This is a genomic window from Lutibacter sp. HS1-25, assembly GCF_004121075.1.
In the GTDB taxonomy this organism is placed as follows: domain Bacteria; phylum Bacteroidota; class Bacteroidia; order Flavobacteriales; family Flavobacteriaceae; genus Lutibacter.
The window spans coordinates 1-50,188 of sequence record NZ_RHLN01000023.1 but is presented as its reverse complement, the minus strand read 5'-3'; the positions used below and the strand labels follow the sequence as shown (position 1 = coordinate 50,188).

The window sequence follows — 50,188 nt, the reverse complement described above, 5'->3', positions numbered from 1 at the left end:
CCGGTGTGAATTGCCAGAATTTTTCTGCCTTTTTTAAAATAATCGTTTTTAATTAAATCAACAATACCAAACATCATTTTTCCTGTATAAACCGGATCTAAAGGAATCCCAGTTTCACTTTTAAATTTGTTGATAAAAGTAATTAATTCTTCCGAAATTTTTGCATAACCTCCAAAATGATATTGGGTATTTATATGCCATTTTTTTTCTTCGGAAATATATTTTTTAATTTCATTTTCTAAGAAATCTCCTTTTAAAGAAGGAAAACCAATAACTTCCTGATTTTTTTTTGTTGAATTGATAATCCCCGAAATAGTTCCTCCAGTTCCAATAGCTGAACAAATAATATCGTATTGATCATCATTTTCAGTTAAAATTTCTTCACATCCTTTTACAGCAAAAATGTTGGTACCACCTTCAGGAATTAAATAAAAATCTCCAAATTTTTGTTGTAGATTTTCAATAAATGTTGCTGAAGTTTTTTCTCTATATTCGCTTCTGGTTACAAAATGAAATTGCATATTATGTTGTGAAGCAAATTTTAAAGTTGGATTTGTTTGAAGTACTTCATCTAAATTATAAGCCAATTCGTGACCTCTAATCACACCAATAGTTTTAAAACCATACTCAAAACCTGCTGCTGCTCCTGCAGCAATATGGTTTGAAAATGCACCGCCAAATGTTACTAATGTGTGTTTTTTTTGATTGAAAGCTTCAACTAAATTGTATTTTAATTTTCGATATTTGTTTCCCGAAATAAAAGGATGCAATGCGTCTTCACGCTTAATAAATAAAAATATTTCTTTGTCTGAAATTTCAGAAAAGTGAATTTGTTCAATACTGCTATGTTTATTTTTTAAGAACAATTTTCAATTTTTTCTTCCAATATAGCCCATTCATCCATCAACTTTTCAATATTACTTTTAATGTTCTTGTAATTTTCAAAAAAATTAGGATTTGAAGCTGTTGCTTCATAATCTTTTTCTAAAGCTTCATCCATTTCTAAAATATTTTTTTCCAAATCATCAATTTGAACTTCCAATTTAGACAATTGGTTTTTCATTTTTTTGACTTCTTTATCATCAACTTTAGATAACTGAACAACTTCTTTTTTTACGGGATCAACTGTTTTAGCAACAACTGTTCTCTTTTCTGCTTCACGTAGGTTTTCAATTTGATGTTGTTCTAAGAAAAAATCGATATCACCTAAATATTCTTTAATCACTTTGTCTTTAAATCCGTAAACAGTTGATGCCAAACCTTGTAAGAAATCCCTGTCATGCGAAACTAAAATAAGCGTTCCTTCAAATTGTTTAAGCGCTTGTTTCAATACATTTTTTGAAGCAATATCTAAATGGTTTGTTGGCTCATCCATTACCAACACATTAAACGGCATTAGCAACAACTTACACAATGCCAACCTATTACGCTCTCCACCCGATAACATTTTTGCTTTTTTATCTACAGCATCACCTCCAAACAAAAAAGAACCCAACATATCTCTAACCCTTGCTCTATTGCCATCGGTAGCAGCATTTTCCATAATTTCCAATACTGTTTGCTCTGGTTCTAAATATTCAGATTGATTTTGAGCAAAATATCCTATTTGAACGTTGTGTCCTAATTTTAAATGACCACCATGTGGAATTTCACCAACCAAGATCTTTGCTAAAGTAGATTTTCCTTGTCCGTTTTGTCCAACAAATGCAATTTTACTATTTCTTTCAATAAGTAAATTTACATTTTCAAGTACATGCTTGTCGCCATAATTTTTAGATAAATTCTCAGCTTCAACAACAATTTTACCTGGTTCTTTTGAAACTTGAAAACGAATATTCATAACGGCATTGTCATCGTTATCAACTTCAATTCGCTCAACTTTATCTAACTTTTTAATTAAAGATTGAGCCATTGTAGCCTTATTGGCTTTGGCTCTAAACTTATCAATTAACTGTTGTGTAGCTTTTATTTCCTTTTCTTGATTTTTCTGCGCTTGTAACTGTTTTTCTTTTATTTCACCACGAAGCAATAAAAATTCTGAATATGGTTTTTTGTAATCGTAAATTTTTCCTAATGAAATTTCAATAGTTCTATTGGTAACATTGTCTAAAAACATTTTATCATGCGACACCAACACAATAGCACCTGCATACGATTTTAAAAAGTTTTCTAACCAAATAATAGACTCAATATCCAAGTGGTTGGTAGGCTCATCAAGCAATAAAATATCGTTGTCTTGAAGTAGTAATTTAGCCAATTCAATACGCATACGCCAACCTCCAGAAAAAGTGTCGGTTAATTTATCAAAATCTTCTCTTTGAAAACCCAAACCTTGTAAAATTTTCTCGGTATTTCCTTGATAGTTATAACCACCCAACAATTCATATCTATGAGAATATTCGTTTAAATTAACCATCAAATCGTGATAATATTCACTTTCATAATCAGTTCTTTCAACTAATTCGTGATTGATATGGTCAATTTTTGCTTCTAATATTTTAATTTCTTCAAAAGCCTGATAAGCTTCTTCCAAAATAGTTCTTCCTTCAACAAAGTCAATATCCTGACGCAAAAAACCAATTCGAACGTCTTTATCAAATGCCATAGTACCTGTGGTACTTTCTATGTCTTTTGAAATAACTTTTAAAAGCGTTGATTTTCCTGCTCCATTTTTTCCTATTAATCCTATTCTATCGCCTTTATTTAACTTAAAAGTTATTTCTGAAAACAAGTCAGAACCGGCAAAAGAAACCGATAAATTGTGTACGTTAAGCATTGCTGTTATTTAATTAAATGTAAATTTGTACTAATTACAAAATTGGCTACAAACTTACTACAAAAAAGTTGGGTACTCAATTAAAGTTTTTTAAATAACCGTTTTACAAAAAAGAAAATTTAAAAAATATGTTTAAAAAAGGCGACAAACTATACAGTATCCTTTTTAATAAATGCCCAAAATGCCATGAAGGTGATTTTATGGTTGAAAAAAACATTTTTAAATTACACAAAGCATTTAATATGCACGAGAGTTGTTCGAAATGTGGATTTAAATATATGATGGAACCTTCGTTTTTTTATGGTGCTATGTATGTTAATTATGGTTTAACTGTTGGAATTGGAATTATAACTTTTGCAATTGTTACTTTATTTTTCAACTTCACCCTCTTAGAAAGTTTTTTTCCTATTGTTGTGATGCTTGTTTTAACAGCTCCTGTAACAATAAGACTCTCTAGAATTATTTGGATTAATTTGTTTATAAAATACGACCCAACTACAAAAAAATCTATTGAAAACGATCTATAGCAATTTCTGGATCCAATTCAATATTGTGCTCTAACAAATCATACAAAGCTATTGCTGCTGTTGGAGCAATCATAACTCCACGTGTTCCTAAACCATTTAAAATTGCCATATTTTGATGTTTTGGATGTTTACCAACCAATGGCCTTCTGTCTTTAACCGTTGGACGAATACCTGCAATATGCTCAACAATTGTATACGGAACTGTAATAAATGAATTCAACTTATCAATTAATTCTTGTTTTCCTTCTTCTGAAGGTAATTTGGTTTTGTCTTTCCAATTAAAAGTGGCACCCACTTTATATAAATTTTCACCTAAAGGAAGTACAAAAACAGCTGCTTTAATTAAAAAATCAACATTCAATGCTGGTGCATGAATAATTAACAACTCGCCTTTTGCCTCTTGCATTGGTAGATAATTAAAAAACGGATTTTTTTGAAGTCCAAAACCTTCACAAAAAACAATTTTAGAAGCATGTATTCCTTGATATTCAACAGTATCTTCATTTAAAGTTAAAGCGTTGTAATTAAAACTTTCGTTTTTAATCAAGCCTTTGTTTAGTAAATACTGGTGGTAATTGTTTAACAGTAATTTTGTATCAACCCTACCTGTATTGAATAATTTCCCATAGCCATATTCAGCTTTAATTCCATGATATTTTTGATTGACAATTTGTGGTACCATGTAATTTGAAAGCAATGATTTATCACTGGCTACAAACCAATCATTTTGCTCTTCAATAGATTTAAAAATCCTATAAATATCAACTTTATAATCGTATTTACTATTGAATTTATTAGACAATTCTTCATAAAACGGCAATGCAATTTCCAATTGGCTAGTTGCGCTCCAAACAGGTGTAAATCGTTTTAAAATAACTGGATTGTACATACCTCCTGCTACTATTGAAGAATTTTGAGAATGATCTTCAAATACTAAAAAGGATTTATTATTGTCTTCTAATTTTTTAGTAAAAGCAATACCTGCCAAACCCAAACCAACTACAATATAATCTACTTTCATATTCTTAAAATTATGGAGTATAAATAAAAAACTCTTGCAATTGCAAGAGTTTTTTAAAATTTAAAGCAAAATTACATTAGTAATTCCACATATCAATTTCTTTATTGCGAATTTCGTCTTTAATTTTATTAGACTCTAATACCTGGAACAAAGCATTTCCCTTAACATATTGAGACACATCTCTGTTACCATATAAATTTTCTACCCTGTAAATAAGAGAGCTAAATCTTCTGGCATTTAAAATATGATCAAATGAAATTGGAGTTGATGAATTCTTCTGATTGAAAGCTTTCATTTTATGCAATACTTCTCTAGCATCAGGAAACCACACCCAAAACATAGCCAATTTTTCAGATTCTTCACCCTCAAAATCGTCGCTACCCATTGTTTGCACATCTGGAGCTACAGGAGCCAATGCTAAAATTCTATATTTCAATTCACCTTGACGTTTATCAAAATACCATAAACCTTTAACTTTAAAACCTTGAATATCTTGAGAAGTTAAATTAATTCTATCAATATATTCTTCAATATTAGTAGAACCCTCGTTTAAAGCATCAAAACCAGCATCGGTAGTATCAATTTTTTGAAGTTTTTTAAAAATCTCATTTCGAGTCATTTTAGCAGTAAAATAAGAGTCATCATATACCTCAGTTATCTCACCACTTTTAATTCCTCTTAACAAAGTATCGTATAATGAACGTCTGTCCATAGCTACATTAACAGTATCTACTGGATAATATAATGGTAAATTAATTCTTTCATTCAAATCAATGTATTCCCAAACTACCTTAGACCAAACAATATCTCTATCGTCAATATAACCATATTCTAATGGTTTTTCATAATCAACGACTTGTTGTTCAGCTGTTTTTTTACCAATATCAGAAGGTACTTTGGCATTTAACAAATTTGACTGTGCAAAAGTATTGTTAGCTAGTAACAACACAAATGTTAAAACAAAAATTCCAATATTATTCTTATTCATCATATAAATTTCTAATTATTCAATTTCAATACTAACTGCAGCAGCTGGTTTAATTTTATATGTACTGTTTCCTTTTAACGCAGATTTAATGTCAAATATTGTAATTACATCACCTCTTTTAGATTTTGCTATCGCTTTTTTAGCTTGATCATCCATTTTATCTCCATTAACAACCACAGCAGATTGACCTGGTACTTTAATTGTAAATCCAATTGTATTTAAAGACAAGTCAAAATCAAAATCCATTAATTCTGCACCAACAGTAGCTTTTTCTAAACTGGTTTTTTGCATTTTAACATATCCAGCTTCTTTTCTAATGGTTCCACTAGGTGAAGGTATACCTTTAATTCTGAAAACTTGAGAATTTGTAACTGTTTGACCATCAGGCAACACACCAGAAACATTGATCGTAACTTCTTTACCCGAAGTTGGTTTCATAACATATTTACCAACTCCTGCAATTTTAGTTAATCCGTTAGCTGTTGCTTTTACTTTATCGTCTGAAATTCCAGGAATTGAAATCGTCATTGGATTGTCAACACCCATATAAACAACATTCATTTTATCAGCTGAAATTACAGCACTATTTGGTTTAGGAATAACGGCATAAGAGCTAGAAATTGGAATCTCAACAGGTTTTCCATCTTGGATAAAAACAAATTTACCTTTTACATCTCTCTCTCCAACAGCTCCTGCAGGGAAGTTTAACTCTACACCTCCATCTTTAAAAGTAGTAACCTTATTTCCATTTACAATTACCTCTGAAGGTTTTAATGTTGCATCATATCTTCCTAATACAATTTTACCTTTGAAGTTTTCTCCTTGGAAAAAAGCTGATTTTTCAGGAATCAAAATTGTTCTATAAGTATTTCCAGATATTCCAGCATCTTCTTCTAACTGGCCTCCTAAAATTGCATTGTAAACCTCAGCATTTGTAATTTTAATATCTGTTTGTAAAGATGTTAAAGCAGTTAATGTTGAAATTAATGGAAATCCTTCAAATCTATTTTTCAACCAAGGTTGATCTTTACCATCTCTAGTTTTTTGTACTGATGTATCAAATCTATTTGCAACACCTTGCGCTAATGGATTATTTGCTCCAATAATACCAATACAACCATCTCTATAAGTAGCAATATGATCTAAAAACAATTGCCCATTTTTTGTGATTTTGTCTCCAATAAAAAAGTATTCATCAACAGTACTTGTTTTGTCCATTGATTCATAATCCTTAGCATCATCAACTCCTTCTAAAAAAGTTACTTTAAGCGAATCTAAATAAGTTGTAAAGTCAACAGATAAATCTTTTAATTTTTCAACTTGAAGAAATTTATCAGCATATTTATCAGGTTGTTCAGCCGCTTTAGTTTTTAAATTGTTATATTTTGCAAGGTTACTTTTTGATAATAATTCATTATTGTCAGTTAATTTTTCATTCATGTACCCAAATGCAGATAATACTTGCTTAGACATTTGCATCGCAATCATTGCAATGAAAACTAAGTACATTAAATTGATCATTTTCTGCCTTGGTGATAATTTACCTCCAGCCATGTTAATTAGTTTTTTTTGTTAATAATTTAGTTTTAAACAATAAACTAATTTTTAGTTTTTCGTTGACATTGCAGATAACATTCCACCATAAACACTGTTTAATGATGACAAGTTATTTGTCATAGACTCCATTTGTTCTTTTAACTTTTGAGCATTTACAACAACTTGTTCGTTAATCTCAGCTTGTTTTCCTGTGCTTTCAAGTTGTAATTTATACAAGCTATTTAATGACTCCATTTGTATTGCAGCCAAAGATAATTGCTCACTATATTTATTTGTAGCAGAAATAGAATTAACTGCTGGTGCCATATTATCAGCAGCACCTTTAAAGTTTTTAATACTTTCTCCTAAGCTTTGTATCAAATCAGCATCTATTTGAGCTTCAGTTAACATTGCATCTAATTTTTTTGATAACAAACCTTGAGCTTCTTTAGCTTCTTTTCTATCTTGATCTCTATCTTGACCTTTTGCTAATTCTGGGTAAACCAAACTCCAATCCAAATCTTCATCAACAGATTCAAAAGCAGATAAAAAGAAAACCAATGCTTCAACAGCCATACCAATTGTTAACATTTCACTACCAAAAGGCCAGTGTTGAATTTTAAATAATGCACCAACAATTACAACTGCGGCTCCTATACCATATGCGTAATTAAAAAATTTTTTCTTATTCAGTGATTGTGCCATAATTTTTAAGGTTTTTTTAAGTTAGTTTAAGGGGTTATATTTATTTTAAATTAGTACCTAGGAAATCTTGAACAGTTCTAAATCCAATATAGCTTCTTGCAGAATCGCTATATTCGTAATCTCTAGTACTTACTTCTAAATAGTAAGCTACATCTTTCCAAGATCCTCCTCGTATTACTTTTTTATAATTCTTATTTATTTCAACATTAGGATTCATTGTTGAACCAATGTAATAAGAAGCAACATTGTATGAGGTATTTGTCCATTCTGAAACATTTCCAGACATATTATACAGACCATAATCATTAGGATTGTATGATTTTGCTTCCATAGTATAAAGTGCTCCATCAACAGCATAATCACCTCTTACAGGCTTAAAGTTTGCTAAAAAGCAACCTCTATCGCTTGTTGTGTATGGACCACCCCAAGGGTATTTTGCAAATTCCAAACCACCACGAGCGGCGTATTCCCACTCAGCTTCAGTAGCAAGTCTAAAATAAGGAACCGTTGTAGCGTTTTTCTTTGATTTTAAATAATCGTTTTTTGTTTTAGTTCTCCATCCACAAAAAGCTTTTGCTTGCATCCAATTAACACCTACAACAGGATAATCTGCGTAAGCTTGGTGATAAAAATAATCTTGATGCATTGGATCGTTGTAAGAATAGTTGAAATCTTTAATCCAAACAGTGGTATCTGGGTAAACAGGCACAGGCTGTGCTTTGATATAATCTTTTCTTTCTCCTTTTTCTCTAGCAGCCGCTTCGGTGTCAAACCATGTGTAGTTAAACACTAATTTTTTTGTATCAATAATACGTTTTCCATCAAAACTATTTTCAATAGATACGTACATAGAGTCCATTACCTCAGAATAATATTCGTCAGGAAAATCAGCTGTATTCCAAATTAGTTCTTCACTCCAATTTAAAGATTTACCTTGTAAAGGTGAGTTAATATCTCCCAAACTTCCATAATTATTCATCATGTATTTTTCGTAAGGAGTCATATTGGCTGTATCAATATTTTTAAATTGATAATCTTCCAATATTGGATTTGTTTCATCAGACATTAATTCTGAAAGCTCTGCTAACTTTGTTCTAACTATAGAATCACGTACCCAAAAAACAAACTGCTTGTACTCTGAGTTTGTTATTTCTGTTTCATCCATATAAAATGGACGAACTGTTACAGTACGAGTTGGCGAATTTAAAGCTCCCGAAACATCTTCATCCTGCCTTCCCATGGTAAATGAACCTCCTGGAATAAAAACCATTCCTAGTGGTTTTTTTGAGTGCCATTCACTCTTTGTATTTACACCGACTAATTCTCCTTGATCATTAGAACCGCAGCTATATATTAATAAGGATAATAAAATATACAACGATATTTTCTTCATAATAACTTTCTTAATCTATTTACGCAAACCTATTACTAATTATTTAAAAAAACAATACTTAATTTAAACTGTTTTAAAAACAATAAAAATCAAATTTTAGTATTTTAAAACTTTTTTTTACACAATTTTTTTAAGTGTTCGAAACCACCTATCTGGAATTTCTTGATTTGTAGCACTAATATAATCTTGATATGTACAAGGTATTAACGTATGTCTACTATTTTTATTATTTTCATTAACAACTATTTCCATCCACCATCTTCCACTTTTATTACTTTTATGGAAATTCAACAATTGATCGTCTATTGGAACTATGAATTTTTGGTAATTATCTTTTAACCCAAACGGATAGTCATTGGCTCTGTAATTTACACCTTCAATAAAATACCAAATCATTTGTGATATTAGTTGAGCTGTTTGATTTTTTATATCAAACATTGAATTGTATTCATAAATTCCGAAGGATGAAACTTTATCGCTAATACCCGCATAGCGTGCAATTGCACAAATTTCGGCACCTGAAAAACCATTTGGAGATCCTTGTTTATTGGCAGGAGCATCAGCGTTTTTTACTGAAGACATATCTACACTTACAATATCAGCATCTCTTAATATAGGTTCTACTACTTGAATTGAATTTGAAATTTCGCCCAACCTATATGCTTCAAAAAACAAACTGTCCAACAATTCTATTTCTTCTTGGGAATTAAAATAAGTTTGATAGCCAATATTGCAAAAATTAAACAAATTTGCTGGCTGATTCATCACAATTTTACTTAAATAAGATTTTGATGATAAATCATCTTCAATAGCTCCCAAATCAAATTTACTATCAACCGATACAAGATTTACAGTTTGCTCAAGTGCATCATAAGCTCTGTAATTAGAATATGTTAAATCTTGTCCTCCACCTATTACAACAGGTATTATTCCTCTTTTTAGTAAATATGACAACAATTCTTTTAACGCAAAATAGGTATCTTCTATTGAATTTCCTTGCTGAATTGTCCCTAAATCTGCAACATTTATTGGCCAGTTTCCTGGAAACAACTTGTACAACTCTTCTCTTATAGCATCAATATTATCACCTGTACCTTCATTTCCTATAGCTGCACGACTTTCTTGAACACCTACAATTGCAATTTTTATTGTATCCAAAACAGGGAAACCATGTTTTAGTGAATGAATCTTAATTTGTTGGCCAAAACAATGGCTAGGCTGCATTTTAGCGTGAGCTATCAATGAGTCGTCAACAGGTAATAGGTATTCAAAATTCATTTTAGGATTTTCTTTTTTTCAATTTTAGCTTGCAATATAGCCAAAATTTTATTTTTTAGTTGTTTTACGTTTAGTTGTTTTCTTTTTTGGTGTGTTTTTTTCAATATATTCATTCACTTCTTTAAGCGTTAAAGCCGAAGCGTCTATGGTTTTATCCAATTCAATTTTCATTTTTCCTTTCAAAATAACAGACCTTCCCCAACGAGCTTTTTCAACTCTAATACCTTCTTCTTCCCAATTATGAATTACTTTTTCAATATCTTTTCTTTTTTTATCTTCAATCAATTCTTCAATATTTGCTTTAGATAAATTATCAAAATCGTATTTTTTATTTACGTTGATAAAAATATTGTTCCATTTTAAAAATGGCCCAAAACGTCCAACACCTTTTTGAACAGGCATATCTTCATAAAATGCTATAGGCGCATCTGCTTTTCGTTTCTCTTCAATTAATTCAATAGCTCTTTTTAAATCTACTTCCATTGCATTTTCATCTTTTGGAATAGAAATATACATGCCATCATATTTAACATAAGGTCCAAAACGACCAACAGCCACTTCTACTTCATTTTTCTCGTAATTTCCAACTATTTTAGGAAGTTTAAACAAGTCCATTGCTTCTTCATAAGTAATGGTTGTTAAATTTTGATCACCTTGTAAACTTGCAAATTTTGGTTTTTCTTCATCAGTTGCCTCACCAATTTGAACCATTGCTCCAAATCTACCTAAACGAGCGTATACATTTTTACCACTTTCAGGATCTACACCTAATAAACGTTCACCTTTTGCTCGGTCGGCATTTTCTGCTACATGCTCAACATTTGGATGAAATTTTTTATAAAAATCTTTAATCATTTTTATCCAATCTTCCTTTCCTTCAGCAATATCATCAAATTCAGATTCTACTTTAGCCGTAAAACCAAAGTCTAAGATATTAGAGAAATTTTCAACCAAAAAGTCGTTTACAATATTTCCAATATCTGTTGGAACCAATTTTCCTTTATCAGAACCTACTTTTTCGGTTAAGATTTTTGAAGTAATTTCTTTACCTTTTAATTTTAACTCTGTATAATTTCTATCTTCACCTTCAATTGTACCTTTTTGCACATACTCTCTTTTTTGAATTGTAGAAATTGTTGGTGCATAAGTTGATGGTCGTCCTATACCTAATTCTTCCAAACTTTTAACCAATGAAGCTTCCGTAAAACGGTAAGGTCCTTTTGTATAGCGTTCGGTTGCTGTAATATATTTGTTTTTTAAAATTTCATTTACAGCTAATTTTGGCAACATTCCTGCTTGTTCTTCATCTTCATCATTGTCGTTTCCTTCTAAATAAACTTTTAAGAAACCTTCAAATTTGATCATTTCACCGTTGGCAGTAAAAACGCTATCATTATTATTATTTACAATTCGAACATTGGTACGCTCTACCTGTGCACTACTCATTTGAGATGCAATGGTACGTTTCCAAATTAAATCGTACAATCTATTTTGATCAAAATCAACCGAAATAGTATGCTGACTCATAGATGTTGGTCTAATTGCCTCGTGTGCTTCTTGCGCTCCTTTTGATTTTGTATTGTAATTTCTTGGTTTACTATACTCCTTTCCATAAGAAGCTATAATTTCTTGTTGCGTATCTTCCTTGGCATCATCAGACAGGTTTACACTATCTGTTCTCATATAAGTAATTAACCCCGCTTCATATAAACGCTGAGCAACCATCATTGTTTTTGCTACCGGAAAACCTAATTTACGGGAAGCTTCTTGTTGTAATGTTGAAGTTGTAAATGGTGCTGCTGGAGACTTTTTAGCAGGTTTTTTTTGTAAATCATCTACCTTAAATTGAGCACCTAATGAAGACTTTAAAAATTCTTGTGCTTCTTCTTTTGTATCAAAGTTTTTTGGAATGCTTGCTTTAAACTTTTTTCCTTCTTCACTTAAAAATTCAGCAACAACTTTATATGACGCTTGTGGCACAAAGTTTTGAATTTCACGTTCTCTTTCAACTATTAAACGTACTGCCACAGATTGCACTCTACCAGCAGATAAGCCTCCTTTTACTTTTCTCCACAATACAGGTGAAAGTTCGTAACCAACCAATCTATCTAAAACTCTTCGTGCTTGCTGTGCATTTACTAAATTATAGTCTATTGAACGTGGATTTTCAACAGCCTTTAAAATTGCTTTTTGAGTAATTTCATGAAAAACTATACGTTTGGTATTTGCTTCCTTTAACTTTAACTGCTCAAATAAATGCCAAGAAATGGCTTCTCCCTCTCGATCCTCATCGGATGCTAACCAAACTGTATCAGCTTTACTAGATAATTCCTTTAATTTTTTTACCAATGCCTTTTTATCTGAAGGCACTTTGTAATTTGGCATAAAATCACCATCAACATTAATTCCTATCTCTTTTGAAGGTAAGTCTGCTATGTGCCCAAAACTTGATTCAACTTGAAAATCTTTACCTAAAAATTTTTCAATTGTTTTTGCTTTAGCAGGTGACTCAACTATTACTAAATTTTTCGCCATAATTTTAATATTACTTTTACAAAACCTTAAATAATTTCATTTTCATTTCTTTTAATATGAAAAGCTTTTATTTAGAATTTTGACTGCAAAAGTATATAGATTTTTTTAAATGTAAAGTTTAAATAAGTTTCAAATAAAAAAATAACACACCAAACCCCTTGTATTTACTGGGTTTTTGCCATAAAAATAAAATTAAAAGGACTTAATAACGACTGATTTTCAATAAAATTTTGTTCAAATTAAATGCGCTTAACAATTAAATTGCATTGTTTTAAACATATAAAATGATTTAACTTGGCTTCTTTAATTATAAATATAATTTTAGAAAAATCTTAATAAAAATATTTTTTCTATACCTTATTATAGTATCAATTTGGCAACAAACTTGAAAATCACTTTTTTACTATAAATAAATAATTTCTAAATATTAAAAATCAAACTGCACGATTCCTAATTTCTAAATTTTAAAATCATTTTTTATAAAATAAAAGCATCCTATGAGGCAATTAAAATATTCTGCCAATTTGTCATAAATTTTAAATATTTGGTTATATATTTGCAATCCAAATATTAAAAAATGGGGAGCGAGAAAGTTATAGACGAAAAAAATCAGGGACAAGCACTTTTAACTACTAAAATAGAAGGCAACAATAAAAAACTGTACATAGAAAGTTACGGTTGCTCAATGAATTTAAATGACAGTGAAATTGTAGCATCTATACTGTCTGAACAAGGTTACAACACTACACATTTATTAGAAGAAGCCGATTTGGTTTTGGTTAATACTTGTTCAATTAGAGAAAAAGCAGAACAAACTATTCGCAAGCGTTTAGAAAAATACAATGCTGTAAAAAAAATAAACCCAACTATGAAAGTAGGCGTTTTAGGCTGTATGGCCGAACGCTTGAAAGCTAAATTTTTAGAAGAAGAAAAAATAGTTGATTTGGTAGTTGGACCAGATGCTTATAGAGATTTACCAAATTTATTGGCAGAAGTAAGCGAAGGAAGAGATGCTGTAAACGTAATTTTATCGAAAGAAGAAACTTACGGAGACGTATCGCCAGTGCGTTTAAATAGCAATGGCGTTTCTGCATTTGTATCTATTACCCGTGGATGCGATAATATGTGTACATTTTGCGTGGTGCCATTTACCCGCGGAAGAGAAAGAAGCCGCGAACCTAAAAGTATACTTGAAGAGATTAAACAACTTGTAGATAACAATTACAAAGAAATAACTTTGTTAGGTCAAAATGTTGATAGTTATTTATGGTATGGTGGCGGATTGAAAAAAGATTTTAAAAATGCTTCTGAAATTGCACAAGCAACTGCAGTAGATTTTGCGCAATTGTTAGATTTAGCGGCAACAGAATTCCCTAAAACTCGTTTTCGTTTTTCAACATCAAACCCTCAAGACATGAGTTTAGATGTTATTTACACCATGGCAAAACACGAAAACATTTGTAAATACATTCATTTACCTGTACAATCAGGTAGTACTGCTGTTTTAAAACGTATGAACCGCCAACACACGCGCGAAGAATATATAGAATTGGTAGACAATATTAAAAGAATTCTTCCTGGCTGTTCTATTTCACAAGATATTATTACAGGTTTTTGTGGTGAAACAGAAGAAGAACACCAAGAAACATTGAGTCTAATTGAATATGTAAAATACGATTTTGGTTTTATGTTTGCTTATTCTGAAAGACCTGGAACTCCTGCTGCTAAAAAAATGCCAGACGATGTTCCTTTAGAAGTTAAAAAAAGACGTTTAAACGAAATTATTCAATTACAACAAAAATATAGCTTGTACAATACGGAAAGGTTTTTAGGAAAAACTGTTGAAGTTTTAATTGAAGGTTCTTCAAAAAAATCTGACAAACATTGGAAAGGTAGAAACTCAGAAAATGTAACTGTTGTATTTCCTAAAGGTGATGAAAAAGTAGGTGATTTTGTAAATGTTTTTGTTGAAAACTGTACTTCTGCAACGCTATTAGGAAAAAAGATTTAAACTATGGAATCATTACAAGTTATAAAACAACGCTTTGAAATTATTGGAAACGATTTATTATTAAATCGTGCTATTGAAAAGGCAATAAGAGTAGCGCCAACTGATATTTCGGTATTGGTAACTGGTGAAAGTGGTGTTGGTAAAGAAAGTATTCCAAAAATAATTCATCATTTATCACACAGAAAACATGCAAAATACATTGCTGTAAACTGTGGTGCTATTCCTGAAGGAACCATTGACAGTGAACTATTTGGTCATGAAAAAGGATCTTTTACAGGAGCTACCACTACCCGAAAAGGTTATTTTGAAGAAGCTGATGGTGGTACCATTTTTTTAGATGAAGTTGGTGAATTACCACTAACTACCCAAGTTAGATTGTTACGTGTTTTAGAAAATGGAGAATTTATGAAAGTTGGTTCTTCACAAGTACAAAAAACAAATGCACGTATTGTAGCTGCTACCAATATAAACATGCACGACTCTATTGCAAAAGGTAAATTTAGAGAAGACTTATATTACCGTTTAAGTACCATTGAAATTTTTTTACCACCACTTCGTGAAAGAAAAGGTGATATTCATTTACTTTTTAGAAAATTTGCAGCAGATTTTGCGCAAAAATATAAAATGCCAACCATACGATTGGATGACGATGCTGTGAAAATTTTGGAAAACTACGGGTTTCCAGGAAATATTCGTCAAATTAAAAATATTGCCGAACAAATATCGGTAGTTGAAGAAAACAGAATTATTGCAGCCAATAAATTAATGCAGTACCTTCCTAGCAAAGGCACAAACCTGCCTTTGGTAATTGATGGCTATAAATCAACCAGCGACTTTTCATCTGAACGTGAAATTATGTATAAAATTTTATTTGATATGCGTAATGACATTAACGATTTAAAAAAGTTGACACTAGACTTAATGAAAGGTGAAAACCCTGTAAAAATCAAAGAAGAAAATCAACAGTTAATTCAAAAAATTTACGACGAAAAACCTAGCGAATTACCAAAACAAAGCCAAGTTGAAGTTGTTAGATATAACGAACCTTTTAACAATTCTGATGAAGATTATGAATTTGCTGAAACCATTGATGCAGACGAAAGTTTATCTATTCAGGATAAAGAAATTGAATTGATAAAAAAATCATTGGAACGCAACAGTGGAAAACGAAAATTGGCAGCAAAAGAATTGGGAATCTCAGAAAGAACATTGTACCGAAAAATAAAACAATTCGATTTATAATTCAATTCAATTACTTTGAATTAAATTGTTACTTTTACAAAAACAGGAACTATTTTAAATGAAAAAATTCAACTTTATCTTTATATTTTTAGCCGTAATTACCATACAAAGTTGTGGAATTTACTCTTTTACTGGCACCAACATAAATCCAAATGTAAAAACAATTCAGGTTGACTTTTTTCCAAACAATGCAACTTTGGTAGAACCAACTTTAAGCACCATTTTTACAACATCTTTACAAGATTTATTTTTAACACAAACAAATCTAGAAATGGTAAAATCGGGAGGAGATTTACTCTATGAAGGCGAAATTACAGGTTATAAAATTAGTCCTATGACAGCAACTGCTGAACAAACAGCAGCTCAAAACCGAATTACAATTACAGTTAATGTTCGTTTTTACAACAACAAACAAGAAGAAGATAATTTTGAACGCTCATTTTCATTCTATTACGATTTCCCAGCCAACGAATCGTTAACCGGAACTTTGCTAAGCGATGCTTATGATGAAATTTTAGAAAGAATTACACAAGATATTTTTAATGCTTCATTAGCTAAATGGTAAAACAAATGAATAAGGAAGATTATACATATTTATTACAAAATCCAAAAAAGGTAGATTCCTTTCAAACAAATCAACTTGAAGAAATAATTAATGAATACCCTTATTTTCAATCTGCAAGAGCTTTACAACTAAAAGGGCTTAACCTAACCAACAGTTTTAAATACAACCATGCCTTAAAAAAAACTGCTGCATATACAATCGACAGAAAAGTACTTTTTGAATTTATAACTTCTCAAAATTTTATAAATAACTCAAAAGCTACTGTCGAAATTTTAGAAGAAATTGAAGTTATAGAACCTGAAATTATTGAAATTCTCCATAAAAAAATATTGGATACATTCTCAAATAACACTTTAGACGATACATCAACAACTGCTATACCTGCTGAAATTGAATCTGTTGAAAATGCACTAGACAAAGTTGCTTCTGAAATTTTAGAAATAGGAAAACCTTTAAAATTTAACATTACTGAACCACATTCATTTAATGAATGGATGCAATTAATATCAAAAAAAACAATAAAAAGAGATATTGTTCCAGAAGAAATAATTGAAAAATCAACTAAAATTGAAGAAAAATTCAGTTTAATTGATCGCTTTATTGAATCAAACCCAAAAATAAACCCTTTAAACAAAAGCACTGTAATTCAACCAATTAAAATAGATCTAGAAACCGAAAATGAAAGTCTAATGACCGAAACTTTGGCTAAAGTTTACCTAGAGCAACAAAAATATGAAAGTGCTATAAAAGCTTACCACATTTTAAGTTTGAAATATCCAGAAAAAAGTAGTTTCTTTGCAGACCGAATAAAAGCAATAAAAATTTTACAAAATAATAAATCATGACATATACATTATTCTTAGTACTAATTATGATTGTAGCATTTTTGCTAATCTTAGTTATTATGGTGCAAAATCCTAAAGGAGGAGGATTGTCTTCATCATTTGGAGGTGGTGGAACCCAATCATTAGGTGGCGTACAAAACACAACCAATTTTTTAGATAAAAGTACTTGGACACTTTCAATAGTGTTACTTGCTTTAATTTTATTATCAAATTTTGCAGCACCAACACAAACAGCTGTTAGCAACAGTTCTGAAATAGAAAATACTATTGAAAATCGCGAAGGGCAAGATTTACAAGCTCCAGTAGCAGAGCAACCTGCTTCTCAAGAAGAACAACCTGCTGAGTAATTTTTCAAAAAAAATAAAAAAAATGCCAATGTGAGTGACACGTTGGCATTTTTTTTATTTCAAAATTTCAATAAAAAGCACATTTGTCAGTTTTAATTAATTGGCACACTTTTGGGAAGTTAATTCAAAGAATTAATAATTTTAAACTAATTATAAAATGAGTAAATTAAATATTAAACCATTAGCAGATAGAGTTTTAGTAGAACCTCTTCCAGCAGAAACTACAACAGCATCAGGACTTATCATACCTGATTCAGCAAAAGAAAAACAACAAAAAGGAACAGTATTAGCCGTTGGTAATGGAACAAAAGACGAACCAATGACTGTAAAAGTTGGTGATACCGTTTTATATGGAAAATATGCTGGTACTGAACTTGTTTTAGAAGGAACCGAATATTTAATAATGAGAGAAAGCGATATTTTAGCAATTGTTTAAATAGTAGCTTTTAACAACTAATTAAAAATTAATTTATTTAAGTTTTTACAAAAAACGTAAAACTTATTACTAAAAACTTAAAACTTAAAATAGAATAAAATGGCAAAAAATATAATTTTTGATATTGAAGCGCGTGACGGATTAAAACGCGGTGTTGATGCTTTGGCAAACGCAGTAAAAGTAACCTTAGGACCAAAAGGTCGAAATGTTGTTATTGGTAAATCATTTGGTGGACCTGTAATTACTAAAGATGGTGTTACAGTTGCAAAAGAAATTGAATTAGAGGATGCTCTAGAAAATATGGGAGCGCAAATGGTAAAAGAAGTAGCTTCTAAAACCAACGATTTAGCTGGTGACGGAACTACAACTGCTACTGTTTTAGCACAAGCAATTGTAAAAGAAGGTTTAAAAAACGTTGCCGCTGGTGCAAACCCATTAGATTTAAAACGTGGTATTGATAAAGCCGTTGAAACTATTGTTGCAAACTTAAGAGAACAATCTCAAGAAGTTGGAAATAATTCAGATAAAATAAAGCAAGTTGCTTCTATCTCAGCAAATAATGACGATACCATAGGAGATTTAATCTCTAAAGCTTTTGAAAAAGTTGGTAAAGAAGGTGTAATCACTGTTGAAGAAGCTAAAGGAACTACAACTTATGTTGATATTGTTGAAGGTATGCAGTTTGACAGAGGATATCTTTCTCCTTATTTTGTTACAAATGCTGAAAAAATGCTAGCTGATTTAGAGAATCCTTATATTTTGTTATTCGAAAAGAAAATAACAAACCTTAAAGATTTATTACCAATTTTAGAACCAGTTGCACAAAGCGCAAGACCATTGTTAATTATTGCTGAAGATGTTGAAGGTGAAGCTTTAGCTACTTTGGTAATGAACAAGTTACGTGGCGCTTTAAAAATTGCTGCTGTAAAAGCTCCAGGATTTGGTGACAGAAGAAAAGCAATGTTAGAAGATATTGCCGTATTAACTGGTGGTACTGTAATTTCTGAAGAAAGAGGACTTACTTTAGAAAAAACAACTATTGATATGTTAGGTAGTGCTGAAAGAATTACTATCGATAAAGACAATACAACAATTGTAAATGGTGCTGGTAATGTTGAAGAGATTAAAGCTAGAGTAAGCCAAATAAAATCTCAAATTGAAACTACAACTTCAGACTACGACAAAGAAAAACTACAAGAACGTTTGGCTAAATTAGCTGGTGGTGTTGCTGTTCTATATGTTGGCGCTCCAAGTGAAGTTGAAATGAAAGAGAAAAAAGACAGAGTTGACGATGCTTTACACGCAACTCGTGCTGCAGTTGAAGAAGGTATTGTTGCAGGTGGTGGTGTTGCTTTGGTAAGAACTATTGAAGTTTTAAAAACCATTACAACTGATAATTTAGACGAATTAACTGGTGTTAAAATTTTAGCAAGAGCTATTGAAGAACCTTTACGTCAAATTGTTCAAAATGCAGGTGGAGAAGGATCTGTAGTTGTAGCAAAAGTAATTGAAGGTAGCGGAGATTTTGGTTACAATGCTAAAACTGATGAGTACACAAATATGTTAAAAGCAGGTATTATTGACCCTACAAAAGTAACTAGAATTGCACTTGAAAACGCGGCTTCTGTAGCTGGTATGATTTTAACTACGGCTTGTACCTTAATTGAAATTAAAGAAGATAGCCCTGCAGGAATGCCTCCAATGGGTGGTGGAATGCCAGGTATGATGTAATCTAATTACAAATAACAATTTTAAAAACCACTTAATTTTTATTAGGTGGTTTTTTTTATAAACGACTTTCTTATTTATTTAACCTTTATTAAATTCATTTTAATTATTTTTGAAAAAAGTATCTTCCCTTATGAATATCAATAATATTACAACGATTGAAGAATGCCGAAACGTGCTAAAAAAAGAAATTAAAACTTTTAAAGATTGGCCACAAAAAGGGGTGAATTTTAAAGATATTCAAAGTATTTTAGTAAATCCAGAACTTGCCGCAGTAACATCTTTTTATTTAAAAGAATTACTTCCTAAAAACACACAAAACGAATTTTTATTCAATAAAATTTTATGTTTTGATGCACGTGGATTTTTATTTGGTTTTGATTTAGCTAAAACTGCAAAATCACCTATGATTTTAGCCCGAAAACCTGGAAAATTACCCGGAAAAGTAATAACTCAAACTTTTGAAAAAGAATACGGTTTAGATGAAATTCAAATTCAGGATGGTTTGATACAACCAGGAGATCGCGTTTTAATACACGACGATTTATTAGCTACCGGAGGAACTGCAGGAGCTGCAGCAGAAATTATTTTAAAATGCGGTGCAGAAATTGCAGGATTTAATTTTATTATGGATTTAACCTTTTTACCAGGAAGAGAAACACTTCATAAATATGTTTCTGATGATAAAATAAAAGCACTTCTGCAATTTTAAATTACTTCAAAAGTAAAAAAACATACTAAATAATAGAAAATATAACAATACATCTTCCTGAAATAAAAACTACATTTAATTAACATTTCACCTTAAAAAAGAATCATTTTTGTTAAAAGATGTTAATAATTCACATTTATCAATCATTTTTGTAACATTTTTAGAAAACCTACGTATACTATAATGTACACTTATAACGCACCTAAAATTATTTAGCCTTTAAATGAGACAACTAAAAATTACCAAGCAGGTTACCAACAGAGAAACTGCATCACTAGACAAGTATTTACAAGAAATAGGAAAAGTTGATTTAATTACTGCCGAAATGGAGGTAGAATTAGCTCAACGTATTAAAGCAGGAGATCAAGTTGCTTTGGAGAGATTAACAAAAGCTAACTTGCGTTTTGTGGTTTCTGTAGCAAAACAATACCAAAATCAAGGTTTAACATTACCCGATTTAATTAATGAAGGAAATTTAGGATTGATTAAAGCCGCAAAACGTTTTGATGAAACTCGTGGTTTTAAATTTATATCTTACGCTGTTTGGTGGATTCGCCAATCAATTTTACAGGCATTGGCTGAACAATCTCGTATTGTACGTTTGCCTTTAAACAAAATTGGTTCTATCAACAAAATCAATAAAATGTATGCTTTTTTAGAGCAAGAGAATGAAAGACCTCCTTCTGCTGAAGAAATTGCAAAAAAATTAGACATGACCGTGAACGATGTTAAAGAGTCTATGAAAAACTCTGGTCGTCACGTATCTATGGATGCTCCTTTAATTGAAGGTGAAGATTCTAATTTATACGATGTATTAAATACTGGTGAATCTCCAAATCCAGACAGAGCTTTATTACACGAATCATTAAAAGTTGAAATTGAGCGCGCTTTAGAAACATTAACTCCAAGAGAAGCTGATGTTGTTCAATTGTACTTTGGTTTGGGTGATACACATCCAATGACTTTAGAAGAAATTGGTGAAACTTTTGATTTAACACGCGAACGTGTTCGTCAAATTAAAGAAAAAGCAATCAGACGCTTAAAACATACTTCAAGAAGTAAAATATTAAAAACTTATTTAGGTTAATAACCGTGTTACTTTTTTGATACTGAATAAAAAACGCTCGAAATTTCGAGCGTTTTTCTTTTTTTAATCTTACTTTTGCAAAAAAACAATCAAAAATGACTAAATATATAGCTCCTTCTATGTTAGCTGCCGATTTTGCTAACCTACAACGTGACATTGAAATGGTAAATAACAGCAATGCAGACTGGTTTCATATTGATGTTATGGATGGAGTTTTTGTACCAAACATTTCTTTTGGAATGCCAGTTATAAGTGCAATTAAAAAGCACGCAACAAAAACAATGGATGTTCATTTAATGATTGTTGATCCTGATAGATATATTGAGGATTTCAAAAAAGTAGGTGCCGACATTTTAACGGTACATTATGAAGCCTGCACGCATTTACATAGAACACTTCAAGCTATAAAAGCTGCTGGTATGAAAGCTGGTGTGTCTTTAAACCCACATACACCTATTGCTGTTTTAGAAGATGTTATAAATGATATAGATGTAGTTTTAATTATGAGTGTAAACCCAGGATTTGGCGGTCAAAGCTTTATTGAAAATACTTATAAAAAAGTACAGCAATTAAAAGCATTGATTGAATTTGCTGAAGCTGAAACTTTAATTGAAGTTGATGGTGGTGTAACTGATCAAAATATTGAAAAATTACTTGAAGCAGGTGTTGATGCTTTTGTTGCAGGTAGTTTTGTTTTTAAAAGTGAAAATCCAACTGCAACCATCAATAATTTAAAGAGTTTAGTTTCTATATAATTTTATTTATTTAAGCAGTTAATATAAAATAAACAGACCCGTTTTGTTTATTAAATTGGTTGTTCTATATTTATTATCACTAATAAATAAACCTATTTGTTACTATATTTTAATCTACAATAAAATTGCTTCTAAATGAAATGTTCACTTTGTAACTCAAGTGTGTCGTTAACATTCCAATCAAAAAAACGCGAATATTACAAATGTAATAATTGCTTTGCAATAGGAATGAGTCCACTTTTTTACCCTTCAACAGAAAAAGAAATAAATCGTTATCAAAACCATAACAACGATGTTAATGATGTACGCTATCAAAATTTTGTAAATCCAATTGTTAAAAATGTACTATCCGACTTTAAGCCAAACCACATTGGCCTTGATTTTGGTTGCGGAACTGGACCTGTAATTACAAAATTACTTAGAGATCAAAATTTTAGAATAAACACCTACGATCCTTTTTTTGACAATAATATTGAAGCTTTAAATACAACATTTGATTACATTGTATGCTGTGAAGTAATAGAACATTTTCATTATCCTTATAAAGAATTTAAATTATTAAAATCATTGTTAAAACCAAATGGAAAAATGTATTTTATGACAGATCCATACATTGAAACAATTGATTTTGAAAATTGGTACTATAAAGACGATGATACGCACGTATTTTTTTACCATAAAAATACTTTTGAATGGCTAAAAGAAGAATTTAATTTTTCAAAAGTAACAATTGAAAACAGATTGATTATTTTTGAAAATTAATTTTCAAAAGAGATTCGCTTTTTAAAGCTTATCTTTGCAAAAAACTACACATAATGAATTTTTCCGATTTAAACTTAAACCGATTTTTGTTAGATGCACTTGATGAAATGGGTTTTACTACACCTACTCCTATTCAAGAAAAAGCTTTTCCTGAAATTATGAGTGGAAAAGATTTAGTGGGTATTGCACAAACCGGAACCGGAAAAACTTTTGCCTACCTATTACCTATTTTACGTCAGTTAACATTTTCAACCCAAAAACATCCACGTATATTAATTATTGTGCCAACCCGAGAATTGGTGGTTCAAGTTGTTTCTGAAATTGAAAGTTTAACTCCTTATATCAATGTTAGATTTGCAGGAGTTTACGGTGGTACAAACCTAAACAAACAAAAACAATTGGTTTACGAAGGTCAGGATATTTTGGTTGCCACACCTGGTCGATTGTTAGATTTGGCATTGGATGGTATTTTAAAACTAAAATTTATTCAAAAATTAGTAATTGATGAAGTTGATGAAATGATGAATCTTGGTTTTAGACCACAACTAATTACTTTACTTGATTTATTACCAAAAAATCGTCAAAGCATCATGTTTTCGGCAACTTTAACAAACGATGTAAACGCAATACTAGATCAATTTTTTAAATCTCCTAAAAAAATAGAAATTGCCGCCAGCGGAAGTCCATTAGACACCATTAAACAGTTGGCCTACCCTGTACCCAATTTTTACACAAAACTAAATGTATTGGTAGACTTGCTTAAAGACAAAGAAACATTTAGCAAAGTTTTGGTATTTGTAAAAAATAAAAAACAAGCCAATATTTTATTTGAAGAATTAGAAATTTTATTACCTGAACAAGCAAATGTAATTCACTCTAACAAAACACAAAATTACCGCTTACGATCTGTTAAAAACTTTGAAAAAGGAACTTTTAACATACTTATTGCTACCGATATTATTGCACGTGGACTAGATTTAACAGATGTAAGCCACGTTATTAATTTTGACATACCTAAGGAACCTGAAAACTATATTCATAGGATTGGTAGAACCGGAAGAGCTGAACAAGAAGGTGTTGCTATTTCATTTTTTACTGAAGAAGAGGCTGAATATTTAGGAGAAATTGAATTCCTAATGAATCGAGAAATTGAAGTATTAGATATTCCTAAAGAAATTGAAATTTCATCTCAATTAATTGATGAAGAAATGCCAAAAGTTGAACCCGAAAAAGTTGTAAAACGAACTATAGCTGAACCAAGTGGACCTGCTTTTCATGAGAAAAAAGAAAAAAATAAGCGCGTTAATTTAGGTGGATCTTACCGAAGAGAAATTGCTAAAAAATACAAAAAACCAAAAACAAGAGGTCAAAAAAGAAAATAAAAACCTTGAAAAAAATCATAAAAAAAGCCGCAAATTGCGGCTTTTTTAATTTATTAAGTTTCCTATTTTATTTGTAAACTTCCTTTACAAATTCTTCATAGTTTACTTCTTTTTCTTCAAAAGTAATATTCTCTTTGTAGAAATTTAATAATTTTTGACTAACCAATTGCTCTTGCAAACGTTTAGCTTCTTCTTGGTTGCTTAATACACGTACAACAATATCATCCAATTCTTTTTCTTCAGGATTTAACTGACCGTATTGAGCCATTTGCGCTTTTACAAAACCTTTTGTAAAATCTTTCAATTCTTCAAAATCAAGCTTTATATCATTGTTTTTCAAGACCTTACCTTCAATCAATTGGTAACGCAATCCTTTTTCAGACTTTTCGTATTCTTCAGCAGCTTGCTCAAGACTCATTGGTTTTTCACCTGCAACAGACAACCATTTTTTCAAAAACTCAGCAGGTAAATCAAATGCTGTATTTTCAACTAAATATTCTGTAACTGCGTTTAACAATTGTTGATCTGCTTGAGATTGAAATTGTTTTTCAGCATCTTCTTTAATACGCTCTCTTAATTCATCTTCAGTATGAACTACATCTGGACCAAAAACTTTATCTAATAACTCTTGGTTAACTTCTGCAAGTTCAGTTGCATTAATTTCTTCAATAGTAAAAGTCAAAGAAATTTCTAAACCGTGAATTTCATCATGTGATAAACCTAAAGCACCCATTAATTTATGAGCATCTTCAAATAATCCTTTTGAATTAACTTCAATTACATCACCAACTTTAGCTCCTAAGAACATTTTTTGGTTTGCCTCAGCGATAGTTTCAAAAGCTATTGTAGATTTTTTGTTGATTTCTTTTTCTTCATTTACAAAAGTTCCAGTAATATTAACACCTTCAATCACTTTTTCTTGAGGAACAATTTTACCAAAACGTTTTTGAATATTCTCAACTTCTTTATCAATCAATTCTTTATCAGCAACAATATTGTATTTAGTAACTTTCTTTTCAGCATTTAAATTAACTTCAAATTCTGGAACCAATCCTAATTCAAATTCAAAAGAATAATCATCTGCATCCCAAGAAAAATCATCTTGCATTTTTGGTAATGGATTTCCTAAAATGTCTAATTTTTCTTCAACTAAAAAATTATTTAATGATTCTTGAAGTAATTTGTTTACTTCATCAATCATAATAGATTTTCCGTATTGCTTTTTTACCATTCCTAAAGGCACTTGTCCTTTTCTAAACCCAGGAATATCTGCTTTTTTACGGTAATCTCTTAAAATTTTATCTACCTTCTCTTGATAATCAGCTGCAGAAATTTCAACTTTTACCACTGCATTTAATGCATCAACACTTTCTTTTGTAATATTCATTTTATGTTGTTTTTATCTTAAATCCTTAAAATTGGGTGCAAAATTACTACTTTTTACGCACTTTTCAAAAATTTAATTCATTCGAATTCAAGTATTTTGTTTATCATCTCGTAAAAAAGAATATAAAACAGACTGAAACATAGACAATAAGATACTAAACAGTAAAGCAACCCAAAAACCATCTACATAAAAACCTTCTACAAAATAGCCTGCCAACAATATAATAACTGCATTAATAACAAGTAAAAACAAACCTAAAGTTAAAATGGTTGCAGGTAAAGTTAGTATTACGAGCAAGGGCTGCACAGTGATGCGTAAAAAACCTAAAACAATAGCCACAAATAGGGCATTTGTAAAATCGGATACCGCAACGCCAGGCAAAAATTTTGCAATAATCATTACTGCAATTGCTGTAAACAGCATTCTTATCAATGTTTTCATAATTAATTAATTTAAAAATTTAAGTACTTCAGTATAAAACTGGATTGGATTTTCAGCATGTAACCAATGTCCTGCATTTGTAATTGTTACAATTGTAGCATCAGAAAAATGAGCTTCAATTAAAGAATCATCCTCTTTTGTTATATAATCTGATTTTTCTCCTTTTAAAAATAAAGTAGGATTATCAAAATGCGTAAATGATGGAAGTGCTTCACCAACTTCACTATTTTGAAGGGTTAATGCATGTAAATTAAATCTAAAATCCAAACTTTCCTTTGTTCTCCAAAATACGTTTTTCAACATAAACTGAATAATTCCTGGCTCTTTAATATACAACTTTAAAACATCTTCCACTTTTTTTCGTGTATTATGAATCGAAAAGTTTACAGCATTTAAAGCTGCCAATATATGCTCATGATGTGGTTGATAATATTTAGGACTTATATCTGCCACTATTAATTTTGACACCAACTCTGGATATGTTACCGAAAAAAGCATTGCAACCTTCCCTCCCATTGAATGTCCCAAAAGATAAATGTTTTTCAAATTATAGTGCGCAATGTAATTGTACAAATCTTCTACCAATAATTCGTAATCAAACTCATTGGAATGAAAACTGCGTCCATGATTTCGTTGGTCTATTAAATGAACCTCAAAATTTTCAGCAAATTTATTTCCCAATGCTTTCCAATTATCACTCATACCAAAATAACCATGTAAAATAAGCAAAGGGTTTCCTGCTCCTATAATTGTAGAATGTAAAATTTCCATATTGAAATGAATTTAAGTAGCTAAACAAATTTATTTAAACAATTAAAATGCTACTAATAATTAACTTTTGCCAAAAATAAGCATTAATTATTTATTAAAAATAATGCCAAACTCAAACAATCAGATCCATAAAAAAAGAAAAAATAATTGTTAACAAATTACAAATTAACAACCTGATATTACCAAAGCAACATTAACGCATTGTAAACACAAATAACATTAATATTATATTATTTAGCACGTTTTACCATACAAAAGGATGGATAATCCATAAATAAATTCATTGTATTTGCCTGTTAATAAATAATTTAATAAATTTGAAAATATAAAAACATACTATAATGTAAATACAATTTCAACCCCTAAATTATATTCACATGAAATCAAATAATAACAATGACTTAACGACTTCTGAATCAATTATACAATTTGCTAAAAGAAATTATCAAACTTATCTAGCTCATTATCAATCTAGAAATTTACAACCTATGCCTTTTGATGAATTTATAAAAAATTACAGCAGCTAATATTTAATTACTCAAATGTTTTTAACAACATTAAGTACCTTTTAAGCATTTACTAAAATTAATTTTATCCTATTTTAAATATTACATTTAAACCAAACCACTTTAATAAAATACACAACTTAAAGTAATAAAATAAATATTAGTTATACCTAAATTTAGATATGCTCAATTTAAACAAGCTCTAAAATAAATGCTTGAGCAAAAAAACACCAAAAAATTACATAATACTTATTAATACCTAGTAATTATTAACACATCTCAAATTAAAATTTAATTACACCTAAATATTTCTTTTTTTCTAAATATATTTTTTACTTTTACTGAAGTTGCAGCGCCCCAATTACGCAATATGTAATGCAATTTATTTTGACTTCTGTATAAATAATAAATAAAGACGCACCCACAACTATGAAAAAAAAGATTCTATTTATAACAGACTGGTCTAGTCGACTAGAAAATGGTGCTGTACTTCAAGAACTTTTAAACAAGAATTATTCTGAAAATTACGAATGGACAGTTTGGACTTGCAAAATTAAAGAAAATAACTCCTTTTTATATAGGTGGTATAGCTACACAAAGGGCGCATTTTTTATTTTAAAAAACAGAAAAAAATATGATACCGTTGTAGTATGGCAACAAATGATTGGATATTTATTGTTTGAAATCGCTAGAATTAGTCAAATTAAAATTCCAAACATCATATCATATACCTATTTAAACTATCATAAAAAATGTTTTTTTGGTAATTATAAAAAATTTTTAGTGAAGCACGCTATGTCAAAATCAAAAGCTTTGATATGGCCTTCAATGGAAATGTGCACAAATGCAAAAAATGATTTTCCAAAATTTGCTTATAAAAATTATTTCACTGTTAATCCAATGATGGACATTAGAGATTTAAATTTACCTGTTGAAAAACAATTAGATGATCCCTATTTTAGAAATGGTGTTTATGCTGCAGGAAAAAGCGACAGAGATTTTAATATTGTAATAAGAGCTTTTAGAAATACTGACATACCTGTAACAATTGTTTGTACAGATAAATATACTATAACTGAAAAAAACATAACTCCTAATATTCGGATTCTTAGATTTTCAGAAGTTGATGCCAACCAATATTATGCCTTAGCATTACAGGCATTTTGTATTTTAAATTCTGTAACAAATGCAACTTCGCCTTGTGGACAATTACTTGTACATTTTGGCATGGAAAATTCTATTCCAACTATTTCAACCGATGGATATTCTGTAAAAGATTACATTGTAAATAATGAAAATGGGGTTGTTTTTAATGTTGGAAAAAGTGAAGAAATATTAGAATGCTATTATAAATTAAAAAATGATGAGGCATTTAAAAATAAAATAACCACCAATGCTAAAAAAACAATTAAAGCAATGAGTGCAAATAATTTTATTGATAAACTTATCCATATTATTGAAAATTAATCAACAATAAAACATTATTCCCCATAAAAATATTTTTATTCATCCTATAATTTAAAATCTATGAAAGTTGTAATTTTTGCCGGAGGTCTTGGAACTAGAATAAGTGAAGAAACCGATAAGATTCCCAAACCAATGGTAAACATTGGCGAAAAGCCAATTTTATGGCACATCATGAAAACATACAGCCATTATGGCTACAATGAATTTATTATTTGCTTAGGCTACAAAGGTTATGTAATTAAAGAATATTTTAAAAATTATTTTTTACACAACTCAGATATGACAATTGACATTAAAAATAACAATGTTGAAATACATAATACAGATTCAGAGTCATTTAAAGTTACCTTAATTAACACAGGACTTAATACTGCAACAGCAGGAAGATTAAAACAAGTGCAAAAATACATTGACAATGAAGATTTTATGCTTACCTATGGAGATGGCGTTTGCAATGTTAACATTAATGAATTGGTGAAATTTCATAAAAGTCATAATAAAATTGCTACAGTTACTTCAATTCAGCAAGATGCTCGTTTTGGTGGAATGGATGTTGCTCCAAATGGCGATGTACTTTCCTTTAGAGAAAAAACTAAAGATGAAGGTAAATGGATAAATGGTGGTTATTTTGTTTTAAAACCAGAAGTATTTAAGTACTTAGATTATGATGTTTCTCAAGTGATGTGGGAAGACGAACCTATGGAACAACTTACTCAAGATAAAGAATTATCTTCATACCAACATAAAGGTTTTTGGAAATGCATGGATGCATTACGTGACAAAAATGAATTGGAAGAACTATGGAAAACCAATAATGCAAAATGGAAAGTTTGGTAAAAGAAAATCACTTATTAAAATACAAAGGAAAAAAAGTATTTTTAACCGGCCACACAGGATTTAAAGGCGCTTGGCTTACCACTTGGCTTTGTCAATTAGGTGCAATTGTTAAAGGGTATTCGCTTGAACCAAAGGATAAAAACGGATTGTTTTCTGTGATTGCTAAAAAAAATAATTTTGAAAGCATTATTGCTGATATTAGAAACAAAGAACAGCTAGAAAAAGAGATTTTAGATTTTCAACCAGATTATATTTTTCATTTAGCAGCGCAAGCATTGGTTAGAGAATCTTATGAAATTCCTTCAGAAACTTTTGAAGTAAACGCTATTGGAACTGCAAATGTATTAGAAGCTGTTAATAAACTAAAAATTAAATGTACCGTTGTTGTTATTACAACTGATAAGGTATATGAAAATAAAGAAATAGATTATCACTATAACGAATCGGACGAACTTGGTGGTTACGACCCTTACAGCGCTAGTAAAGCTGCTACTGAAATTGTAGTAAGTTCGTTTAGACATTCTTTCTTCAATCCTAAAAAATATAAAGAACACAAAAAAGGAATTGCAAGTGCAAGGGCTGGCAATGTAATTGGTGGTGGAGATTGGAGTAAAGACAGACTGATTCCTGATATCGTTCGTTCATTAATCGCTTCAGAACCTGTAAACGTTAGAAACCCTTTATCTGTTAGACCTTGGCAACATGTGCTAGAACCTTTAGGCGGTTACTTATTATTAGGATTACTTTTAAATGAAGAACCTTTAAAATATGCTGGGGCTTATAATTTTGGCCCTTTACCTTACGACCATCTACCTGTTAAAGAATTGGTTAATTTGTCATTAGAATGTTGGGGAAGTGGTAGCTGGGTAGATACTTCAGATGCATCACAACCACACGAAGCAGGGCTATTAAAACTAGATATTAGCAAAGCCAAAAATGTATTAAACTGGTCTCCTAAATTAAGTAGTAAAGAAGCTGTTCAATGGACTATTGACTGGTACAAAAAAAGTACAGATGTGGTTTTTGATTTTACGGTTGAACAAATTAAAAATTACCAATCTAGATGATTTTTACCCAAACAACATTAAAAGGAAGTTATGTAATTGATCTTGAACCAAAAGGTGATGATAGAGGTTGGTTTTCAAGAACTTTTTGTGAAAATGAATTTAAAAAAATTGGACACACAGCACATTGGGTGCAGTTAAACCATTCATTTACAAAAGAAAAAGGAACTATAAGAGGAATGCATTTTCAAACACCTCCTTATGGCGAAATTAAATTAGTTAGATGTATATCGGGAGCAGTTTTTGATGTTATTATCGATTTAAGAAAAGATTCGCCAACTTTTTTAAACTATTTTGGAATTGAAATATCTAGCGTAAATAAAAAAATGATTTATATTCCAAAAGGTTTTGCACATGGTTTTCAAACGCTTACTAACGATTGTGAATTAATTTATCATCACTCCGAATTTTATACCCCAAATTCTGAAGGAGGAATTAAATATAACGACCCAAAAATAGCCATTAAATGGCCAATACAAATGCAATCTATTTCAGAAAGAGATAATTTGCACCCATTAATTAACACAAATTTTAAAGGACTATAATATGCTATGTAGATTTTGTAAAACCGAACTTGAAAATGTTTTTATTGATTTGGTAAATTCACCTGCTTCAAACTCATTTTTAACTGCTGAACAATTAAATGAACCAGAAACTTTTTATCCATTAAAAGTACACACTTGCCATAAATGTTTTTTGGTTCAAGTTGATGAATATAAAAAATCTGATGCTATTTTTGATAGCAACTATGTATATTTTTCTTCATTTAGTACAAGTTGGCTAAAACATTCAGAAAAATATACAGATATGATGACCAAACGTTTTGGTTACACAAAAGATTCGTTGGTTATTGAAGTTGCATCTAATGATGGTTATTTATTGCAATATTTCAAACAAAAAAACATTCCTGTACTTGGTATTGAGCCAACTGCAAACACCGCAAAAGCTGCTAAAGAAAAAGGCATAGATTCTATCGTTGATTTTTTTGGAACTAGACTTGCTAAAGAATTGACTAAAAAAAATATAAAAGCTGACCTCTTATTAGGAAACAATGTTTTAGCTCACGTACCAGATATTGTAGATTTTGTAAAAGGACTTCAAATACTTTTAAGCGAAAAAGGCGTTGTTACTATGGAGTTTCCTCACCTTATGCAATTGGTAGATAACAACCAATTTGACACCATTTACCACGAGCATTTCTCCTATTTATCTTTCTATACAGTAAAACAAATTTTCGCTTCTCAAGGATTGGAAATGTTTGATGTAGAAGAAATTCCAACACACGGTGGTTCTTTGCGTATTTTTGCAAAACATCAAAATGATTCGACCAAAGAAATTAGTCAAAATGTTGAAAATCTGTTGAAAAAAGAAATTGACAAAGGACTAACCTCGCTCTCATATTATGATCATTTTCAAGAACAAGCGTTAAAAGTAAAGCTTGATATAACTTCATTTTTAATTGATCAAAAAAGAGCTGGTAAAAAAGTTGTAGCTTATGGTGCTGCTGCCAAAGGAAACACAATGCTAAATTACTGCGGAATAAAAAATGATTTGATTGAATTTGTTGTTGACGCAAATCCGCACAAACAAAATAAATTTTTACCGGCTAGCCATATCCCTGTTGTAAACGAACAAACTTTAAAAGATTTTCAACCAGATTTTGTTATAATATTCCCTTGGAATATTAAAGAAGAAATTGTAAAACAATTAGCTTATATTAAAGATTGGGGAGGTAAATTTGTTGTTGCCGTACCTGAATTAGAAATAATTTAAACAATTATAAAAAACATATTACAAAAAAAATAGGCTATCTTTTCAGATAGCCTATTTTTTATATATAACGTTTAGAAATTAATCTCTTCTTGGTTTTCTATCTCTATCTCCACCACGATTGTCTCTACCTTTATTATCACGTCCACCACTTTTTTTATCATCTCTTGGAGGTCTTTCAACAAAACCTTCTGGTTTAGGTAATAAAGCTTTTCTAGAAACTTTGTCTTTACGTGTTTTAGGATCTTTTCCAAAATACTTAACATCAAAAACATCACCCATATTAACAACATCAGTTACATTGTCTGTACGTTCCCAAGCCAATTCTGAAATGTGTAATAAAACTTCGTTTCCTGGTGCTTCTAAATATTCAACAACAGCTCCAAAATCAAGCATTTTAATTACTTTAACTTCGTAAACACTTCCTACTTCAGGTTTAAACATTAAAGAGTTAATTTTAGCTAATACAGCATCAATTCCTGCTTGGTTAGTTCCTAAAATTTCAACAATTCCTTCAGTAGTAACAGGATCTTCATTAATAACAATTGTACAACCTGTTTCTTTTTGCAACTCTTGAATTACTTTTCCTCCAGGACCAATTAGCGCACCAATAAAGTCATTAGGAATAGTTCTTGTAATCATTTTAGGCGCGTGTGGTTTCACATCAGCTTTTGGCTGAGAAATTGTATCAGTTATTTTTCCTAAAATATGTAAACGACCTTCACGAGCTTGTTTTAATGCATTTACCAAGATTTCATAAGACAAACCTTTGATTTTAATATCCATTTGACAAGCAGTAATTCCGTCTGCAGTTCCAGTAACTTTAAAGTCCATATCTCCTAAATGATCTTCATCACCTAAAATATCACTTAAAACAGCGTAACGATCACCATCAGAAATCAATCCCATTGCGATACCCGAAACTGGTTTTTTCATTTGAATACCAGCATCTAATAATGCCATTGTACCGGCACAAACTGTTGCCATTGAAGATGAACCATTAGATTCTAAAACTTCTGAAACAACTCTAACTGTATAAGGACAATCAGCAGGAATCATACCTTTTAAAGCACGTTGCGCCAAGTTTCCGTGACCAACTTCTCTACGTGAAGTACCTCTTAAAGGACGGGCTTCACCTGTTGAAAATGGAGGAAAATTATAGTGTAAGTAAAAACTTTCTTCACCTGAATAAGTTGGCATATCAATTTGGTTAGACTCTCTTGAAGTTCCCAAAGTAACTGTTGCCAATGCTTGAGTTTCTCCTCTTGTAAAAATTGAAGAACCATGTGTTGAAGGTAAATAATCAATTTCACACCAAATTGGTCGAATATCAGTTGTTTTTCTACCGTCTAAACGCAAACCTTCTTCAAGAGTTAAGTTTCTAACAGCACTTTTTTCAGCTTTTGAATAATATTGTGAAATTAAAGCACCTTTTTCAGCCAATTCTTCTTCCGTAAAAGTTGCTTTAAATGCTTCTTTAATTTCTGCAAATGCAGCACTACGCTCATGCTTAGCACTTCCAGCTTTTGCAATTGCATATACTTTGTCGTAAGCAAAATCATGAGCTCTTTGCTCTAATTCTTCATCAGTAATTGCCAACTCGTAAGTACGAGTTTCTTTTTTTCCTACAGCCTCAGCCAATGCAACTTGAGCAGCACATTGAACTTTAATAGCTTCGTGTGCAAATTTAATTGCATCAGCCATTTCTTCTTCACTGCACTCATCCATTTCACCTTCAACCATCATCACAGAGTCTGCAGAAGCACCCACCATCATATCAATATCAGCTTCTAATAATTGTGCTCTACTTGGGTTGATGATAAATTTGCCATTAACTCTAGCAACACGCACTTCTGAAATTGGCGTTTCAAAAGGAATATCACTCAACATAATTGCTGCTGAAGCACCTAAACCTGCTAAAGCATCTGGCATTACGCTTTCGTCATGAGACATTAACTGTACCATAACTTGCGTTTCTGCGTGGTAATCTTTTGGAAAAAGAGGTCTTAAAACACGGTCAACTAAACGCATAGTTAAAACTTCACCATCACTTGGACGTGCTTCACGTTTAAAGAAACCACCTGGGTATTTACCTGCTGCGGCAAACTTTTCTCTATAATCTACAGTTAATGGTAAAAAATCAATACCTGGACTTGCGCTGTAGTTTGAAACTACAGTACAAAGCAACATTGCATTGCCCATTTGTACAACAACCGAACCGTGCGCTTGTTTTGCTAATTTTCCTGTTTCTAAAGAAATGGTTCTTCCATCTCCTAAATCAATAATTTGTGTATGTACCTTAGGTATCATAAATAATTTTTTTTAATTAAATTAAACAATTGGTTGTTGTTGTGTTGTGTTTACCAATGAAAAGTTTAATGTGTGCTTTCTTTGAATTTGAAAAAATAAAAAAAAAGAGGCAATAATTTGCCTCTCTCTTTTGAAATTATTTTCTTATTCCTAATTCTTGAATAACCTCACGATATTTTACAATATCAGTTTTGATTAAATAATCAAGTAAATTTCTTCTTTTACCTACTAATTTTACTAATGAACGCTCAGTGTTAAAATCTTTACGATTTCTTTTTAAATGCTCAGTTAAGTGGTTAATTCTGAAAGTAAATAAGGCAATTTGTCCTTCTGTAGAACCAGTATTCGTAGCTGATTCTCCGTGTTTAGCAAAAATTTCTGCTTTTTTTTCTTTTGTTAAGTACATGCTAACATTAATTTATTAATAATTTTTATGTATCGCTATTGCGCAAGCATTAGCGGCTGCAAATATACGACTATTATTTTGAATTACAATTAATTGAATTGGAACTATTTTTTATATCCTATTAAACTTTTCTAAATTTTTATGGTCTAATGTTTAATTACAATTAAATATCAATAACCCAAAAACTAAATATTATGAAATTACAAAGCTTAAAATTAAATGCAATTATTACACTTTTAATTGCTAGTATGTTATTTATAGCTTGTGAAGAAGCTAATTCTATTGACGAAACTACAGCTGCAATTACTGAAGATCAAACCATAGCACTTGTTGAATCTGATGATATTTCTGACGAAGTAGACAATATTGTTGATGATTTTTTAAGTGAAGAATTTGCTGTTGCAAATAAAAATGAAACTTCAAAAATCGAATTAAATAGTACAGGAGGAAGACCTGAATGTGTAACCAAAACAATTGTTTTAGCTGGAGCTAGCAAAACAGTAACTTTAGATTTTGGCGACGGCTGCACAATGCCTAACGAACATATATTAACAGGAAAAATTATTATGAGTTTTATGTTTGATAAAGCATCAAAAACAACAACTATTACTCAAAGTTTTGAAGGTTTTACATTTAATTCAATAGCCGTTACAGGAGAAAATACGATTGTAAGAACCAAAGAAAATGAAAATGGCAATCCACAATCTGTTAAAACAATTAATGTTACACTTACTTGGCCTGATGGTGAAACAGCAACAAAAACAGGCACAAAAACACGTGAATTTATTGAAGGATACGACACTAAAACTTGGGGTGACAATGTGTTTTTAATCTCAGGAAATTGGAACTGTACATTTAAAAATGGTACTGTATTCTCTTCAAATATTACAACCAACTTAAGACGAGAAATGGCTTGTAGATTTTTAGTAAGTGGTACTATTGATATTGTAAAAGCTAAACGAGTTGGAACAATTGATTTTGGTGATGGTACCTGCGATAATATAGCTACTTTTACAGACAGCGAAGGAAATATTAAAGAAATTACCTTAAAACACAGACTTAAATAACTGATCTCAAAACATAAAAAAACGCTTAAGAATTAATTTTTAAGCGTTTTTTTTATACTAAAATATGTAATGATTTACTTTCTAATAGGTAAATTTTGAATCAAATCAACATATAAATTTATTTGTTTTTTTAGATTTTTTCTTTCAATTATTTTATCTAAAAAACCATGTTCCAATACAAATTCTGAATATTGAAATCCAGGAGGCAATTCTTTACCTGTTGTATCTTTAACAACACGCGGACCTGCAAAAGCAACCAAAGCATTTGGTTCTGCAAAATTCACATCACCAAGCATTGCATATGATGCTGTTGTACCTCCAGTTGTTGGATCTGTACATATTGAAATATAAGGTAATTTTGCTTCAGCTAATTGGGCTAATTTTACAGATGTCTTTGCCATTTGCATTAACGACAAAGAAGCTTCCATCATACGAGCTCCACCTGATTTAGATATAATAACAAAAGGTAATTTATGCTTAATTGCATAATCTATAGCACGTACAATTTTTTCTCCTACAACGCTTCCCATAGAACCACCAATAAAAGAAAAATCCATTGCTGCAATAACAATATCTTTTCCTAATGATTTTCCTACAGCAGTTCTTATAGCATCATTTAAATTTGTTTTTGCGTAGGCTTGTTTTAACCTATCTGGATATTTTTTTGTGTCTGTAAATTTCAAAGGATCTTTAGAAACTACATCTTTATTTAATTCTGTAAATTCATTATTATCAAATAAAATTTCAAAATATTCAGCACTTCCAATTTTTACATGATACCCATCTTCTGGACTTACATAATAATTTACTTTTAACTCATCGGTATCAATAATTTTACCGCTAGGAGTTTTGTACCATAAACCTTTTGGTACATCTTTCTTATCTTCGGTAGGAGTTTGAATACCTTTATCTTTTCTTTTAAACCAAGATGACATAAAATTTGTTTTAGTTGAAAATAGTGGTGCAAATTACTAAAAAAAATAAAGAGAACATATAAAAATATATCCTCTTTAATTAATTTAATTTTTTTTATACCTTTTTATAAGGTATTTACGTTGTTTAAATCTTTAAAAGCTTCAATTAAACGTGTTTTAAAAGTTTCTTCACCTTTACGTAACCAACCACGTGGATCGTAATATTTTTTATTTGGAGCATCGGCACCATCAGGATTTCCTATTTGTGTTCTTAAATAGTCAATTTTATCATTCATATAATCTCTAATACCCTCAGTAAAAGCAAATTGAAGATCTGTATCAATATTCATTTTAATAACACCATAACCAATTGCTTCTCTAATTTCTTCTAAAGAAGAACCTGAACCACCGTGGAATACAAAATCTACTGGATTTGGGGCTGTTCCGTTTTCTTTTTCAATAAATTTTTGAGAATTGTCAAGAATTTTTGGAGTTAATTTTACGTTTCCTGGCTTGTAAACCCCGTGTACATTACCAAATGAAGCGGCAATTGTAAAGTTATCGCTTATTTTTTTAAGTTCATTGTAAGCGTAAGCAACCTCTTCTGGTTGTGTGTATAATTTTGAAGCATCAACATCTGAATTGTCTACACCATCTTCTTCTCCTCCAGTAATTCCTAATTCAATTTCTAAAGTCATACCCATTTTACTCATACGAGCTAAGTATGTTTTACAAATTTCCATATTTTCTTCTAATGATTCTTCAGATAAATCAATCATATGTGAACTATATAAAGGCACGCCGTTTTCTTTGTAAAATTGTTCACCTGCATCTAACAATCCATCAATCCAAGGTAATAATTTTTTAGAACAGTGGTCTGTATGTAAAATTACAGGTACACCATAAGCTTCAGCTAAAGTATGAACATGTTTAGCTCCTGCAATTCCTCCAGCAATAGCAGCTTTTTGACCTTCGTTAGAAAGACCTTTACCTGCATTAAATTGTGCTCCACCATTTGAAAATTGAATAATTACTGGTGCATTTAATTCTTTTGCTGTTTCAAGTACAGTATTAATTGTGTTAGAACCAATAACATTAACCGCAGGTAATGCGAATTTTTTAGCTTTGGCAAGTTTAAAGATTTCCTGAACCGCAGTGCCTGTAGCAACTCCTGGTTTTATTGAATGACTCATGATAATTTTGGTATTTAATTAATAATTAGGTTGAAAACAAAATTACTAATTTTTAAAGATTAAAGTGATATCGTATGCAAAAAATGCGAAATCGTAATAGTTTTTTATTAAAATTAGAATGGGTAACTAATACCAAAATTATACACTGCACTCCCAAAATTATAGTTTTTAAACCATTTTTCACCATCTTTTAAATAGGGTTCATAAGTTTTAAAACCAAGATCTAAACGTATCAAAATAAAACTTAAATCGTACCTAATACCAAAACCAGATCCCAAAGCAATAGATTTTAACGATGCTAAATTTTTGAATTTAGCTTCAGGAGACACCAATGAAGAGTTTGATAAATCCCAAATATTTCCAGCATCAGCAAAAATGGCTCCTTTAAAACTATTTAAAAGGTTAAACCTATACTCTAAACTAGTTAACAATTTTAAATTCCCTACATTATAATCCAATCCGTTGTTTGTTGAACCCAAACCTAAATCATATGTTTTCCAAGCACGTAAATCGTTTGGACCACCAATAAAATAGCTTCTTGTAAATGGTATAGTTGATGAGTTTCCGTACGGAATTGCAACTCCAATAAAAGCTCTAAACGCAATGGTATTTTCTAAGGCTATACTCCAAAATTTCTTATATTCAAGATCTAACCTTGTATATTGAGCTACGGGTGTATTAAAAAACGTTTTTACATTGTTAGAATCTACTTGCTTTATAATTGCATTAAAAACATTACCTGATGTAGCAATACGAGCCCTAAAAAAAGAAAAATCATTGTCTTCATAATTTTCTCTATTGTTATAGGTAAATGTATAGGCTAGCAGAGGAATAAAATTGTCTTCAGTAATAATATAGTATCTGGCTTCTATATTTTTGGCTGTTTCATACTCTAATGGATTTGTTGCTTCAAATTCGGGCGTAATTTCTTGTTTAATAAAATCAATTGCGTTGTAAGGCGTTAATATATAATCAGGAAAATAAGCTTCTTGTATGGCTTTGATTTCGCCATAATCATAGGTATAAACTTTAAAATATTGATCTGGATTTAGGTTTTTAACAAGTTGTACGTTAAAAATTTCAACACTATGTTTTACTTTTTTTGATCCAACCCAATTATAATCTAAAATTCCTGTAAATTTTTGTTTATCTAATCCTACGTTTTTTTGCAAACTTGTTCCTAGCGTAAATAATGTTCTTGGTGTTTTACCTTTTGAAACAATTCGCTCTTGATTAAAAGGTGTTAAAAATCTAGGAAATTCAATTGAAACGTCTGCTCCAATTTCCCAAGCATTTAACAAACGATTGTTAGTATCTGCAGCATCTTTTGAATCTAAAAACGAACCAAGAATAGATAATTTTAATATTTCTCCACCTTTAAAAATATTTTTATTTAAAAATGATACTTTACCTGTAATCCCCAACTGACTTACGTTAGAATGTGTAAGTTCTGTATTAAAACCTACACCATATTTTTTAAGCGGAGTTAAATATATAGAAGCTTCTAAATTATCATCATCTAATTCTGTGTACTTAATATCAACACCTCTAAAGTTATTTAAATTTCTAAAACTTTTGCGGGTTAACTCTCTAGCTTCATCTTGATACAAACTATTTGGCTCAATAAAAATATAATTCAAAAAATATTTAGGGTTGTATCTCAATTCTTTTTGCGAATAAAACGAATACCCTTTATAAAAAACACTATCAATAATTGGGTCTTCTTTGGTGTCAAAAGAATAATCGGTATAAATATTTATCTTTTTTATTCGTTGAACTTTAAAAGGGAAATTAGCTATACTATCATTTACCAGTAATTCAATTTTAGATTTATTATTAATTGAATCTGCTTCAAATGTAATGGCATTTTTATTAAAACGGTAAACACCCGAGTTTCTAAACAATTCAGTTATTCTATTTTGCTCTTCAATAAAAGACGATAGTTTAAATGGTTCATTTACTTTTAAAACCGAATTTTGTTTTGAATTTTTATAAATAGAATCTAATATTTTAGACTCAATATTTGTTTTTATACTGTCTATAATATAACGCTCTCTTGTTTCAATAAAATAGTTAACTTTTGCTTTTTTCTTTTTCAATAAAACATCTTCAGATGTAACCTTTGCATTAAAATAACCTTCGTTAAAAAAGTGTTGTGTTAAATTATCTATAGTTTGCTTTGTTTTAACGTGGTCTAAAATTGTTGGTGCTTCACCGTTTTTTATACTATTTTGATTGGCTCTGTATTTGAAATTACGATACCCTCTTGCCTGTTTATCAGAAAAAATACCTGCAATAAAATTGTATTTCTTAGGATTGTCAGCTTTCCATTGTTCAAAATCTGTTTCAAAATTCTCATCAGCTCTATTGTATATATACAATTGCAATGGCAAACCCAAAACCGATTCGTTGGGACGTTGTACTATATAATCGGTGATTTCATATTTTACATTTTTTTTACCATTTACATATACGGTATTGCCTGTTAACAAGTACTCATTTTCAGGAACTAATTTAACAGCATTACAAGATGAAAATCCAAAAGCTATACTAACTAATATTATTAATATTATAAAATTGGTTTTCAATAAAGAAGAGTTTAAATTTGTTCCAAATGTAAAACTTTTAAAGGTATTACCCAATTACAATTTATTAAAAAGAACTTATGGCTTTAAGCAAAAATCAATTGAAATTAATTACCAGTTTACAACAAAAAAAGTACCGCACAAAACACGGTTTATTTATTGCTGAAGGAACCAAAGTTGTTGAAGAATTTTTAAATTCTAATTTTATATTAGATCAATTGTTTTTTGTTGAAAACAACGGCTACGAAACTTTAAATAACACTACTCAAATTTCGGAAATTGAATTAAAAAAAATAAGTTTATTAAAAACACCTAACAATGTTTTAGCTATTTTTAAAATTCCTGCGGAAGAAAACCTTTTAAATAATGGTTTTATTGTTGCATTAGATGACATAAACGACCCTGGAAATTTGGGAACAATTATAAGACTATGTGATTGGTTTGGAGTTGACCAACTAATTTGCTCAAAAAACACAACCGACTGTTACAATGCCAAAGTTGTACAAGCCTCAATGGGATCATTAACCAGAGTTTCTATAATATATACAGATTTATTAAACTATTTAAAAAACACATCGCTACCAAAATATGCTACGCTAATGGATGGTGAAAATGTTTACAAAAGTAAGTTACCAAAAGAAGCTGTTTTAGTAATGGGAAATGAAGCTAACGGTATTAGTAACAATGTTTTAGAAGTATTAGACAATACAATTTCAATACCTCGTTTTGGAAATATTCAACAAACTGAAAGTTTAAATGTAGCAACCGCTACCGCTATTTTATTAAGTGAATTTAAGCGTTTAAACTAATGAAAAGCTAGTTTTAAAAAAATACCACGAGACGTAAAATGATCTACATTTCCTGTCCACGGACTATTAGGGTCATTGTCTCTTACCAACTCATCATTAATTCCAAAAATACCTCTAATTGAAGGTGAAAAAATAAAATAAGGCATATAAATATCTATACCCAAACCAAGTTCATACGAAAAATTACTTTTTTTCATTCTAAATTCACCATCCGAGTTGTCATCAGGATTGTCCTCGTTACTCGAAAAATTATAATCGTATGAAACTCCACCTACAACATACGGCCTAATATTATTGTAACGATCTGTATTAAATTTCAACAACAAAGGAACTCTTAAATAAGTTGCACCAACTTTACGAATACTATCTTTAGTACCTCCTGGAATATACGTAAAATCAAGTTCTTTGGTATTACTAGATAGCCCTGGTTCCAATCTTAAACTTAAATTTTCGTGCAATCTAAGATCTCCAATTAAACCAACATCAAAACCTACAGCTGGAGTTACGTTTATAAAATCGCCTTCTGCTTTGTATGAAATTCTATAATTTTTCATATTAAGTCCCAAATAATAACCCCAAAAAACTTTTTGCTTATCCCAATTTTGTTGATACTCAACCTTGTCTCTCTTTTGAGCATTTACTTGGTTAAAAGCAAACAGCATTATAAAAACGGTTATAACTATTTGTTTCATATATTATTTTTTTGCTATATAAATTGATGCAACACCAAAAGTTTGCGGTTTATTTTCTATAGCTATAAACCCCGTTTTTCTTAAAATATTGTTGAAAGCTTCGCCATAAGGAAAAGAAGCTGCAGAATCTGACAAATATTTATATGCAACTTTATCATTTGAAAAAAGACGACCAATAGTTGGTAAAATTTTTGTTGAATAAAAATGATACCCTTGTTTATAAGGACTTTTAGTAGGAATAGAAGTTTCTAAAACTACAAAAGTACCACCAGGTTTAAGAACTCTATAAATTTCTTGCAAACCTTTTTCTAAATTTTCGAAATTACGAACACCAAAAGCTACAGTAATTGCATCAAAAGAAGCTTCTTCAAAAGGAATTTTTTCCGAATCAGCCAACACCATTTCAATTTTACTATTAAGGTTTAATTTTTCAATCTTTTTTCTTCCTACCGAAAGCATTCCGTCTGAAATATCTAAACCAACTATTTTTGAAGCTGAAGTTTTGGTTAAATTAATTGCCAAATCTCCAGTACCTGTAGCAATGTCTAAAACTGTTTTAGGATTTGTTTTACCTACAATTTCAACTACTTTATTTCTCCATTTTATATCTATTCCAAAAGAAATAACACGATTTAAACTATCGTATTCTTTTGAAATAGTATCGAACATTTTTGTAACCTGTTCTTTTTTTCCTTGTTCAGAATTTTTATATGGTGTTATTTTTTCAGACATAAATAGTTTAGTAATTTACAGCTACAACTGCTTCAATTTTACCAGGAATCATTTGTTTTAACATATTTTCAATGCCATTTTTTAACGTAATTGTTGACGATGGGCATCCACTACAAGCCCCTTGCAACACTACATTTACAATTTGCGAATCTTGCTCGTATGATTGAAACAATATATTACCTCCATCTGCAGCAACAGCAGGTCTTATATACTCATCTAAAATACTAATAATTTGTAATGAAACTTCATCTAAATCTTCATCATTAACTGTAGTAGTTTCTGTTTTTACTTCAGTCTCTGTTGCAATTGCAATGGTTTTACCACTTGCAATAAACTCTTTTATAAAACTTCTAACTTCAACGGTTACATCACTCCATTCAACAGTGTCATTTTTTGTAATTGAAACATAGTTTTCAGAAATATAAATTTCTTTTACAAATGGAAACTGGTATAATGCTATCGCTAAATCAGAATTTGAAGCTTCTTCAACATTTTTAAATTCAAAATCTACAGCAACCAACTTTTTGTTTGCAACAAATTTTAATACTGATGGATTTGGAGTTACTTCAGCATACACTTCAACAGGAACTCTTTTTTGTTCAGTTTCTTCTGTAACCAATACGCCTCCACTGTTTAAATAATTTTCTAATTGTTCTTTTACTTCTTCTTGCACATCACTCCATTCAACAATTGAATATCGCTCAATAGCAATAAAATTAGCTGAAAAAAGAACTCTTTTTACAAAAGGCAAATGAAATAATTGCTGTGCTAATTGTGAGTTCTTAGTTTCGTCAATATTATTAAACTGATAGCTACCACGCGTTAAAATACCATTGGTTGTAAACTTAATGATTGTATCGTTGGTTGTTTTTTCTATTTTGAAAGAGATCTGTTCCATTTTTTTAAATATTTGTGCAAAAGTACTAAAAACATATGTAGGTATTTTGTTATAAATAAAAAAAACGCCTCAAAATAGAGACGTTTACATATAAATTTATAAAAATAATTTAGATACTAATTATTAATGTAGCTGTAACTTTTGAAGTTTTAAAATCCAATTCAACTGAATTAACCTCTGGATAATTTGGATAAAAATTATAAGGTGCTGTTTTTGAACTTTGCAGGTATGATAAATCAAATTTAACCATTCCAAAATTATAACCCAAACCAGCAGACCAACCTTCTAAATTGTCTGATGAAATAGCATCTTTATAAGGACTTTGCTCAAAATGATAACCACCACGTACAGATGCTTTTTTTATACGCCACTCTGTACCAACTCGCACTTCGCTAACACCATTCATGTTATTTCTAAAAGCTTGGTTTTCGCCACCAAAAGGACCATTTCTCAACTCAATTTTACTGTAGTTTTTATAAATATAATCAATACTTAGCAAACCATATTTATCAAAAATATAAGCAAAACTTCCTGTAACTTTACTTGGTGTTCTTAAATTGTAATAAAAATTACTTACTCCAGAATAATCGGAATAAGTTTGACCTACATTGCTATAATAAACTTCAGTATCATATTCTAAAAAAGTTTCATCCATATTGTACCAAACAGGTGATTGATACGCTAAACCAATACGGGTGTTTTTTGAAGGTTTTGCAATAAGACCTAAATTAAATGAAAACCCATTTCCGTAAGTTGATAATTCTTGAATACTTGAAGCCTCCAAAAAATCGTTATTTAATGAAGAATAATTATTTTCTTCAAGTAACGTAAGCTGATAATAATCGGCATTATAGCTTATCAAAGACGCACCAATATATAAATTATTCTTGTATTGTGAAGCTACCGTAAAAGTGTATTTATTGGTTCTTCCACTGGTCGAATTTTCAAAATATTGACCATCAGAAGAATCATAATACAATGGATTATCATCATTAGGATCTACAGTCCAAGTTGGATAATTACTATTTCCTATAACACTCCAAAAATTTTCAAACTCGTTTGCTGTTGAATAGTCAAATGCAAATGCAAATTTTCTCCAACCATCATTATTTGCTGAATAATTTGGCTTAAATACAAATACACCTCCAGCTTGTGCAAACCTAACAGGGTTTGTATTTGAGTTGCTAGTTACACCATAATAACTAGCCTTTGTGTCAATTCCATTAAAATTTAACGACATTGCAACTTCACTATTTAAAAAAACGGCTGCACCTGCTGGATTACTTTCAATAGCCGTAATATCACCACCCAAACTTCCAAAAGCACCACTCATAGCGTTAAAACGAGCAGTACCATCTATCTTTTCATTAGTGATTAAAACACCAATATCATTATAACTTAAAGTTTGTGCAAAACCTATAAATCCAGCGCAAAGCGCTATAAGTAGTAATAAATTTTTCATAATTTGGTTAAATTAAATATTTAATTGCGTCTAGAAATTGTTGAATTTGACGATCCTCTACTAGATGAACTTGTTGATACGGAAGAACTTCTACTTGAATAACCGCTTGATGCATCACTTGAATAACGAGCAGTTGAACCCGAAAAATAATTTACAGATTCAGAACTAGTTGACCTCCTATCAGCATTGTTAGTCGTACTTGAACTTTGAGCATAGCTATTGCTATTACTTGTTGAACGTACAGAACTTTCTTGCTTTTGATTGTTAACTCGTCTAACCGAAGATGATGTATTTGTGTTTGGCGAATTGCTATAATTTCTTTTTACACTACTATACCTAACTGGATTATTGCTAGTTGTTTCCGTAGAAACAACTTCTTGCCTATTTACAGTTGATTGCGATGTTGTTGAAGGAGTGTTGTTTAGTGATGAACTACTTCTTCTAGTGCTTCCGCTTCTCATAGAAGGGCTACTGCTTCTTTGATAAGAAGGACTGCTACTTCGTTGGTACGACGGACTACTATTGCTTCGTTGGTATGAAGGACTACTGTTACTTCTCTGGTAAGAAGGCGTACTTCTTTGATTTGAATTATTTGAAGATCTAGTAGTTGCTTTTGTAGGCTGACTAGTAGTTGAATTTGCACGTCTATTTGTTGTACTATTTGTAGTACTATTATTTGTACCTGAATATCTGCTTAAGTTGGTATTTTTAGTAATATCGTTATCTGTACTTCTTCTGGTTGAAGAATTTCTATAACTTGAACTTTCATTTACGTTAGATGTTGATCTACGTCCGGTTGTTGAAATGTTTGTACTATTATTTCTACCAGAGGTATTATTTGAATCTCTTTTCCCATAACTATAATAAGGTGGACGGTAAATTGGATTAACAGGGTAATATGGCGGGCGATAACCTGGATAACCACCATAATAAGGTGGGCGATATCCCGGATAACCTCCGTAATAAGGAGGGTAATAGCCTGGGTAACCTCCCCAATAATCTCCTCCCCAGAAACCACCCCATCTATATCCATAATACGGATACATTGGTGTATAAAAAGGATTGTACCAGTTATATCCTGAACTTACAGTAATTACAACATCATTTGTAAATTCCCAAGGAGCCTGACCTCCACTACCATCATTATAAGAATCCTGTGCATAGTAATATTCATCAATATCTGTAAATATTTCGCTATCTTCTTGTTCACCTTCACTATATGAATCACTTAATTGAGAGGCAAAATAATTGGTATCAAAATTTGATTGACTTTGAACCACAACCGTTTCACCAGGAGCTACAACTATAGTTTCCGCCTCGTAAATTCCATCACCACTGTAGACACTTTGATAACTACCACAGGCATACAAACTCATAAATACCACAACAACCAACGTTATTTGGTATATTTTTTGGCTTACTATATTTGAAAGTCTCATAATCAATTGAAATTTTTTATTGTTCAACACTTAAAAAAAACTAATTTTGTCGAAAATTAACATTTTTTATTATAAGGTTGCAATATTTGTGCCAATTTTTTGATTATGAGTAAGAACTTGACAAAAAGAGAAGAAGATTATTCCAAATGGTATAATGAACTGGTTGTAAAGGCCGATTTAGCTGAAAATTCAGCAGTTAGAGGATGTATGGTTATCAAACCATATGGATATGCTATTTGGGAAAAAATGCAAGCCCAATTAGACAAAATGTTTAAGGAAACAGGCCATGAAAACGCTTATTTCCCGTTGTTTGTACCAAAAAGCTTGTTTGAAGCTGAGGAAAAAAACGCTGAAGGATTTGCAAAAGAATGTGCCATTGTAACACATTACAGGTTACAAAATGACCCTGACAATCCTGGAAAATTGAGAGTAGACCCTTCTGCCAAACTAGAAGAAGAATTGGTTGTAAGACCTACTTCTGAAGCTATTATTTGGAATACCTATAAAGGATGGATACAATCTTACAGAGATTTACCTTTATTAATTAATCAATGGGCCAATGTAGTACGTTGGGAAATGCGCACCCGCTTATTTTTAAGAACTGCCGAATTTTTGTGGCAAGAAGGACATACAGCACATGCAACTAAAGGTGAAGCAATTATAGAAGCAAAAAAAATGCAAGAAGTATATGCTGAATTTGCTGAAAACTTTATGGCAATGCCAGTTGTAAAAGGTGCAAAATCTGAAAGCGAACGATTTGCAGGTGCAGATGAAACTTACACAATTGAAGCTTTAATGCAAGATGGAAAAGCTTTACAGGCTGGTACTTCTCATTTTTTAGGACAAAATTTCGCAAAAGCCTTTGACGTAAAATATACATCTAAAGAAGGCAAACAAGAATATGTTTGGGCAACATCTTGGGGGGTTTCTACAAGATTAATAGGTGGGTTAATTATGACGCACTCTGATGATTTTGGTTTGGTTCTACCACCAAAATTAGCACCAATACAAGTAGTTATTGTACCTATATATAAAGGAGACGAACAATTAGAAGCAATTACAGCCAAAGTAAATGTAATTGTAAAAGAACTTCGCAGTAAAAATGTTTCAGTAAAGTTTGATGATAGAGATACACATAGACCAGGTGCCAAATTTGCAGAATACGAATTAAAAGGTGTTCCTGTTAGAATTGCGATGGGAAATAGAGATCTTGAAAACAACACAGTAGAAGTAGCCAGAAGAGATACTTTTGAAAAACAAACCATATCACAAGATACAGTAGTTGATTTTGTGGTAAATTTATTAGACGAAATTCAAGAAAACCTATTTACGAAAGCAATTACTTATAGAAACGAACACATTACAAAGGTTGATACTTTTGATGAATTTATTGATGTAATTGAAAATAAGGGTGGATTTGTTTCTGCGCATTGGGATGGAACTGCTGAAACTGAAGAAAAAATCAAAGATTTAACAAAAGCGACCATAAGATGCATACCAAATGAAAATATTTTAGAGGCCGGAAAGTGCGTATTTACTGGGGCTGCGTCGACTCAACGCGTTTTATTTGCAAAATCTTATTAATTTTTTGAAAAAAAGTTTTGAGAAGTGAAAATAAGTTGTATTTTTGCATCCGCAATGAGGAAATAAAGTCATCGCAAACAAATAATGGTCCGTTCGTCTAGGGGTTAGGACGCCAGGTTTTCATCCTGGTAACAGGGGTTCGATTCCCCTACGGACTACAAAAATTTAATTAAAAAATTAAAATGGCAAATCACAAGTCAGCATTAAAAAGAATTAGAGCTAATCGCGTTAAGCAATTAAGAAACAAATATCAGCATAAAACAACTCGTAATGCTGTTAGAGTTTTACGTGCTACAACTGAAAAGAAAGAAGCTGAAGTACTTTATCCAAAAGTAGTTTCTATGCTAGATAAATTAGCTAAGAAAAATATTATTCACAAAAACAAAGCGAATAATTTAAAATCTAAATTGGCTAAGCTTGTAGCTGCAATTTAATTTTTTAAATAAAATATTTAAAAAGCATCCAATAATTTGGATGCTTTTTTTTTGCTCAATATTTACTTATTTTAAAATTGAATACTACTGCACTCTAAAAGTTTTACAACAAAATATAATACAATTGACAATCGTTCTCTAAAATAGAGAAACTACAACCAAAAATTAGAATAAATTTTTGCAACAATGGAAATCTGAGCATTGATGTTTTAAAATTATCAATTATAAAAAACGGGTCAATAACAATTGTTGTGTTTATGCAAATATTGTTGTTAATCTAAAAAGGAATCAATAACAATTGTTGTGTTTATGCAAATATTGTTGTTAATCTAAAAAGGAAGAACTCAACGTTTCTAACTCCTCTAAATTGAGCTCTAAACGCTTTTATTTTAGCATTGAATGATTCAGCTGAAGCATTAGTGCTTCTATTTATAAAATAGTTTAGGATTGACCTATAATTGAGTGTTATCGTATTTGCAATTGTGTTGAACGCTTTAAAACCTGTATTTTCTACATCTTTATACCAATGTGCTAGCTTTGTATATGCTACTTCTATAGTTTTGGCTGTATTGAATATGTTCCTTAGTCCTTGAGTAAGATCAAAAGCGATTTTTATATCAGGATATTGATCGAACAATATTTTGCTTCTACAGTATTGGCTTTCTGTCCAATTTGAGGGGGCTTTGTATAGCAAGTATCTACTTCTAGCCAAAAGTTGTTTTCTTGTGTCTCCGTTGCTAAACTCTTTGGGAGAGCATGTGCTGTTCTTTGCTTTTGCTAGTTTTATCT

At 30.6% G+C, this 50,188-nt stretch carries 45 protein-coding genes and 1 tRNA gene; 23 read left to right on the top strand and 23 right to left on the bottom strand.

The window, feature by feature from the left end:
• Both EC396_RS09755 and EC396_RS09750 read right to left on the bottom strand, forming a co-directional pair.
• Window positions 1–866 (bottom strand): 1-aminocyclopropane-1-carboxylate deaminase/D-cysteine desulfhydrase (locus tag EC396_RS09755; RefSeq protein ID WP_240665678.1); only part of this gene is annotated, 866 nt, incomplete at its 3' end.
• Complete coding sequence (locus EC396_RS09750) at window positions 857–2,776, bottom strand: ABC-F family ATP-binding cassette domain-containing protein (RefSeq protein ID WP_129366519.1); 1,920 nt, start codon at window positions 2,774–2,776, stop codon at window positions 857–859. The genes EC396_RS09750 and EC396_RS09755, both read right to left, overlap by 10 nt.
• 128 nt (window positions 2,777–2,904) lie before the next feature.
• Here EC396_RS09750 and EC396_RS09745 point away from each other — a divergent pair, with 128 nt between their 5' ends.
• Window positions 2,905–3,303, top strand: coding sequence for a DUF983 domain-containing protein (locus EC396_RS09745; RefSeq protein WP_129366518.1), 399 nt, complete (start codon window positions 2,905–2,907; stop codon window positions 3,301–3,303).
• Here EC396_RS09745 and EC396_RS09740 read toward each other — a convergent pair.
• The 7 genes from EC396_RS09740 to topA form a co-directional block, all read right to left on the bottom strand.
• Window positions 3,284–4,324 (bottom strand): FAD-binding oxidoreductase, encoded by a 1,041-nt coding sequence (locus EC396_RS09740; RefSeq protein WP_129366517.1) that lies wholly within the window; start codon window positions 4,322–4,324, stop codon window positions 3,284–3,286. The genes EC396_RS09745 and EC396_RS09740 overlap by 20 nt on opposite strands.
• A 76-nt stretch (window positions 4,325–4,400) precedes the next feature.
• Window positions 4,401–5,312, bottom strand: coding sequence for a gliding motility protein GldN (gldN, locus tag EC396_RS09735; RefSeq protein WP_129366516.1), 912 nt, complete (start codon window positions 5,310–5,312; stop codon window positions 4,401–4,403).
• A 15-nt stretch (window positions 5,313–5,327) separates the two neighbouring features.
• Window positions 5,328–6,866 carry a gliding motility protein GldM gene (gene gldM, locus EC396_RS09730; RefSeq protein ID WP_129366515.1) on the bottom strand — a complete coding sequence of 513 codons (1,539 nt, stop codon included), beginning with the start codon at window positions 6,864–6,866 and terminating at the stop codon, window positions 5,328–5,330.
• Between the two features lie 51 nt (window positions 6,867–6,917).
• Complete coding sequence (gldL, locus tag EC396_RS09725; protein ID WP_129366514.1) at window positions 6,918–7,553, bottom strand: gliding motility protein GldL; 636 nt, start codon at window positions 7,551–7,553, stop codon at window positions 6,918–6,920.
• A gap of 40 nt (window positions 7,554–7,593) precedes the next feature.
• Window positions 7,594–8,946, bottom strand: a complete 1,353-nt coding sequence (gldK, locus tag EC396_RS09720) for a gliding motility lipoprotein GldK (protein ID WP_129366513.1) — start codon at window positions 8,944–8,946, stop codon at window positions 7,594–7,596.
• A gap of 117 nt (window positions 8,947–9,063) precedes the next feature.
• A complete protein-coding gene (locus EC396_RS09715) occupies window positions 9,064–10,224 on the bottom strand; it encodes a formimidoylglutamase (protein WP_129366512.1) in 1,161 nt (386 codons plus the stop codon).
• A gap of 48 nt (window positions 10,225–10,272) precedes the next feature.
• Window positions 10,273–12,759 (bottom strand): type I DNA topoisomerase, encoded by a 2,487-nt coding sequence (gene topA / locus EC396_RS09710; RefSeq protein ID WP_129366511.1) that lies wholly within the window; start codon window positions 12,757–12,759, stop codon window positions 10,273–10,275.
• Window positions 12,760–13,336: 577 nt separating this feature from the next.
• Here topA and miaB point away from each other — a divergent pair.
• The 12 genes from miaB (at window position 13,337) to EC396_RS09650 (ending at window position 24,631) form a co-directional block, all read left to right on the top strand.
• Window positions 13,337–14,770: a tRNA (N6-isopentenyl adenosine(37)-C2)-methylthiotransferase MiaB gene (gene miaB, locus EC396_RS09705; RefSeq protein ID WP_129366510.1), complete on the top strand. Its 1,434-nt coding sequence runs from the start codon at window positions 13,337–13,339 to the stop codon at window positions 14,768–14,770.
• A gap of 3 nt (window positions 14,771–14,773) precedes the next feature.
• Window positions 14,774–16,012, top strand: coding sequence for a sigma 54-interacting transcriptional regulator (locus EC396_RS09700; protein WP_129366509.1), 1,239 nt, complete (start codon window positions 14,774–14,776; stop codon window positions 16,010–16,012).
• A 58-nt stretch (window positions 16,013–16,070) separates the two neighbouring features.
• Window positions 16,071–16,577, top strand: coding sequence for an LptE family protein (locus tag EC396_RS09695; protein WP_129366508.1), 507 nt, complete (start codon window positions 16,071–16,073; stop codon window positions 16,575–16,577).
• A 5-nt stretch (window positions 16,578–16,582) separates the two neighbouring features.
• Window positions 16,583–17,422 (top strand): hypothetical protein, encoded by an 840-nt coding sequence (locus tag EC396_RS09690; RefSeq protein WP_129366507.1) that lies wholly within the window; start codon window positions 16,583–16,585, stop codon window positions 17,420–17,422.
• Window positions 17,419–17,769 carry a preprotein translocase subunit SecG gene (secG, locus tag EC396_RS09685; protein ID WP_129366506.1) on the top strand — a complete coding sequence of 117 codons (351 nt, stop codon included), beginning with the start codon at window positions 17,419–17,421 and terminating at the stop codon, window positions 17,767–17,769. Before EC396_RS09690 ends, secG begins: the two co-directional genes overlap by 4 nt.
• Window positions 17,770–17,926: 157 nt before the next feature.
• A complete protein-coding gene (gene groES, locus EC396_RS09680; protein WP_129366505.1) occupies window positions 17,927–18,205 on the top strand; it encodes a co-chaperone GroES in 279 nt (92 codons plus the stop codon).
• A gap of 99 nt (window positions 18,206–18,304) precedes the next feature.
• A complete protein-coding gene (gene groL, locus EC396_RS09675; RefSeq protein WP_129366504.1) occupies window positions 18,305–19,936 on the top strand; it encodes a chaperonin GroEL in 1,632 nt (543 codons plus the stop codon).
• Window positions 19,937–20,066: 130 nt separating this feature from the next.
• The gene (locus EC396_RS09670; protein WP_129366503.1) at window positions 20,067–20,645 is read left to right on the top strand and encodes an adenine phosphoribosyltransferase; all 579 of its coding nucleotides are present in this window, start codon (window positions 20,067–20,069) and stop codon (window positions 20,643–20,645) included.
• A gap of 223 nt (window positions 20,646–20,868) precedes the next feature.
• On the top strand, window positions 20,869–21,732 hold the full coding sequence (locus EC396_RS09665; RefSeq protein ID WP_089381060.1) for an RNA polymerase sigma factor RpoD/SigA: 864 nt from the start codon (window positions 20,869–20,871) through the stop codon (window positions 21,730–21,732).
• A 95-nt stretch (window positions 21,733–21,827) separates the two neighbouring features.
• The gene (gene rpe / locus EC396_RS09660) at window positions 21,828–22,487 is read left to right on the top strand and encodes a ribulose-phosphate 3-epimerase (RefSeq protein ID WP_129366502.1); all 660 of its coding nucleotides are present in this window, start codon (window positions 21,828–21,830) and stop codon (window positions 22,485–22,487) included.
• A gap of 135 nt (window positions 22,488–22,622) precedes the next feature.
• Window positions 22,623–23,249, top strand: coding sequence for a class I SAM-dependent methyltransferase (locus EC396_RS09655; RefSeq protein WP_129366501.1), 627 nt, complete (start codon window positions 22,623–22,625; stop codon window positions 23,247–23,249).
• A gap of 53 nt (window positions 23,250–23,302) precedes the next feature.
• Window positions 23,303–24,631 (top strand): DEAD/DEAH box helicase, encoded by a 1,329-nt coding sequence (locus EC396_RS09650; RefSeq protein ID WP_129366500.1) that lies wholly within the window; start codon window positions 23,303–23,305, stop codon window positions 24,629–24,631.
• A 67-nt stretch (window positions 24,632–24,698) separates the two neighbouring features.
• Here the strand turns inward: EC396_RS09650 and tig are convergent, their stop codons facing one another.
• From tig to EC396_RS09635, 3 genes are all read right to left on the bottom strand, one after another.
• Window positions 24,699–26,018: a trigger factor gene (gene tig, locus EC396_RS09645; RefSeq protein ID WP_129366499.1), complete on the bottom strand. Its 1,320-nt coding sequence runs from the start codon at window positions 26,016–26,018 to the stop codon at window positions 24,699–24,701.
• Window positions 26,019–26,105: 87 nt separating this feature from the next.
• On the bottom strand, window positions 26,106–26,459 hold the full coding sequence (locus EC396_RS09640; RefSeq protein ID WP_129366498.1) for a phage holin family protein: 354 nt from the start codon (window positions 26,457–26,459) through the stop codon (window positions 26,106–26,108).
• Between the two features lie 6 nt (window positions 26,460–26,465).
• Window positions 26,466–27,230 carry an alpha/beta fold hydrolase gene (locus tag EC396_RS09635; protein WP_129366497.1) on the bottom strand — a complete coding sequence of 255 codons (765 nt, stop codon included), beginning with the start codon at window positions 27,228–27,230 and terminating at the stop codon, window positions 26,466–26,468.
• 935 nt (window positions 27,231–28,165) lie between these two features.
• Between EC396_RS09635 and EC396_RS09630 the strand changes: the two genes are divergently transcribed.
• From EC396_RS09630 to EC396_RS09610, 5 genes are read left to right on the top strand one after another with little or no spacing between them, the layout of a single operon-like run.
• Window positions 28,166–29,203: a hypothetical protein gene (locus EC396_RS09630; protein ID WP_129366496.1), complete on the top strand. Its 1,038-nt coding sequence runs from the start codon at window positions 28,166–28,168 to the stop codon at window positions 29,201–29,203.
• Between the two features lie 60 nt (window positions 29,204–29,263).
• Window positions 29,264–30,040, top strand: coding sequence for a glucose-1-phosphate cytidylyltransferase (gene rfbF / locus EC396_RS09625; RefSeq protein ID WP_129366495.1), 777 nt, complete (start codon window positions 29,264–29,266; stop codon window positions 30,038–30,040).
• Entirely contained in the window at window positions 30,025–31,107 is a 1,083-nt protein-coding gene (rfbG, locus tag EC396_RS09620) for a CDP-glucose 4,6-dehydratase (RefSeq protein ID WP_129366494.1), read from the top strand. Before rfbF ends, rfbG begins: the two co-directional genes overlap by 16 nt.
• Complete coding sequence (gene rfbC, locus EC396_RS09615) at window positions 31,104–31,649, top strand: dTDP-4-dehydrorhamnose 3,5-epimerase (protein WP_129366493.1); 546 nt, start codon at window positions 31,104–31,106, stop codon at window positions 31,647–31,649. The genes rfbG and rfbC overlap by 4 nt, the downstream gene beginning before the upstream one ends.
• A 1-nt stretch (window position 31,650) precedes the next feature.
• A complete protein-coding gene (locus EC396_RS09610) occupies window positions 31,651–32,877 on the top strand; it encodes a class I SAM-dependent methyltransferase (protein WP_129366492.1) in 1,227 nt (408 codons plus the stop codon).
• A 78-nt stretch (window positions 32,878–32,955) separates the two neighbouring features.
• On the opposite strand, the gene EC396_RS09605 is transcribed toward EC396_RS09610, so the two are convergent.
• Window positions 32,956–35,184, bottom strand: a complete 2,229-nt coding sequence (locus EC396_RS09605; protein WP_129366491.1) for a polyribonucleotide nucleotidyltransferase — start codon at window positions 35,182–35,184, stop codon at window positions 32,956–32,958.
• A 136-nt stretch (window positions 35,185–35,320) separates the two neighbouring features.
• Window positions 35,321–35,590 carry a 30S ribosomal protein S15 gene (gene rpsO, locus EC396_RS09600; protein WP_129366490.1) on the bottom strand — a complete coding sequence of 90 codons (270 nt, stop codon included), beginning with the start codon at window positions 35,588–35,590 and terminating at the stop codon, window positions 35,321–35,323.
• A 194-nt stretch (window positions 35,591–35,784) separates the two neighbouring features.
• Between rpsO and EC396_RS09595 the strand changes: the two genes are divergently transcribed.
• Entirely contained in the window at window positions 35,785–36,657 is an 873-nt protein-coding gene (locus EC396_RS09595; protein WP_129366489.1) for a hypothetical protein, read from the top strand.
• Window positions 36,658–36,731: 74 nt separating this feature from the next.
• Here EC396_RS09595 and accD read toward each other — a convergent pair whose 3' ends face one another.
• From accD to EC396_RS09580, 3 genes are all read right to left on the bottom strand, one after another.
• Window positions 36,732–37,592, bottom strand: coding sequence for an acetyl-CoA carboxylase, carboxyltransferase subunit beta (accD, locus tag EC396_RS09590; RefSeq protein WP_129366488.1), 861 nt, complete (start codon window positions 37,590–37,592; stop codon window positions 36,732–36,734).
• Window positions 37,593–37,696: 104 nt separating this feature from the next.
• On the bottom strand, window positions 37,697–38,764 hold the full coding sequence (gene fbaA, locus EC396_RS09585) for a class II fructose-bisphosphate aldolase (protein WP_129366487.1): 1,068 nt from the start codon (window positions 38,762–38,764) through the stop codon (window positions 37,697–37,699).
• Between the two features lie 113 nt (window positions 38,765–38,877).
• The gene (locus EC396_RS09580; RefSeq protein ID WP_164975237.1) at window positions 38,878–41,352 is read right to left on the bottom strand and encodes a BamA/TamA family outer membrane protein; all 2,475 of its coding nucleotides are present in this window, start codon (window positions 41,350–41,352) and stop codon (window positions 38,878–38,880) included.
• 77 nt (window positions 41,353–41,429) lie between these two features.
• Between EC396_RS09580 and EC396_RS09575 the strand changes: the two genes are divergently transcribed.
• On the top strand, window positions 41,430–42,158 hold the full coding sequence (locus tag EC396_RS09575; RefSeq protein ID WP_129366485.1) for an RNA methyltransferase: 729 nt from the start codon (window positions 41,430–41,432) through the stop codon (window positions 42,156–42,158).
• On the opposite strand, the gene EC396_RS09570 is transcribed toward EC396_RS09575, so the two are convergent.
• From EC396_RS09570 to EC396_RS17965, 5 genes are all read right to left on the bottom strand, one after another.
• On the bottom strand, window positions 42,155–42,850 hold the full coding sequence (locus EC396_RS09570) for a porin family protein (protein ID WP_129366484.1): 696 nt from the start codon (window positions 42,848–42,850) through the stop codon (window positions 42,155–42,157). The two genes, EC396_RS09575 and EC396_RS09570, sit on opposite strands and share 4 nt — an antisense overlap.
• Window positions 42,851–42,853: 3 nt before the next feature.
• Window positions 42,854–43,582 (bottom strand): bifunctional demethylmenaquinone methyltransferase/2-methoxy-6-polyprenyl-1,4-benzoquinol methylase UbiE, encoded by a 729-nt coding sequence (gene ubiE / locus EC396_RS09565; RefSeq protein WP_129366483.1) that lies wholly within the window; start codon window positions 43,580–43,582, stop codon window positions 42,854–42,856.
• Window positions 43,583–43,589: 7 nt separating this feature from the next.
• Window positions 43,590–44,480, bottom strand: a complete 891-nt coding sequence (locus EC396_RS09560) for a NifU family protein (RefSeq protein WP_129366482.1) — start codon at window positions 44,478–44,480, stop codon at window positions 43,590–43,592.
• Between the two features lie 109 nt (window positions 44,481–44,589).
• Window positions 44,590–45,942: an OmpP1/FadL family transporter gene (locus EC396_RS09555; protein ID WP_129366481.1), complete on the bottom strand. Its 1,353-nt coding sequence runs from the start codon at window positions 45,940–45,942 to the stop codon at window positions 44,590–44,592.
• A 20-nt stretch (window positions 45,943–45,962) separates the two neighbouring features.
• Window positions 45,963–47,381, bottom strand: coding sequence for a hypothetical protein (locus EC396_RS17965; protein ID WP_205757933.1), 1,419 nt, complete (start codon window positions 47,379–47,381; stop codon window positions 45,963–45,965).
• Between the two features lie 105 nt (window positions 47,382–47,486).
• Between EC396_RS17965 and proS the strand changes: the two genes are divergently transcribed.
• The 3 genes from proS to rpsT all read left to right on the top strand — a co-directional run bounded on the left by proS (window position 47,487) and on the right by rpsT (window position 49,399).
• Window positions 47,487–48,965: a proline--tRNA ligase gene (gene proS / locus EC396_RS09545; RefSeq protein WP_129366480.1), complete on the top strand. Its 1,479-nt coding sequence runs from the start codon at window positions 47,487–47,489 to the stop codon at window positions 48,963–48,965.
• An 86-nt stretch (window positions 48,966–49,051) separates the two neighbouring features.
• Window positions 49,052–49,123: transfer RNA gene (locus tag EC396_RS09540), tRNA-Glu, on the top strand.
• Between the two features lie 24 nt (window positions 49,124–49,147).
• Complete coding sequence (gene rpsT / locus EC396_RS09535) at window positions 49,148–49,399, top strand: 30S ribosomal protein S20 (protein ID WP_129366479.1); 252 nt, start codon at window positions 49,148–49,150, stop codon at window positions 49,397–49,399.
• Window positions 49,400–49,706: 307 nt separating this feature from the next.
• Here rpsT and EC396_RS09530 read toward each other — a convergent pair.
• Window positions 49,707–50,188, bottom strand: a 482-nt coding sequence (locus tag EC396_RS09530; protein WP_164975236.1) for a transposase, incomplete at its 5' end; no start/stop codon positions are given.

Bases quoted from the DNA above. Each gene is read 5' to 3' on its own strand.
- EC396_RS09750 (WP_129366519.1), bottom strand. From the start codon at position 2,776: ATGCTTAACGTACACAATTTATCGGTTTCTTTTGCCGGTTCTGACTTG.
- EC396_RS09745 (WP_129366518.1), top strand. From the start codon at position 2,905: ATGTTTAAAAAAGGCGACAAACTATACAGTATCCTTTTTAATAAATGC.
- EC396_RS09740 (WP_129366517.1), bottom strand. From the start codon at position 4,324: ATGAAAGTAGATTATATTGTAGTTGGTTTGGGTTTGGCAGGTATTGCT.
- gldN (WP_129366516.1), bottom strand. From the start codon at position 5,312: ATGAATAAGAATAATATTGGAATTTTTGTTTTAACATTTGTGTTGTTA.
- gldM (WP_129366515.1), bottom strand. From the start codon at position 6,866: ATGGCTGGAGGTAAATTATCACCAAGGCAGAAAATGATCAATTTAATG.
- gldL (WP_129366514.1), bottom strand. From the start codon at position 7,553: ATGGCACAATCACTGAATAAGAAAAAATTTTTTAATTACGCATATGGT.
- gldK (WP_129366513.1), bottom strand. From the start codon at position 8,946: ATGAAGAAAATATCGTTGTATATTTTATTATCCTTATTAATATATAGC.
- EC396_RS09715 (WP_129366512.1), bottom strand. From the start codon at position 10,224: ATGAATTTTGAATACCTATTACCTGTTGACGACTCATTGATAGCTCAC.
- topA (WP_129366511.1), bottom strand. From the start codon at position 12,759: ATGGCGAAAAATTTAGTAATAGTTGAGTCACCTGCTAAAGCAAAAACA.
- miaB (WP_129366510.1), top strand. From the start codon at position 13,337: ATGGGGAGCGAGAAAGTTATAGACGAAAAAAATCAGGGACAAGCACTT.
- EC396_RS09700 (WP_129366509.1), top strand. From the start codon at position 14,774: ATGGAATCATTACAAGTTATAAAACAACGCTTTGAAATTATTGGAAAC.
- EC396_RS09695 (WP_129366508.1), top strand. From the start codon at position 16,071: ATGAAAAAATTCAACTTTATCTTTATATTTTTAGCCGTAATTACCATA.
- EC396_RS09690 (WP_129366507.1), top strand. From the start codon at position 16,583: ATGAATAAGGAAGATTATACATATTTATTACAAAATCCAAAAAAGGTA.
- secG (WP_129366506.1), top strand. From the start codon at position 17,419: ATGACATATACATTATTCTTAGTACTAATTATGATTGTAGCATTTTTG.
- groES (WP_129366505.1), top strand. From the start codon at position 17,927: ATGAGTAAATTAAATATTAAACCATTAGCAGATAGAGTTTTAGTAGAA.
- groL (WP_129366504.1), top strand. From the start codon at position 18,305: ATGGCAAAAAATATAATTTTTGATATTGAAGCGCGTGACGGATTAAAA.
- EC396_RS09670 (WP_129366503.1), top strand. From the start codon at position 20,067: ATGAATATCAATAATATTACAACGATTGAAGAATGCCGAAACGTGCTA.
- EC396_RS09665 (WP_089381060.1), top strand. From the start codon at position 20,869: ATGAGACAACTAAAAATTACCAAGCAGGTTACCAACAGAGAAACTGCA.
- rpe (WP_129366502.1), top strand. From the start codon at position 21,828: ATGACTAAATATATAGCTCCTTCTATGTTAGCTGCCGATTTTGCTAAC.
- EC396_RS09655 (WP_129366501.1), top strand. From the start codon at position 22,623: ATGAAATGTTCACTTTGTAACTCAAGTGTGTCGTTAACATTCCAATCA.
- EC396_RS09650 (WP_129366500.1), top strand. From the start codon at position 23,303: ATGAATTTTTCCGATTTAAACTTAAACCGATTTTTGTTAGATGCACTT.
- tig (WP_129366499.1), bottom strand. From the start codon at position 26,018: ATGAATATTACAAAAGAAAGTGTTGATGCATTAAATGCAGTGGTAAAA.
- EC396_RS09640 (WP_129366498.1), bottom strand. From the start codon at position 26,459: ATGAAAACATTGATAAGAATGCTGTTTACAGCAATTGCAGTAATGATT.
- EC396_RS09635 (WP_129366497.1), bottom strand. From the start codon at position 27,230: ATGGAAATTTTACATTCTACAATTATAGGAGCAGGAAACCCTTTGCTT.
- EC396_RS09630 (WP_129366496.1), top strand. From the start codon at position 28,166: ATGAAAAAAAAGATTCTATTTATAACAGACTGGTCTAGTCGACTAGAA.
- rfbF (WP_129366495.1), top strand. From the start codon at position 29,264: ATGAAAGTTGTAATTTTTGCCGGAGGTCTTGGAACTAGAATAAGTGAA.
- rfbG (WP_129366494.1), top strand. From the start codon at position 30,025: ATGGAAAGTTTGGTAAAAGAAAATCACTTATTAAAATACAAAGGAAAA.
- rfbC (WP_129366493.1), top strand. From the start codon at position 31,104: ATGATTTTTACCCAAACAACATTAAAAGGAAGTTATGTAATTGATCTT.
- EC396_RS09610 (WP_129366492.1), top strand. From the start codon at position 31,651: ATGCTATGTAGATTTTGTAAAACCGAACTTGAAAATGTTTTTATTGAT.
- EC396_RS09605 (WP_129366491.1), bottom strand. From the start codon at position 35,184: ATGATACCTAAGGTACATACACAAATTATTGATTTAGGAGATGGAAGA.
- rpsO (WP_129366490.1), bottom strand. From the start codon at position 35,590: ATGTACTTAACAAAAGAAAAAAAAGCAGAAATTTTTGCTAAACACGGA.
- EC396_RS09595 (WP_129366489.1), top strand. From the start codon at position 35,785: ATGAAATTACAAAGCTTAAAATTAAATGCAATTATTACACTTTTAATT.
- accD (WP_129366488.1), bottom strand. From the start codon at position 37,592: ATGTCATCTTGGTTTAAAAGAAAAGATAAAGGTATTCAAACTCCTACC.
- fbaA (WP_129366487.1), bottom strand. From the start codon at position 38,764: ATGAGTCATTCAATAAAACCAGGAGTTGCTACAGGCACTGCGGTTCAG.
- EC396_RS09575 (WP_129366485.1), top strand. From the start codon at position 41,430: ATGGCTTTAAGCAAAAATCAATTGAAATTAATTACCAGTTTACAACAA.
- EC396_RS09570 (WP_129366484.1), bottom strand. From the start codon at position 42,850: ATGAAACAAATAGTTATAACCGTTTTTATAATGCTGTTTGCTTTTAAC.
- ubiE (WP_129366483.1), bottom strand. From the start codon at position 43,582: ATGTCTGAAAAAATAACACCATATAAAAATTCTGAACAAGGAAAAAAA.
- EC396_RS09560 (WP_129366482.1), bottom strand. From the start codon at position 44,480: ATGGAACAGATCTCTTTCAAAATAGAAAAAACAACCAACGATACAATC.
- EC396_RS09555 (WP_129366481.1), bottom strand. From the start codon at position 45,942: ATGAAAAATTTATTACTACTTATAGCGCTTTGCGCTGGATTTATAGGT.
- EC396_RS17965 (WP_205757933.1), bottom strand. From the start codon at position 47,381: ATGAGACTTTCAAATATAGTAAGCCAAAAAATATACCAAATAACGTTG.
- proS (WP_129366480.1), top strand. From the start codon at position 47,487: ATGAGTAAGAACTTGACAAAAAGAGAAGAAGATTATTCCAAATGGTAT.
- rpsT (WP_129366479.1), top strand. From the start codon at position 49,148: ATGGCAAATCACAAGTCAGCATTAAAAAGAATTAGAGCTAATCGCGTT.